Consider the following 56,586-nt stretch of genomic DNA (forward strand, 5'->3'; position numbering starts at 1 on the left):
AGCGGCAATGTGCCGCTTGAACTGGCGGCCTAGAAAATGCCTTGGGTTTAAGACACCCTATGAAGTTTTTTTAGAAGACGCCAATACCCAAGGACTGGGTGTTGCACTTTGAACTTGAAACCGCGTAAATCTAAAAAACACAACATACCTATTAAATTCAAATTTATTATTTACAACAATAAAGCCATACTTTATACTCGAAACAATTTGGAATAATATGCCAGCAAGAATTAATATGTAAAAAATTATGAAAAACCAATAAAAGAAATTATTGGTAGGTATTACTTTTATATAAATTGCATAACAATTTAAGATGGCAACGGATAAAAATAGTGCAAAGAAAAATCCACATACAACATTGTATATGCTATTTTGGACGCCGAAAAAAATTGTAGTTTTTTTGTGGGAACTTAGGTTTTTTAAAACAGACAAAAGATAAAAAAGTGGCCATATTAAGTTTGCAAATGTTGTTAGCGATAACAAGAAAAAAGTGAACTGCCCTTCATGCATATTAAAGACAGCATCAAACCCATGTGATATAAGATAAAAAACAACACTAAGCAAAATCCATGTCGTTACACCCGATGTGCGTTGCTTTGCATATGTTCGTTCTATACGATTTTTGATAAAATCAAGCCACATTTTCACAGAATCACTGTCACTACCCACAGAGTTATCCATGCGGACCTCGCAAAGAAATAAATCTATTTTTGCACTAAACGCATTTAATGTCACGCAGACTAAAATTAGCCACGCAAAAACCCCCGACCATTTTTCAATGATCGGGGGTTTTGATTATCTACATGGTGGAGCTGAAGAGAATTGAACTCTTGACCTCTTGAATGCCATTCAAGCGCTCTCCCAACTGAGCTACAGCCCCATGAGGAGAAATCAATTATACCCTTTTGCTGGTGGGTGCAAGTATTAATTGCACTTAATCAAAAGAAAATGCCGAAAGTGGTGCTCCCATGGCTCTGTCATGCCAGGCAAGCTTGCCCTGGGCGGCTCCGGCTGCACCGGCAATAACCATAAGGGGGATAAGGTGTTCCTCGCGCGGGTGGGCAAAGCGCGCGCCGGGGGCTTTTTCCCACTCTGCCAGCGCTGCGTTGCGCAGGGCGGGCTGCGGGTTGCATACGGTTGTTGTCAGCCAGTCATCGAAAATTTCCGCGCCTTCAATGGGTGTATTGTCGCCGTAGCGAAAGGCCCGCATGTTGTGATAACTCATGCCGCTGCCCACAAACAGCACGCCTTTGTCGCGCAGCGGGGCCAGCGCGCGGCCAAGTGCCAGATGTTCCTGCGGGTCAAGCCCGCGCCGCAGCGATATTTGCAGAGTGGGAATCTGCGCCTGTGGGTACATCAACAGGCCGGGAATAAAAACGCCGTGGTCAAAGTCGCGCGTGTTGTCCTCTGCCAGCGGCATGCCCACGGTCTGCATGCACTGCCGCACGCTGTCAAACAGTTCTGGCGCTGCGGGGGCTGGCCACCGCAAATCGTAGGTATGCGGCGGAAAATCATAATAATCATAATACAGGTCGGGCTGCCCGGTGGTGAGCAGGGTAAATTCTGGCTGTTCCCAGTGGGCAGAAAATACAAGCTGCGCCGTGGGCGGTTGCGGCAGGCTGGCGGGGATGGAGCGCATCCAGTTGCCAAGGGCAGTCCACGTGTCAGCTGGTGACCAGTCCATAAAAAAACAGGGGCCGCCGCCGTGGGGAATGTAATATGCGGGCATGGTCATGGTTAGCCTCGCTTGCAGATTGGTGATTTGGCCCGCAGATTTGTGCGGGCTCCCGTATCTTTTGAGCCTAGCGCCAAACATGGGCCGCGCCAAGTGCAGTCTCCGGGCCAATGGGGCAACTGCTTAAACTCGGGAAGAGGCAGGGGCGGCACAATGGGCCGCAACATGCCGCATGCAGGCCGCACGCAAGCCGCACGCAGGCCGTAATCTGGGCGCAAGGATGCAAGAGGTGGCTGCCGCCATGCGTCTTGTAATGTGTCTGCCGCAGCCCCGCACGCTTTCCGCTGATACGGCAGCGATGGCAAGAACAAGGGCGGGCATTCTGCAGAATACCCGCCCTCTGGTGTTGTTGGGGTTCAGGCAAAGAGCATTTTTCTAGTCATCCTCGCGCCATGCTCCGAGCCCCTTGAGCCACAGGGTCAGACACAAAATTCCCAGCAGCACGGCAAAGCCCAGATGCACAAGATCCACAAAGGTGGTTGTTCCCGGCGAAAACGTGATCGAAGGCAGATTTTTGGCAACGCGGCCCATGCCGCTGGCGACAACAACGCCCAGCACGCCAAGGCGCACCTTGCCCCAGAATGTCAGCCGCCCCCTCAGCCTGCCGCGCAGCATGAGCACAAGCCAGTAAAAGCCCAGGGCCAGCAGCAGGGCCGCCAGCACATAGTGGATGTTCAAGGTGGTGTAAAAATCGCCTGTCCAGGTAAGGCCGGGGATCTTGGCAATGCCGTATCTGCTGGCCACGGGCAGTTGCATCATGCCCGTAAAGCCCAGCAGCAGGGCCACCGCAACCCAAAGCTTTTTCAGCAGGCCGCCGGTGGGGCAGGCATCCACCTGCGGATCATGCAAGCTGCGCGGGGTTTTGGGCAGGGGCTGCCCCTGCCGGGCGGCGACAACCAGCGCTCCCGCCACGCCAGCCAGCGGCGCTGCCACCAGCATGCGGGTGAGGTTGCCCGCCTGTGCCATAGAATCGGCAACCGGGCCCATGGTGGGCTTGCCGGGGCCGGGTTTGGCCTGCTGCGCTATTTCGCTGAAGGGAACCGGCGAAAGATAGAATGTGTTTGTGCCGCCGTTTTCTGTCACACCGTACAGGTACGCGCCGCGCTCCTGCGCCAGTTTTTGGGCCTGGGCGAGAATTTCGTTGCGCGGGCCAATAGTCTGCACCTGTTGGGGGCAAACCTCCACACAGGCTGGCAGCTGGCCGTGGGCAAAGCTGTCTGCGCAGCGGTCGCACTTGTACATGACGCCGTTGCCAGCAAACCTCGGCATAAGGTCAAGGTACAGCCCCACGCCCGACTGCCGCTGGGGAATGTGCCAGGGGCAGACCGTGCGGCATTTGGCCCCGCCAAGACAGGTCTGGCTGTCTATGCTCACCGTGCCCGTGCCGGGCTGCCTGCTGGCCGCCCCCCAGGGGCAAAGGTTTGCACAGGGCGGGTTGGTGCAGTGCAGGCAACGCCGGGGAATGTGCAGCTCAAGCGGTGCGCCGTTTTTCTGCACGGTGACGCTTTCGATATACAGCCAGTTGTAGGGGGTCAGGCGGTCGTCCACATGACGTTTGTCAGACCAGTCTTCGTCCTTGGTTCCGGGCGGAAACATGGCTGGCATGGGCTTTTTTACTTCAGGAAAGCGGTGGCCGTTGCGCTCGTGGCAGCCCTCAACGCATTGGCCGCAGCCGATGCATTTTTCAATGTCGAGCAGGGTTGCGTATTCGGTGTGCGGGGCAGCCGCAGCAACGGCTTGGTTTGCCGCATCTGCCGCCAGGCTGGCAGCTGGCTGACCAGCAGCCAGATTTACCGCAGAAAGACCCGCAGCAGAGGCTGCGCCCACCAAAAAATTGCGCCGGGTCAGGCTCATGGTTGTATCCTTTTCAGCCGCCTGCACAGGGGGTAACACGTGACCCCGCGTGATTGTTGCTGATTATTGAAATCAATTCGCAATATGCCACAGAGCGGCGAAAAGTGCAATTTATCGCCTACTTTTTGAGTATGGATTGTGCGGGCGCGTTTTTGCGAATTTGGCACATATCCAGCAAAATCATGCAACAATTTGAATTAGCATGGCGGAATATGTGCAAGGCATGGCTGCGCATGATTTGATGAGAAAAAAATCGGCCCTGCGGGGAGCAGCGGGGAGCAGCGAAGGGCAGGCGCGGGTGGTTGCGGGCTGGGTGCGGGTGGTGGCGGAGTGTACAGAGGTGCGGGCCCATGGCTGTGAAAAGGGCCCGCTGTGTGCGTTAATTGCGGTCAGAACTGGTTGGGCGCAAGGGGCACATACACATCGTGCGTGCCAGACTGAAAGAAGCGGCTGTCGTAGCGCTCAAAGCAGGGCATGTCGAGCTGCACGGCAAAGCCACCGGGCGAGTTGGGCCATTCGTCGTACATGTAGTCGTAGGCTTCGCGCAGCATGCCAGCGGCGGGTATACGGCAACAGGCATAAAGCCCGTCGGGTATTGTTACCTCGCTCATGCCTGCGGGCAGGGCAGATGCTTCTGGGGCTTCCATGGCCGCCCAGTAGTCAAAGGCCAGTCCCTGGTGGTCGGTGAATACCGAAACGCCGTAGGAGGGGCCCTGATACAGGTGCGCTGCCTTGCCGCTCAGCTCTGGCATGCGGGGGGTGAACACGTCGTTCCACAGGCGGGGGCAGTCTTGGGGAGCCTGGTGCAAATTGGTGTTTATGCGCACGCCCACAAGGCGTACACTGTGCTGTTGCAGCACCACTACAGCAAAGGGCTTTGGCATGCATGCTCCTTGGCAGGCCAGACCGGATGGAACAGTTCTGTGTGTTTTTGTGATTACAAATAGCAAAACGGCATATAAAGCACAGCTGACTTGCATGAACCAGTTACGTGATACTGTCAATATGGTATTACGGTATGAAATCTGTTTCAATAAGGATATCCGCTGAAAGATGGTGTGCTAGCCAAGAACATATCATGTAAAGACAGCGTGTTGTAAAATAATCATCCATTGCATCCGTAACCGCCGCGTGGACAGACATTTGGCATGCAGCTATAAGTAAAACATGTTCTGAACTCTTTTGCACCCCGCCAGCGAGGGAACCGCCATGCACCACCCAACGCCATGTACCCGCCGCACATTCTGCTCGTTAGTTCTCGGAACCTGTGCCTGTCTGCTCATGCCCTGTCCGTCCCTGGCATCCATTGCGCAGGGCATTGGCAAGCCTGTGAGCGACGAGGCCCTCAAGGCCGAATTTGCAGGCCTGTGCGCGGGGGCAGAACAGATGCTGGCCGGGCAGCGCCCCGCGCAGGAGCTGAGCGCCATGTTTGCCGAGGCCAGAAAGGCCCATGCCCGCCTGTTGCCCCTGCCAGATATTGGCGGGGCAGAAAACCTCACCTACCCCAGCTTTCTGGTGGGGCCGCAATATGCGGCACTGTATACGGCCATGCGCCCCTGCGGTTTCAGCGCGCAGGATGTGGGCAAGCTTGTGTACGATCTTGCCGTGTACAGCTTTGAGGCCCAAAAAGATGTTTACCGGGCCAACGGGCAGCGCTTTTTTACGCCAGAATATTTTGTTCTCTTGCAGGACTGGGCGCGGCGCAGCCAGCAGCGGCGTTATCCCATGGACTGGGTGCAGACGGTATTCAGGGGCGACGGGCGTGATTTTGATATCGGTGTGGACTACACCGAATGCGGGCTCATGAAGTATTTTGCCTCTCTGGGCATGCCAGAGCTTGCTCCCTATCCCTGCCGGGTGGATTTTCCCACTGCGCGGGCAGAAGGCACGGGGCTTGTGCGCACCACCACCTTGGCAAGCGGCGGCAAAGTGTGTGATTTCCGCTATAAAAAAGGCAGACACGTGGCGCAGGGCTGGGATTTGTAGAGGCGGCAAAACAAAAACGCGGCAGGGGCATCAGCTCCTGCCGCGCGGCATTTCAGCAGATCAGCATTTTTTGATCGCCAGCACGTCTTTTTCAACCAGCTTGCGCATGGTTTCCGCACAGCGAAAAATATCCCGCCCCACGATATCGGCTTCTTCCAGCAGTGTGGTGTTGCCGTCGGCATAGGCCAGCAGATCCATCATCAGATTGACCTGCTCGGTACAGGATGTCTTGGTGCTCAGGGTGGGGTACAGGCCCCGCTTGCCCAGCTGCGGCTCGCACAGCACGCGCGGTTCGTAGACCACGTTTTCTTCCAGCGCCTCAAGAATGCGGGCCATGATGTTTACGCTGTCTTCAAGGCCTTTTTGCGTAACCAGTGAGCAGTCGTCCAGCGAGGTGTGGTATTCGGGGTAGACGTGGTACTTGCTGCGCATGACGCTGCACAGGGGCAGATCAATGCCCGGCGAGCAGTACTGGCGCTCGTCGCTTTCGCGGTCGAGAAATGTGTAGCGGATAAAATCGGGCGCAAAGTGCCGCAGCACGTGCAGGGCCGCCTTGTCTGCCAGGGTGTCACCCTTGCGGCTGGGCAGATACGAATAGGCCCGTTCGTCGCCCATGCAGGTAAGGTTGAAACCGGCCACCACATTGCGGCGCAAGGCTTCGTAATTGCGGCTCAGGTAGGTGATGGAGCCGATGGTTTCTGGCACAAAGACAAAGCGGTAGGTGTAGCGGCGGGGCTGCTGCGCCACCCACTGGGCCAGAGCCGTGGCCACCACCGGGCCCGAAAGCTCGTTGTTGGCCATAGAGGGATGGCAGATGTAGGTGGAAAGAAAAATTTCCTTCTCGCACTGGCCGGGAATCACAAGCTCGCCGTAGGTAAGGCTGCCGGGGGCAAGCGTGGAATCAATAACCGCGCGGTACATGCCGGGGGCAAGTTTTTGCCGCTGCTCGTGCGTGAGGCAAAATCCCCAGCGGCGGGCGTAGTATGATGTGATGTAGGGAATGGCATTGGGCATTTCGGGCAGGGAATGCAGATGGCCTTGCAGATCTTCAAGCGAAATGGTGCAGTCCACCGGCTCGGAATAGCCCATCACGTGCAGATTGGTATCGGCAAAATCCGCAACCACCTCGCCCGAAGGGCCGGTAAGGCGCGCGCCGGTGATGTTCCATTCGTCGGGAATTGTCCAGTCAAAAACCTTGGAGCCAGAGGGTACTTCAAAGGTTTTTAAACCGGGCAATTCCTGCTGTAACATGCGCAACGTCTGCCGCACCCCGTTGCCTGTTATGCTGCGGCATATGGGAAAAAGACTGCGTAAAAAGTCGTGGAAGCTCGTCATTATCCTTCCTTGTGGTGCATTGCGTGAGGCAGCATTTCCCATAGGGGGCGGCAACCCTGATTGCCGTTTTGTGGGGGATCTGTCGGCAGCAATGCCTATCGCGAGCTTGCTTATGGCTACTGGGCCGCGCCGTCAAGCAGCTTTTTTTGGCATAACAAAAAAAGCTGCCCGCAATCCCCCATGCAGGGCACATTGTGGCCGGTTGCGGCGAATCAAGACTGCCATTCATGATCGCTGACAACAGGCTTCAACAGGCAGGCTGGTCTGGCGGGAGCCAACTTGCCGTATAAACTATAACATATTGCTGGCGGGTAGAAAAGCCCCGATTCAAGCGGGCGAAATTTGCTTTGCCTGTGCCCCCTATGCTGCTATGCAAACAAGGCGGTTTAGCGCAAGCAACCATACGTAAAACAAGCCAGAATTGGAGTGTATATGTCTGCGGTTTCCCTTACAGAAGCACAAGCTCTGGGCGAAAAAATACTCATGGCCCACAACGTGGAGCAGCGCAATGCCTCCCTGACCATTGCCTCGCTGCTGCGGGCAGAGATGGAAGGCCTGCCCTCGCACGGATTTTCGCGCATCCCGTATTACGCGGCCCAGTCGGCTGCGGGCAAAGTGGACGGCCATGCCGTGCCGCTGGTAGAGCGCGTAAAACCGGGCGTTGTGACAGTGGACGCCCGCTGTGGGTTTGCCTTCAGGGCTTTTGCCGACGGTCTGCCCGTGGCGGTCCAGGCGGCAAAAGAATCGGGCGTGGCCTTGCTGGCCGTGCGCAATTCGCACCATGCGGGCGTGCTGGGTTTTCCTGTGGCAGACCTTGCGGAGCAGGGTCTTGTGGCCCTGGGTTTTGCCAACAGCCCCGCTTCGCTGGCCCCTTACGGAGGCACAAAGGTGACGTTTGGCACCAATCCGCTGGCCATGGCCTGCCCCCGCAAGAATGCGCCGCCGCTGGTGATTGATCTTTCCATGGGCTTGCTGGCGCGTGGCAAAATCTTGCAGGCGGCCAAAAAGGGCGAGCTTATCCCGGAGGGGGCAGCGGTGGATGCGCAGGGCAATCCCACACGCGACCCTGCCAAGGCTTTTGACGGCGCGTTGCTCCCTTTTGGCGGCCCCAAGGGCTACGCCCTGGCCTTGATGGTAGAAATAATGTCGGCAGCGCTTACCGGGGCCACCCTGGCCATTGAGGCTTCGTCGCTGTTCACGCCCGACGGCCCCGCCCCGCGTCTTGGGCAGAGCTTTTTGGTCATGAACCCAGCCGCCAGTGCTGGGGCAACCTTTGTGGACCGCGTGGAACAGCTGCTGGCCTATATCAACGACCAGCCGGGTACGCGCCTGCCGGGTGACCGGCGCATTGGCCTGAGCCAGCAGGCACGGCAGAGCAACAGCATTGATCTGCCGGACGATCTGCTGAAGGAGCTGCGGAGTCTCTAGGTTCCCTTTTACCATCCCGCTTTTGCAGTTGGATGACAAACAGTACTTAGTGGGCAGCTACTTGAAGGGAAAGTACAGCTCCCACAGGTGTGAAAGCGGCAGAATGATGCCCAGGGCGGGCAGCATGTTGATGACGGGGAATATCTTGATATCGCACATGCGCAGGCCCGTTGCCACAAAGATAACGCCGCCGCAGGCGGTAAAATCGTTGAGCATGGCCGGGGTCATGAAAGGGGCAATGGTGGTGGCCCCCATGTAGATGAGCGCCAGAATGACAAACTGCGGCAGGGCGATAAGGCTTACGGAAAAGCCCATGAAGGAGCCGAAAACCACGCCGGTAAACATGTCCAGCGCGGCCTTGGTCAGCAGAATGTCGGGCTTGCCGGTGAGCCCCTCGTGAAAGGCCCCCAAAAAGCCCATGCTGCCAAAGCAGAATGCGGCCACCAGGGTTATGACCATCAGGGAAAAGTTTTCATCGCCCATGCGTTTGCTTTTCAGCAGGCCAAATATGGCCCGCAGAACTTTTTGCAGCAGGGCCTCGGCATAGATGATTTCGCCCACCATGGTGCCGAGAATGAGAGAAATCGTCACGACCGGCAGGGCTGTGGCCTTGCCCACAAGGGTTGCGCCCAGGCACAGGGTTATGACGCCAAAGATGGAAGGCAGCGCCTTTTTGAGCCGTTCAGGAAAAATATCGGCAAAAATAACGCCGATGACACCGCCGATGAAAAGTCCGCCACTGTTCACAATGGGCCCGATCATATGCGCTCTCCGCGTTCTGGCATAGAAATCGTTCTGAAAGGCGGACAGGAAAGGGGGGTCTGTAGGCCGGTGTGAATCGATGTGGTGATGCCAAGGTTACAGCCCCGAATACCGCAGGCGCGCGGGCTCGGGGCCGCCAGCGTGCCAGATTTTTTCACTGACAAAATGTTTTGGTGTGCAGTTTGGGTATCACAAGGCATTTTTGTTGACAATAGGCCCTGGCAGAGGCCGAAATGCAGGAAGGCAGGAGAAAATATGATTGTCAGAACGTGGCACGGCTGTGTTCCAGAGGCTCTGGGCGAGGAATTTGCAGTGCATTTGCGCAGGACGGGCGAGGATCACGCCAGAAGTATTCCCGGAAACCTTGGGGTGGCGGTCAAACGCATGGCCTTTCGCGGATGGGAGCATTTTTTCTTTGCCACATGATGGGAATCTTTTGATGCCATAAAGGCATTTGCGGGAGAAGAATATCAGCTCGCGGTGCATTATCCCGACGACGAGCGCTTTGAGCTTGTGGCCGACCCCTATGTTTTTCATCACGCTGTAGAGCGCATTGATCCGTTGTAGCTATGCCATCGGCTCTGCGCCCCTGCCCAAATGCAGCTATGGCGTCCTCTTCACAAAAGTCGGCATGAGGCATAACAGACCCCGTATGGGGCCAGCACTGCGCAAGGCCAGCACTGCACAACGCCAGGCGCTTTACGGGCGGCACGGCAACAAACAGGGATGCGATCCATGGCACAGCATTACATGAAGTACGGCGACAGGGAATTTTGTGTGGGGCTTGATAGCGGGCTTATTGCGGCAGAGCTGCATTCCAATGCAGTAGCGCTGCCACAAAAAAGCGCTCTTGAACATATCAACGAGGCTTTGGACAACCCCATTGGCAGCCCCCGGCTGGAAGAAATGCTCAAGCCCGGCCAGACCGTGTGCGTGGTCGTTCCCGATTCCACCCGTTTGTGGCAGTCACCCAATATCTATGTTCCAGCCGTGGTGGGCCGGTTGAACAAATGCGGCATCCGCGATGCCGACATACGCATTCTTACCGCCACGGGCACGCACCGCCCCATGTCGCGCGAGGAGCACATAGCCATTGTTTCAGAGGATATTTACAAACGCATTGAGGTTATCGACCACAAATGCCGCGACACGGCAGACATGGTCAAGGCGGGCGTGACCAGCCACGGAACCGAGGTGTGGTTCAACCGCGTGGCCATGGAGAGTGACCACATTATTCTTACTGGCGGCGTGGTGTACCATTTTCTGGCTGGCTACGGCGGCGGGCCCAAGTATCTGCTGCCCGGCATTGCAAGCTACGAGACTATTCAGCGTCACCATAACCTTGCCCTCAACGAGGGTTTTGGCAGCGGAACCAACGCGGCGGTGCGCAGTGCCAACATGGAAAACAGCAATATTTTTCATGCTGATCTTGAAGAAGCGGCCCGGCTGGCCAGACCCAGCTTTTTGCTCAATGTGGTGGTGGACGACAGTTACAACATCATCAAGGCCGTTGCTGGCGACATGGTGCAGGCGCACCGCGAGGCCTGCGCCCTGGTTGACGCCATCGACGGAGTGAATGTGGCCGAGCGCACACCGCTGGTTATTGCCAGCGCGGGCGGCGCACCCAAGGACATCAATTTTTATCAGACCATCAAAACCCTGGCCAATGCCCTTGCGGTGGTGAGCGAGGGCGGAACCATCATCATTCTCTCTGCCTGCACAGAGGGTTTTGGCAGCCCCGACACCCAGCACCAGATATGTGATTTCGACACCATGGAAGCGCGCGAAAAAGACCTGCGCGAAAACTTTTCCATCGGCAGCTATGTGGGATTTCTGTTTGCAGAATCTGCCGAAAAGCACAATCTCATCATGGTAAGCGACATGGATGCCGCAGACTTTGCCAAAACAGGCATACACATTACCAGAACACTGGACGAAGCGCTTGCTCTGGCAAAAGAGCTGAACAAGGGGCAGGAAATGCGGGCAACATTATTGCCGCACGGGGCCAATACCCTGCCCAAATTCGCGGGCTGCTAGAGAACTGTTTACGGGTATGGGGCTCTGGGCATGGGTGGCGCACCGCCAGCCGCGTTCAGGGCCTCTGCTGTGCCGGGCCGCAGGGCGGGTGTGCCCAAATTCGGTGTGACGCGTCTTTGTTCGCCTGTGGTGGACAGTTGGAGAAATGTAGAAAATACGATATTTCCCGTAAACATACTCTGCGGGGGAACTATGCGTTTCATCTATAATGCATGCACCGACGCGCCATTTAATCTGGCGGCAGAAGAGTGGCTGTTGCACAATTCCGACACGGATATTTTCATGCTGTGGCGCAATGGCCCTGCCGTTATTGTTGGGCGCAACCAGAACAGCCACTCAGAAATCAACGCGGATTACGTGCAAAAAAACGGAATTCCCGTGGTGCGCAGACTCACGGGGGGCGGGGCGGTCTTTCACGATCTCGGCAATATCAACTTTACCTTTATCAGCCTCCACAATCAGTCGGGCCTGCTCGATTTCAGGCGCTTTGCCACGCCCATTATCGACGCGCTCAATGCTCTGGGCGTTGCATGCGAATTTAATGGCCGTAACGACATGGTTGTGGGAGAGAGCAAAATTTCGGGCAACGCGCAGCATGCGCACCGCGATCGCCTGCTGCACCACGGAACCCTGCTCTATGCCGCCGACCTGGATTCGGTTTGCGCAGCTCTTAAACCCAGTCCTGCCAAATATATAGATAAATCTGTCAAAAGTGTGCGCGGGCGTGTGCGCAACATTGTTGATTTCATGCCCAAGCCCATGCCCATTGAGGAGTTCATCGACTACCTCATGCAGTATGTGGCCCAAGGGCAGGATGCAGCAATAACCAGCCTGCACGACGACGAAATCGAAGCCATCGAAAAACTGGCAGAAGAGCGCTACCGCTCGTGGTACTGGAACTACGGGTATTCGCCCAACTACGCCTTTGAGCGCAGCACAAAAACTCCGGGCGGTGTGCTGGATGTGCGCATGGATGTGCGCAACGGCGTGATTGCCGATGTGCGTCTGTTTGGCGACTATTTTGGTGTGCGTGATGTGGTGGAACTTGAAGACACGCTTTGCGGCTGCCGCCACGAACGCGAGGCCCTGGAGCGAAGGCTGGCCCTGGTGCATATTGAGGCCTACATTCAGGGGGTGGGCGAACGCATGTTTCTGGATTGCCTGTTTTAATCCCGCACAAGACTTCTGCTCATACGCATTTGGCAGTTTGCCGGGCTGGCTCCGCTGCCGCACTTCGTTATGTGCTTTTCCTTTTTACAGCTATGTGTTGGGGCAGATTTGCCGGGTACATGAAGGCTGGCACATGCGCCCTGTATTATGGCGCGCAAATGCTTGCTTGTTGTGTGTCTTATAAAGGGATATATCAGTGTTCTCAGGTGTATGAAAATGTGATTTTTGGGCTATTGCCATGGTTGATAAAACAATCGCTGGCGTAACAATGCACATAACGAGGGGCTCATGAGTGCTTCCACCAGGGAATTAGTCGGCATGACCGTGGCCCGAACCGCCCGCATGTGGCGCAACAAGCTTGATGAACGCCTGTCCCCGCTGGGTCTGACCCAGGCTCGCTGGCTGGTACTCATGTATCTTTCACGCATGGGGGGTGAAGTTCTGCAAAAGGAACTTGCCCTTTGTGTGGGTGTAGAAGGCCCCACCCTTGTTCGCGTGCTGGACGGGCTGGAGCGCATGGGCTTTGTGCAGCGCCGGGGCGTAGAGGGTGACCGGCGGGCCCGGCGCGTTTGCCTGACATCCAAGGCCGATGGCGTGATAAACGATATTATGCGCATTGGCATCAAGCTGCGCGGCGAAGCCCTGGCGGGTATATCCGACGAAGAACTGGAAAGATTTTTTCATGTGCTTGAGGTCATTCTGGCCAATCTGGATGCCGCACCGTCAGAATAGCACGCGGGGCACGTCCATGCACTCGCGGGGCATGTGCGGCGCACGCTCGTAGCTGCGTGGTCAACGGCTGCGCAGCAGATGGGGCAGGGCTGTGGCGCAAAAAATGCCGCCCAGAATGGCCAGCGTGCTCACCAAAAGGCGCAGCCCCAGGGCTTCATGCATGAGCCACGCGCCGCCCATGGCGGTAATGAGCGGCACGCTCAGCTGCACCACGGCGGCAGAGGGCACGCTGAGCCAGCGCAAAACCGCATACCACAGCACATAGCCCAGGGCCGAGGCCAGAGCGCCGGCGGCCAGGGCGCAAACCACGCCTGCCCACGGCCACGCGGCGGGAGAGCCAGCCCCGTCAACGGCCATTCCCCACACAAGAAGCACGAGGGCCAGCGGCACGCAGCGGATAAAATTGCCAGCCGTTGCCGCCGTAACATCCCCGCCCTGCCTGCCGCAGATGGTATAGACCGCCCAGCACAGGCCGGAACAGAAAATCACGCTGGCGGCCCCTGCCGGTGGCGCATCGAGCCCCGGCAACAGCAGGTACACAAGGCCAGCCATGGCAAGCCCGATGCCCGCGCTCTGCGCCTTGCCGGGCCTTTGCCCCAGCCGCAGCCCGGCCACAAGCATGCCCGCCTGCACGGCCACAGCTATAACCAGCGCCCCCGCCCCGGCAGACAGCCGCACATAGGCCCACGAAAAGCAGGCCATATAGCCAAACAGCGCGAGAGCCGCACTCCAGCTGCCAGCCCGCAGCGGGTTGCCACCGCGCCGCGCCACCATCAGCCAGAGCATGCCCGCGCCGGAAATGGCCCGCAGGGCCGTGTACACAGCCGGGTTCAGGGGAGAGGATGCCTCCCCGGCAAGGGCAAAGCGGCAGAGCAGGGAATTGGCGGCAAAGAGTGTCATGACCAGGGCCGTGAGCAGTGCCACCAGCCAGGGAGAAGCAGTTCTGTTATTGGTCTGGCCGCCGGTCACAGCATCTGCCCGCATCAGTCAATCCGCCGTGCGCCCTGCAACTTGCGAAACACCGTGCTGCGGTTGATCTGAAAAAGTTCGGCCACCCGCTGCACAGAGCCGTGTACCTCAATGGCCTTGAGCAGAAAATCCCGCTCCATTTCGGCCATAATGTCGCGCAGGGGGCGGCGGGCGGCGAGAATATCCTCGGAATAGCACGAGGATTCGCGAATTGATCCCGATATCTGCGGCGGCAGGTCGCGCGGCGAGATAAGCGGCCCGTTGAGCGTGATCACAAGGCTGTGTACGAGGTTTTGCAGCTCGCGCACGTTGCCCGGCCAGGAATAGGCGGACATGATGTCGAGGGTCACGTCCATAAAGGCCATGGCCTTGTGGTACTTGGCTGTGTACTGGGCAAGGTAGTGCTCTGCCAGGGCGCGCACGTCTTCCTGCCTGTCGCGCAGGGGCGGTATGCGCACCGTGGCCACGTTGAGGCGGTAGTACAGGTCGCGGCGGAAGGTTCCGGCTTCCACACTTTCTGCCAGATCGCGGTTGGTGGCGGCGATAATGCGCACATCCACCTTGCGGGGGCTTGATGCGCCCACCCGCATGATTTCGCCGTCCTGCAACACGCGCAAAAGGCGGGTCTGCATGGAAAGCGGCAGTTCGCCCACTTCGTCCAGAAAGATGGTGCTGCCGTCGGCAATTTCAAAATACCCGGCCTTGCCCTTGTTGGATGCCCCGGTAAAGGCCCCCGGCATGTAGCCGAACAGCTCGGATTCTGTGAGCGACTCTGAAATGCCGCCACAGTCCACCTTGAGCAGTATTTTGTCGTTGCGGGCAGACTGTGAATGGGTGTACCGGGCAAACACATCCTTGCCCGCGCCGGTTTCGCCCAGAATAAGCACCGTGGCATCGGTGTGGGCAAAGCGCCCCAGCAGAGAGATCACATCGCCCATGGCCCGGCTGGCGTACACCGGCTCGCGCGATTTTGCCGCGCCTTGCGCAATGTACGCCAGCTGGTCGTTGATCTGGTCAATGAGCTTGCACTGTCCCGCCACCTGATCCTGCAACTGCGCAAGCAGGGTTACGTCGCGTGCAAAGGTCACCACCAGGCACAGGTCGCCCTTGCCGTCAAAAACGGGAAAGCCCGTGAGCACCAGTTTTTTGCCGTTTTTGAGCTGCTGCACATGGGTGGTGGGTTTGCCGGTGCGCACGATCTCCGGGTTCAGAATGCAGTCAAACGTGCCTTCCTGAACCAGATCGCGCACGTTTTTGCCGCGTATCTGTTCCTGCGTTAGCCCGGTAAGCTGTTCGTACATGCGGTTGACCCGCAGGCTTGTGCCAGCGGCATCACTGATAAAAACGCCTTCGGGCAGGGCGTCGAGTATGCGTTCCACATGCTTGGAAAGAAGTTCGGATGATCTGCATGCCATAGGTCAGTTGGGGGGGGATTGATGGTTATCAGTGCGGTACGCGAACCCGCTGGCCCAGAATGCTCTGCGCCACAGCCTGAAGCCTGTTCATGTGCTCGGCATCCAGCTTTACCTCGCCCATGGGAACGGGCCTGTCGAGGAACTGGTATTTCTGCGTACCAAGGCGGTGGTAGGGCAGCATTTCGTATTCCACACGATCGTAGGGCTTGAGGAACTGGGCAATGGCTGTCACGGCCTGTTCGCTGTCGTTAAAGCCGGGGATGATCGGCGTGCGCGCCAGTATGGGCAGATCGGGAAATTCCTCTGCAAGAATACGGAAGTTTTCGAGAATGTGCCTGTTGGACAGGCCCGTTTGCGCTTCGTGCTCGGCGCTGTCCATGTGCTTGATGTCAAAGAGCACATAGTTCAGGTATTCTGCCGCAGCGCGCACGGTTTCTGCCGAAACCATGCCGCAGGTTTCCACCGCGGTCTTGATACGCCGTGCGCGGGCTTCGCGCAGCAGGGCCACGGCAAATTCACCCTGCAACAGGGGCTCGCCGCCCGAAAGGGTAAGGCCACCGCCAGAGCGGGCATAGAAGGCCATGTCCTGCTCAACCACATTGAGCACATCGTCTACTGTACGCTGTTTGCCATAAACCAGCAAACCCTGGGCAGGGCATGCGTCTGCGCAGGGCATGTGGCAGGCGGTGCAATGGCTGCGGTCGATGCGCAGCTTGTCGTCTTCGCCCAGGGTGATGGAACCGTAAGGGCAGGCCACGATGCAGTGCCCGCACTTGGAAACGCCCAGGCAGCGGCCTGCGTTAAAGGCCAGCTCCGGCTCGCGCTGCTGCGATTCCGGGTTGCTGCACCAGCGGCAGGAAAGGCTACAGCCCTTGAGAAAAACGATGGTTCTTATGCCCGGGCCGTCATGAACCGAATACTTCTGAACGTTAAAAACCATGCCTTGCCGTTGGCAGTCATCCTGACACATAAGACCATCCTTTTATAAAAAACGGGCGCGGCCAACCTTGCGGCCAGTCGCGCCCGTGCATGTGTTACATCACGTCGTGTTCGGTACGGGCAATCAGGTCGTTCTGCAGGTCGGGCGACAGGTCCACAAAGTAGGCGCTGTACCCGGCAATGCGCACGATAAGGTTGCGGTATTTCTGCGGGTCTTTCTGCGCGGCCACCAGGGTCTGCTTGTTCACCACGTTGAACTGCACATGCCACAGCTTGAGGTCGCAGAAGGTGCGGATACGGCCTGCGAGCTTGTGGGCATTGGCGTGGGCGCGCACATTGCCCACCGTGTGCCGGTGCGCCTGCTCAAGCGCATGGTCAGCGCACTGTGCATGACCATTGGCCTTTTCATCGCATGGCGGGCCCTGAGCTGACTTACAAAACTTACCTAAGTTTTTTATAACTTACATAAAAAGATTTCTTTCGTGCGGTGGCATAGACAAAGATCAAATACTCCACGGAGGGTCAATGTCATGCAAACCGTAGAAACCAATCATACTGGAGCCAGTGCGGAAGGGCTTTGGGACAAGCTGCTCAATTTCAAGATCGGCCCCGTGCCGCTTCCCGCCTATCTGTTTTTTGCCGCAGTGATTTTTCTGGCCTCGTATTACGGCAAGCTGCCCAAGGACATGATCGGCGGTTTCGCCGTAATGCTGATTCTGGGCATTTTGCTGGGCGACATGGGTTTGCGCCTGCCTGTGCTCAAAGACATTGGCGGGCCCGCCATTCTTTCCATCTTTGTGCCCTCTGTGATGGTGTTTTACGGCCTGCTTGACGGCCCGGCCAAGGACGCCGTTTTCCATTTTACCGGCGGCAAGGGCGGCGGCGCAAACTTTCTGTATTTTTACATCGCCAGCCTGGTGACGGGCAGCATTTTGGGCATGCTGCGGCAGGTGCTCATACAGGGATTTCTGCGCATGTTTGTGCCGCTGATTCTCGGTACGCTGGCAAGCTGTATCGTGGGCACGGGCGTGGGCACACTGCTGGGCCACGGCGTGTTTGAAAGCTTTTTCTACATTGTTGTGCCCATCATCTCTGGCGGCGTGGGCGAGGGCATCTTGCCCCTTTCTGCCGGTTATGCCGAAATTCAGGGCGTTGATCCGGGCAAGTTCATTGCCATGGTGGCCCCGGCGGCCATGCTGGGCAACGTGACGGCCATCGTCTGCGCGGGCATTCTGCGCCGCTATGCCATCAAGCATCCCGAAAGCACCGGCAACGGCAAGCTGGTACGCATGGGCGGCGACGATCTGCTGCCCACGGAAGAAAAAGAAGTCATCGACGTGACCATTCTGGGCATGGGCCTGCTCACCGCCTGCTGCTTCTACCTGTTCGGCATGCTGGTCAACATGGTCATTCCCATCCCCGCGCCCATCATCATGATTTTGTCCGCCGCCATTGTTAAGGCTCTGGGCATCATGCCCGCCATTGTCGAAAAGAGCGCCAAGCAGTTCTACCTCTTTGTTTCCAAAAACCTCACCTGGGCCCTGCTGGTGGGCATTGGCGTGTGCTACACCCCCTGGAAGGACGTGGTGGCCGTTATCCAGCCAAGCTACGTCATCACGGTTATTGCCACGGTGCTTTCCATGGTGGCCTGCGGGTTTTTTACCGCCCGCTTCCTCAACATGTACCCCGTGGAATCTGCCCTTGTCACGGCCTGCCACAGCGGCCTTGGCGGCACGGGCGACGTGGCCATTCTCTCTGCTTCGGCGCGTATGGAACTGATGCCCTTTGCGCAGATTTCCACACGTATCGGCGGCGCTTCTGTTGTCGTCATGGCGGTTATTCTCATGCGCGTGTTTTACGCGGGCTAGACGCAGGCAGATATTTGGCTTCCCCGGAGGGCGCGTGCCTTCCGGGGACTGCCTGTTTTGCACAGCAGCAGCCGGGCGCATGCCCAGGAAAATCGCATGCAGGAATACCGCCAGATTTTGATCGATACGGAATGGGCCGAGGCCGAAAAACTGCTGGCGTCTGCCGGGTTGAGCATGCCCGCGGGCTGCGATTACGGCCTGGCCTATTATGAGGACGGCCCCATGCTTGCCTGCGGATTTTTGGCGGGCAGCGTATTGTGCGGTTTTTGCGTGGCCCCGGCGGCGCAGGGCGGCGGCGTGTCTACGGGTATTCTGAGCCGTCTTGTGCTGCACGGCAAAGAGCAGGGCATCAGCCACTTTTTTATTTTTACCAAGGCCACAGAGGCAGAAAAGTTCGCGGCAGCGGGTTTTACGCTTGTGGCCAAAACAGGGCAGGCGGCCCTGCTGGAACTGGGGCGGCCCGACTATGCCGACTGGCTGGCGGCCACGCGTAAAGGCATTGGAGAATGTGCTGCGCCGCATAAGGGTTCAGCCCTTGGTGCCATTGTCATGAACGCCAACCCCTTCACCCGTGGGCACGAATATCTGGTTAGCACGGCTGCGGCAGACTGCGACCGCCTGCTGGTTTTTGTGGTGCAGGAAGACGTTTCCGTAGTGCCCTTTGCCGTGCGCCTGCAACTGGTACGCGGGGGGCTGGCCCATCTGCCCCATGTGCAGGTTTTGCCCGCAGGGCCGTACATGGTGTCGCGCGCCAGTTTTCCCGCCTATTTTACGGCAGACGAAGCACGCGGCAGCGTACACGCGGGCCTCGACTGCGCCATTTTTGCCACGCGCATTGCGCCCGATCTGGGCATTTCCATCCGTTTTGTGGGTACTGAACCATTCGACCCCGTAACCCGCCAATACAACAGGGCAATGACGCAGGAATTTGCGCGTTGTGGGCTGAGCCTGCGGGAAATTCCCCGTCTGGAATCTGCCGGTGCGGCGGTGAGCGCCTCGCGGGTGCGCGCCCTCTTGCGGGGCGAGGTGGGGGCGGCCCAGTGGTGCGAGCTTGAGCTGCTCTTGCCCCAGGTCACCCTTGATTTCTTGCGTTCCCGGCAGGGGGCCGAGCTGCTGCACCGGCTCAAGGAGCATGTGGGGCGGCACTGAGAGGGCGGCGGGCAGAGGGCACTGCGCCCGGCCCAGGGCATTTCTGATCTGATTTCATGAGGCGGCGCTGCCGCCGGAGGAGATACACTATGAGCGCACACGTTAGCACCGTGGCGGGTACACTGGAATCAAACGACATTCTCATCACCATCAGCGGTAGCGCTGGGGGCAGCGCTGGGGGCAGCGCTAACAGCGTGAGCCTGTCGAGCATTGTCATAAACCAGTTTGGCCCGGCCATCAGGGCGGTCATTGACCAGTGCCTTGAAAAATCCGGTCTTTCAGGCGTGGAGGTGACCGTGCAGGACAAGGGCGCGCTGGAATGCACCATCAAGGCCCGCATGGAAACGGCCATCGCCCGTTACAAGGAGAAATGCCATGCGTAACCGCACGTTTCTTTTCATGCCCGGCAACAATCCCGGCATGCTTGCCAGCGCCCAGTGCCTGGGCGCGGACGTGGTTATTTTTGACCTGGAAGACGCCGTGGCCCGGCAGGAAAAAGACGCGGCCCGCAACCTTGTGAGCCACGCGCTCAAGGAGCTGCGGCCCCAGGGCGTGGGCATCACCGTGCGCATCAACGGGCTTGATACCCCCTTCTGGCAGGCAGATATGGAAGCCGTGGTGGAGGCCCGCGCCAACTATGTGATGGTTCCCAAGATGGAGCGGGCAGAGGAAGTGCAGCAGGTGGCGCAGGCCATTGAGGCCGCCCGCAGCAAGTTTGGGGTGGAAGAAAAGGTTGAGGCGCTGGTAATTGTTGAAACCCCGCTGGGCCTTGAAAACGTGTTTGCCATTGCCTCTGCCAGCCCCTTGCTGCGGGGCATTTTGCTGGGGGCAGAAGATTTTACGGCGGCCATGGGCGCGCAGCGCACAGCCGAAGGGGCAGAGATAGCCTACGCCCGTTCGCGCCTGCTCACGGCCTGCAAGGCTGCGGGCGTGCTGGCCATAGATACGCCCTTTCCCTTTGTTTCTGACCTTGAAGGGCTGGAAAAAGACGCCGCCTTTGCCGTGCAGCTGGGCTTTGACGGCAAGGCCGTTATTTCGCCCCACCACGTACACCGGGTAAACCGCGCCTTTGTGCCCGCGCCGGAAAAAATCAACTGGGCAAAGCGCGTGATGGCCGCCGCCCGGCTGGCCGAGGCCGAGGGCAAGGGCGCTGTTTCACTGGACGGCATGATGATTGACCTGCCCATTATCAAAAGGGCGGAACGCATACTGCTTTTGGCCGATGTCTAAAGGGGGCGCAGCCATGAAAAACAAGTTTATCGCAACCATTGCCGATGCCCTGCGCCAGTGCGGCCTTGCCGACGGCATGACGCTGTCGTTCCACCACCATCTGCGCAACGGCGACCATGTGGTCAACATGACCATGGACGCCGTGGCCGCGATGGGCATCAAGAATATCACCGTGGCCTGCTCGTCGCTGTTTCCCGTTCACGAGCACCTTGTGCAGTACATCAAAAGCGGCGTGATCACCGGCATTGATACGGACTACATGAGCGGCCCGCTGGCCCGCGCCGTTTCCGAAGGCCTGCTGCCAACGCCTGTCATGTTCCGTTCGCACGGCGGCAGGCCCCGCGCCATCGGCGAGGGTTCGCTCAAGATCGACATTGCCGTTATCGCCGCCCCGGCGGTGGACGCGCTGGGCAATATCAACGGTTCCGAGGGGCCTTCGGCCTGCGGGTCGCTGGGCTATGCCATGCCCGACGCCAAACACGCCCGGCACGTCGTTGCCGTTACCGACCATCTGGTGCGGGGCGGCCTTGGGCGCGTGAGCATTCCCCATGATCAGGTGGATCATGTGGTTGTGGTGGACAAGATCGGCGACCCTGCGGGCATTGTGTCCGGCTCCATCAGCCTGACCCGCGACCCCGTGGCACTGGCCATTGCCCGCAGTGCGCAGGCGGTTATCCGCGCATCGGGCCTGCTCAAGGACGGTTTCAATTATCAGACCGGCGCTGGCGGCGCATCACTGGCGGCATCCATCTTTTTGCAGGAAGACATGCGCGCCATGAAGCTGCACGGCGGCTTTTTGCTGGGCGGCATCACCAGATACATGGTTGAAATGCTGGATGAGGGCCTCTTTGACAACGTGTACGACGTGCAGTGCTTTGATTTGAGCAGCGTGCAGTCCATAGCGCGTAACCCGCGCCATGTGGAAATATCGGCAGATACCTACGCCAACCCGGCCAGCAAAAGCGCCTGCGTGGACTATCTGGACGCCGCCCTGCTGGGCGCCACAGAGGTGGACCTGAACTTCAACGTCAACGTCACCACCGATTCCAACGGCAATATCATCGGCGGTTCGGGCGGCCACAACGATGCCGCCGCCGGGGCCAAGCTGACCATCATTGTGGCCCCGCTGGTACGCGCCCGGCTGCCCATTGTGGTGGACAAATGCACCACCCTGACCACCAGGGGCGAAACAGTGGATGTGCTGGTGACCGAGCGCGGCATAGCCGTCAATCCGGCCCGCAAGGATCTGGCCGACCGCCTGCGAGATGCCCGCCTGCCCGTGTGCGACATCGCCGAGCTGCACGAAACCGCCATGAAGATGACCGGCAAACCCCTGCCCTTTGAGCACGGCGACAAGGTGGTTGGCACGGTGGAATACCGCGACGGAACCATCGTTGACAGGATATACGCCACAAAATAGCCCTTGCACGCCTTTCTGGCGGAGCCTCTGCCCCGCCAGAAGGCGCAGGAGAATGACATGGATTTTTGCCAGCTGCTTGCCGAACGCGAACGCCGGTGGAACACACGTTTGTCACTGGCTGGCCTGTACAATTGCCCGGTGCTCTCCCTGACGCTGAACATCCCCGGGCCGGACAAAAATCTGCCCGGCGCAGATGCCGCCTTGTGCCAGCTTCGGGCGGCACTGTGCGCGGCAGTGGATGGAGCAGGGGGCAAGGTGGTGGACGAAGTCCGCCTTTCCGGCCCAGACGGCCCCGCCTGGCTGGCCGCCGTGCGTATGGATGCCTTGGCCCTCAAGCAACTGGCCGTTGCGGTGGAAGAAAGCCACGCTCTTGGCAGGCTGGCCGATGCGGATGTGATGGACGCGCAGGGGCAACCCTTAAACCGGGAGCATCTGGCTGCCCTTGCCTCGGCCGATGCCGCAGCCCGGAATGGCGGCGCAGTGCAGGGGCGTGCGCCACGCCAATGTTTTTTGTGCTCCCGGCCCGCCAGCCTGTGCCGCCGCGAGGGCAGACACAGCCTTGAGGACCTGCTGGCCGCTGTGCGCCAGATGCTGGGCCTTGCCAGCGAAAATGCGGGGCAGGAACATACATGTCTGCCGTAGTGCCCCTGCGGGACGAAATGGCCGATGCGGCATGCTGGCAGCAGAATGGACTGCCCGGCCTGTCGGTGTGCCTGCCTGCCCGTCAGGTGGCAGAGCTGGCTGTCCGGGCGGCCATACTTGAAGTGGCCGTCAGCCCCAAGCCGGGGCTGGTGTGCCTTGGCAGCAACGGCGCGCACAGCGATATGGACTACCCCCTGTTTGTGCGCAGCGCCCGCGCCCTGCGCGCCTATTTTGCGCAGGCCCACGCCCTTGGCGAGGCCACGGGCCACCTTGCGCCGGGGCAGGTTTTTGCCCGGCTACGGCCTTTGGGCGTGGCGGCAGAGCAGTGCATGCTGCGGGCAACTGCTGGCGTAAACACCCATAAGGGTTTGATTTTTTCCATGGGGCTGTTTTGTGCGGCTGTGGGCCGCCTGGGCGCGGGAATGGCCGAACAGGCCGTTTGCGCAGATGCCGTGCGGCAGACGGCGGCATCATTCGCAGACGGGCTGGTGCAGAAGGATTTTGCCCCCCTGGCCGCCCAAGGGGCAGCATTGCGGGAATCACTGCGGGAAGCACGCGGCGGCAGCCATGTCCATATGTACGCTCCCCGTGCTGCACGGCCGCAGCTTGAGGCACATTTGAACCGGCGGCTCACCGCTGGCGAAGTGCTGTTCCTGCTCTACGGCATAACGGGCATACGGGGCGAGGCAGAGCGGGGCTTTCCGCATGTGGGGCTGGCCCTGCGCGCGCTTGAGGCGCACGGGGCGGCATTTGACCTCAACACGGCCATGGCGCACAGCCTGCTGGAGCTGTTGCAGGGCATGGACGATACCAACCTGCTCTGGCGCGGTGGGCCGCAGGGCTTGCGGCATGCGGCAGAGGCCGCGCGCGCCGCTCTGGCTGCCGGGGGCCTGCGTAGCCCCGCCGGGCAGGAACAGCTGCGCCGCATGAGCGCCGACTTTGCCCGCAGAAAGTTGAGCCCCGGCGGCTGCGCCGATATTCTGGCCGTGAGCGTTTTTTTGTGGCTGCTGCGCTGCCACGTCGAGGGCTGACCGCGCGCCCGCTGCGTGGGCTCTATGCAATCCAGTTGTACAGGGTTACGGGGCGGCCCGGGCCGCCGTAATCCTTCACGCTGCCAAGCCTGCCCGTAGCCGTGAGGTAGTCGAAGTATTTCTTTAACGAAATGCGCGAGATACCCGCCAGCGGCTCAATATCCTTGAGGCTGAACGGCCCCTCATACTGCTGCAATACCTGCATGACCGTTTTCAGCGTGCGGGCGTCAATGCCCTTGGGCGTGCCGGAATCTGGCGCGGGGCGTTCCTTTTTGATGAAGATGCGCCGGTCGAGCATTTCCTGGGTGATGGGAACCTCTGGCGAGATGAGCAGCTGGCGCTTTTCGCGGAACTGGAGCAACGATTCCCGAAATCGCTCAAAGGTGAAGGGTTTGACAATATAGTCTGCCACGCCCATGCGCAGGGCGTTGAGAATGTCGTCGCTGTTCTGGGCGGCGGTGATCATGATCACGTCGGTGTGGAAAAACTGCGCCTTGATGATGCGCAGCAGCTCCATGCCGTCCATGCCGGGCATGAACACATCCAGCAGCACCAGATCCACATGATGGGCGCGCAGCAGCGCAAGTCCCTGCTCGCCGGAATGGGCCGTGTGCTCAAGCTTGAACCCGTCTATGCCTTCCAGATATCCGGCAGCCAGATCTGCCACCATGGGATCGTCTTCTATAATGATGACGCGGATCATGGTTTTTCTCCTTCCACCAGCGTGGTTACGGGAAAGCGAACGGTAAAGATGGAGCCGTGTCCAAGCCTGGAATCAATTTCCACCGAACCGTCCACTTCGTCCAGCGTGAGCAGCAGCATGTACAGCCCTATGCCCCTGTTGGAGCCCTTGGTGGAAAAACCCTTGGTAAAGATTTTTTCCTGATGCTCGTCGGCTATGCCCCGCCCGGTGTCGGCCACGCTGATAACAAGCTGGCCCATGCCAGAGGTGGTAACGTCGTTTTCAATGCGCAGGGCAATGCGTTTTTCGCCCGCGTAGGTAACGGCATCAAAGGCATTGTCAATCAGGTTGCCCACAATGGTCACCAGGGCGTGCGCCCCCTTGGCAGAAAGGGGCGGCAGCACGCCGTTGCCCTCAATATGCAGGGTTACGCCCAGCTCGTGGGCGCGGCTGTACTTGCTCTCCAGAAAGCCCGCCACAATGGGGTCTTTGACCAGGGCCGCGATGGAAGAGGTTTCGCGCTTTTTGCTGCCGATGATGCGCTCAAGGTACTGCTCCAGCTCATCGTAGCGCTTGTTGCGCAAAAGGCCTGAAATAACATGCAGTTTGTTGAGGTATTCGTGCGAGCGCGAGCGCAGGGCCTCGGCATAGTTGCTGAGGCCTGTGAGCCGCTCTGCCTGGGCACGCACCTCTGTCATGTCGCGAAAGGTGGCCACGGCGCCGATAATCTTGCCCTGCACGCTGATGGGCGCGCGGTTGGTCATGATGATGCTGCCGTTGATGTTCTGTTCCATATCGTATTCGGGCTTGCCTTCTTCAAGAATGGCATCCAGCCGGGTGGCGGGAATGGTGTTTTGCACCGGCTGGCCTTCCAGCGGCCCGGTTACGCCCGCAGAACGCAGTATTTTTTCGGCCATCTGGTTGACCAGCACCAGGGTTCCGTCCTTGTTCACGGCAATGATGCCCTCGCGCACGGTGCGCAATATGGCGTTGCGTTCTTCAAGCATGCGGGCGATCTGGTGTGGTTCGAGCCCAAACAGGATCTTTTTGATGGTGCGCGAAAGCAGCACGGCAAGCAAAATGCCGATGCACAGCGAAAGTACGGAAAGCCACAGGAGCGGCCCGTTCAGCCGGGCCACGTTGGCTTCTATATCCTTGGACATGATGCCCACGGCCACAGCGCCCAGCTGCTTGCCCTGCTCGTCGTAGATGGGCCTGAAGGCCCGCAGCGAAAAGCCGAACGAACCGCGCGCCGACGAAATATAGGTGCGCCCCTTGAGAGAATCGCCCTCGTCGCCGCCCATGATATGCCCGCCGATTTTCCACGCTTCGGGGTGGTAGACGCGTGTGCCCTGCATGTCGATGAGCACAATGAACTTTACGCTCGAAACATGGGTCAGCATTTCCACAAAATCCACCATCTGCTTGCGGATTTCTGGCTTGTCCGAGCGCATGCCTTCGATGACTGTGGAGGATTCTGCCGAAAGTCTGGCCACGTTGGTGACGGTTTTTTCCGCTTCTTCGTACCCGTATTTGCTGATGAAATACGATTCTGCCAGATGACTGAGCAAAAGCGGCGGGCAGAGCGCCAGGCTGACCATGATGGCGAGTTTTACAAACAGGCTGGAATTTTTGATTGCGTGCAGCATGGCTGATCGGTGGGGCGGTCGTGCTGGCGGGCAGACCGGATTGCGGCGGGCTGCCCCTGCCGGGGTGCTCGCCATGAATAGGCGGTGCGGCTGCGCTGCCGCTGGGGCTGCACACCGCCCATGGAGTGTAGCAGGAGGTTTGGCGGCCCGCAAATGGCGTGCGGGGTCAATTTTTGTTCCCGCAGGTGTTTTGGGGCATGTTGCAAAAAAGGTCGCGAAGCGTGAAAATTTTTGTAACCATTTACGCAAGCAGTATTTTTTGTCAGCAAGACCCACGGGAAACACAAAATCGCAGTGGAATAATATCACATATGAGGTTAGGAATGGCGACCCCCCCCCTGTATGCGAATAGTTTGGACACGTTGTGTTGGTTATTGGGTACTGAACCAGGAAACGAAGATGGAGCCGGGGATGAAAAAAATTGCAGTGTTGGTAATGGCGGCCGGTATGTTGTGCGCGCTGTCCGAAGGCGCGAACGCCATTGATTTTTCGGCCAAGGGCCGCTGGGCTTACAACTTTAGCTACGGTCAGCACGGCAATTTTACTGCTGGTGGGGGCAGAACAGGCTACAGCGCCACTGAAGACGAATTTGAAGCCGCCCAGCAGGTTCGCCTGCAACTGGATGCCAAGGCTTCTGAAAACCTCTCAGGCACAGTGCATTTTGAAATCGGCGGCTACAACCGTGGCATGATGCAATACTGGGGTGCCAGCGGCAACGGCGGTGCCCTGGGTGCGGACGGCAACGTGGTAAAGGTCAAGAACGCCTTTCTTGACTGGGTAGTACCCCAGACCGCCCTCAAGGTGCGCATGGGCATTCAGCCTATCCAGCTGCCCGACTACATCAACAACAGCCAGGTGCTGGCCGACGATGCCGCAGGCATCACCGCCTCGTATACCTTCAACGAAAACGTGGGCATTACGGCCTTCTGGACGCGTCTTTTCAACGACAATTCCACGGCCACGACCAACCGCAGCCCCGGCTACATGGACAACTTTGACGCCGTGGGCCTTACCCTGCCCCTGACCTTCAACGGCGTTAACCTTACGCCCTGGGGCATGTATGCCGGTATCGGGCCCGCGCTCAACTACAATAACGTCACCGGTAATCCCGCCCAAAGGCAGATCACTACCTACTCCAGCCAGGCATCTGCTGGCGGCCCCCGCGCCGGCATGCTGCCCCTGTACGGCGGCTTTCACAAGCAAAGGCTGACGGAATACGGCAATGCCATGTGGGTGGGGCTGCCCGGTCAGGTCACAACCTTCGACCCCTTCCGCATTTCGTGGGATGTGGTGTACGGCGCTGTGCAGTACGATGATTCTGCCATGAACCGCGCTGGCTGGCTGGCCTCGCTGCTGCTCGAATACAAGCTCGACTGGAGCACCCCCGGCCTGTACGGCTGGTACACCTCTGGCGATGACGACAATCTCGGCAACGGCTCGGAGCGCATGCCCAACATCCACCCCAACAACCCCAACGACTTCTCCGAATTTGCCTTCCACGGCGACCCCATCGTGGGCCGCGACAGCATTGTGGGCAAATCCATGACAGGGACCTGGGGCATTGGTGTGCGCCTCAAGGACATGAGCTTTGTTGACAAACTCAGCCACACCTTCCGCATCAACTTCATGGGCGGCACCAACGATCCCGGCGTGCTCAAAAAGATCAACCGCGCCACCGGCGTCTGGATGGCTCCCAACGACACCACGGTTCCTGGCCGCGAGGGGCTGTACCTTACCCGCAATGACAGCCTGGTCGAATTTGGCCTGAGCACCAAGTACAAGATGTACGACAACTTTACCGTGTATGTTGAAACCAACTACGATGCCCTGTTCCTCGACAAGAGCGCATCGGTGTGGGGCAACAGCCGCATGAACGGCAAAAGCGACCGCAGCGCCGATGCCTGGAATGCCGCCGTCACCTTTGTGTACCAGTTCTAGGCTCATACGCGGCAACGCGTTGCCGTGCCCGGTATAATGCAGAGCGCCCATGAAATTCATGGGCGCTCTTTGCGTGTTTTGTGGGGTGTGGTTTTTTGCGGGGCAAAGGGCAATCAGCCCCCGGCGGGGTGCTCTGGCCTGCCCATCAGCACCACCGGCACAATGCTGAGTGCCGCCACCGCCGCCATAAGCAGATACACCGCATCCATGCTCCACAGCGAGGCCATGCCGCCAAACAGCACCGGGGTAAGAATATTGGTTATGCCCCGGCCAAAGGAATTGACGGTAAACACAGCCTCGTAATTTTGTGTGCCCTGCACGGGTTCGGTAATGATGGTCTGAATGACCGGCACTGTTCCCTTGGTGACAATGCCGATGGCCAGGGCGAGCAGCACCGTGAGCACAAGGTTGCCAGAGCTGAGCAGGGCGCAGAGCAGCAGGGTAAGGCTGATGCCGGCAATGATGAATATTTTGCGCGTGCCAAACATGTCGATAAGACGGCCACAGGCCATCTTGCCCGCAAAGGATCCAAGGGTGAAGCCCAGAGCGAACGAACCGATGGTTTTGGCGTCTATGCCCCTTGCCACCAGCAGCAGGGGCAGAAAGGTAAAGATTCTGTCGTTGCTGAAGGCATTGAGCATGCTGGCCAGCATGGCCAGAAAAACGTTTTTGTCTTTCAGTATGGCAAAGGCGGCAAAGGGATTGCGCCGTGTGCGTTTGGGGGTGGCAGGCATGTCTGGCCCTGCCTGGCTGCCGTTGTCAGAGGCCGCAAAGCTCTTTTTTGCACAGTACAGCCACAGGCCCGCGCACAGGGCAACCACTCCGTATGCCAGACAAATGGCCTGCCAGCCGGGCATGGAGCCAACGGAATACGCCGCCGCAAAAGCGGCAAACGACACCAGCGGAATGCGCCCCACATCGCCGATGGCCGTAAAATCGCTCATGACCCGGCCAAGCCGTGCCCGCTCTGTATTGGCGGTAATGTAGGAGAAAGAGAGGTTGTGAAAAACCGCAAAGCCCGCCATGGCCAGCAGCAGGCAGGCCCCGGCTACAGTCATGCTGCCACCCGCACTACTGCCACCCGCCCAGCCGTCCATCCAGCCGTAGGCGCTCATAAGCCCCGCGCCAAGCATGCCAAGCCCCGCCAGCCCCGTGAGCAGGGCCACAGAGCCAGCAAAACCAAACCGGCGCGAAAACCAGCCCGTGCCAAGACCAGCAGCCGTGCTCAGGGTCGTGCCGAGCGAAACAATCAGCCCCACTTCTGTTTCGCCGCTGCCGCAGGCCAAGGCCATGAACGACAAGATCACCGGCACGGTGTCAAACAGGCCATCCACAAGAATGTGGTACAGATTCAGCATGATAAAGCGTGCGCGGGGCATCATGCGCAAGCTGTACTTTTACGGGCGGGCCGCGTCAAGCCAGCAGCCCGGCAGGCGCGTGCGGGCTGCCATGCCGGGCGCGGGCAGATTTTTAGACAGCCTGGCTCTGTTTTTTCATGTCCTGTATAAGAGCGTGCAGCACGTGTGTCTGCTGTATGAGGTCTGTCACGGACTTGGCTGCGTGCTCCATGGCCTGTGCCGTTTCAGCAGAGATAGTTGCGATCTGTTCCACAGATCTGTTGATTTCTTCGCTGGTGGCCGATTGTTGCTCGCTGGCCGTGGCAATGGACTGCACCTGATCGTTCACTTGATCGACGAATTCAAGGATGCGTTGCAGCGATTCGCCGGAGTGTATGGAAAGGGACGCGGCCTTTTCAATGGCAGCAACCACGTTTTCCACACTGGAGATGTTTTTTCGGGTCCCGTCCTGAATTTCGCAAACAGCGCGCCCCACATCCTGTGTGGCGGTCATGGTTTTTTCTGCCAGTTTGCGCACCTCGTCGGCCACAACGGCAAAGCCGCGCCCCGCATCGCCCGCCCGTGCGGCCTCAATGGCGGCATTAAGCGCCAGCAGGTTGGTCTGGTCGGCAATATCGGCAATGATGCCCATGACCTGGCCGATGCCATCGGCCTGTTTGCCAAGCACGGCCATGTCTTCGCGTATGGCAATCGACTGCGCCCGCACGCCTTCAATACCTTTTACGGCGCTTTCTACGACAGACGCGCCTTCCTGCGCCTGCCCACGGGTGTGGCTGGAGGCATCGGCTGCCCGCTGCGAGTTTCTGGCTACCTCAAGCACGGTGGCGTTCATTTCTTCCATGGCGGTGGCGGTTTCGCGCACCCGGCCAGACTGCTCATCCGCGCCCCGGCTCGATTGCTCGACCTGGCTGGAAAGCTCTTCGGAAGCCGTGGCCACCACATTAACAACGGCCTCAAGGCTCTGCACCGCCTGAATTATCTTGTTACGGTTGTCTTCAGCCTTTTCTCGCGCCTCTTGCGCGGCCTGCATGGCATGGGTGGCCCTGGTAACCTCTTGTGCCGCAAGCTGGTTTTTTTCTTCGGCCAGAGAAATCTTGTGCTTCAACTCGGACAGCATGGTGCTGAGGCTGTCTGCCAGTGCGCCAAAGTCGTCTCTGCGTTGCAGCGATATCTGAGAATCAAGCTCGCCTCTGGTAATGCTTTTTGCAAAGCCCATGCACTCCCTGAGCGGTCTGATGACGCCAAGGGCAATACCCAACGATATGAGCGTGATAAGCGCAAGGCCAACAATAAATATGGTGGTAAAGAATATGCGCCCTGTTTCAACAACGCTGCGGCCCTCTTCGGTTACTTTTCGGGAATAGGCTTCAAGCAGGGTCGCCAGTTTATCCACAACATCGCGGTGCTTTTGGTAGGCAGGGGTAAGCTGGCTCACGGCGGCTGCTTCGGCATCCGCCCTGTGGTTGGCCTGCACGGCGGGTTTGATTTTTGTCTCGATGATCTCAAATACAGCCCTGCCAGTGGGGTAGAGCTCCTGATCGACCATCAGCTTTATTTGCGGATCAATACCGCTGGCACGCCAGAAGTTGTACTGCTGCTCGAAATCCTTTTTGTGCCGGGCAACAGAGTCGTACAGTTTTTCAAGGCCAGCCGCGTCACTGGTGCTGATGATTTGTAGAGCATCCAGATATGTTTCAATCACATAGAGCGGCGGCGGCAAAATATCTGCAAGCAGATCTTTGCTGCTGGCAATAGATTGATATGTAGATGATCCAATTGATGATTTTGTTATAGTGTATGTTGAAATGGAATAAAGACCCGTCATGCCAACGAATACTAAAATAATAAGGATGGCAAATTTTTTGGCGACAGAGATATTTTTGAGCATCCTGATTCTCCCTGCATTGGCATAAAAGTGTACCATTGTTCTGCTCAGTTCTAAACAGACACGCAGAGGAAAACAATAGGGCGGCTGCTTTGTGTGTGCTTGTCAGTTGCGCCCGCGCTTACTATGCTCGGTAGTGAATATTTTGAAATAACAGGCAACATGCCCGCCGATTGTCTGGCGGTTTTGCTGCCCCTGCCATGCCTGAAGCACCTCGACCGCTGCTGGCTGCCTTTATGGATACCGCCCATGACAGACAAAGAAATTCCTTACCGTGCAGAAGCGGCCAGCAGCAGGGCAGAACCCGTTGCCCGTGACAAAGTGCATCAGCCGCCGCATGCCTTGCCCGATTTGGCCGTTCCCGTACTGACCAGACCAGCGCTCAATGCACTGTGCGATGCAGGCGCTATGAGCTCTGCCGCGTGGCAAGGGGCCATTGACTATTGCGGCTTCACGCCCACCGGCAAGGATTGGCTGGCCTACTGGCGGCAGTTGTGCCTGCTTGGCGGTGCGCTGTTTTTTGTGGCGGGTGTAATCTGCTTTATCGCCTGGAACTGGGGAGCCATGACACCGCTTGCCCGCATGGCATTGACCGGGGCGGTGGTGGCGGTGAGCGGTCTTGGGGCTGTGCTGCTTGGGCCAGATACGCGGCTGGGGCGGGTTTTGCTGCTGGTGTGCGGCATTGGCATGGGCCCAATGCTTGCCGTGTTTGGGCAAACCTATCAAACCGGGGCCGAGCTGTGGGAGCTCTTTCGGGTATGGACTGTCTTGCTGGTGCTGCTGGCGCTGGCGGGCAGGCAAACCGGGCTGTGGTTTGCCGCATGGATTGTGGCCAATATTTTTGTGGCCTTGTGGCTTGGGCGCGGCCTTGCCTCGCCTACGAATGCCTTGGGGCAGTTTTTTACCGTGACGGAATGGCTTGTTGTCACAGCTTGCGCCCTTGTGTGCTGGGAATGGGCGGCCCACAGGGCAGCGGCCAGATCGGAACGGAATGCAGAGCTAAAAGCAGGGCGAACAGCCGCGCAAGATGACGCGCAGGATGACGCGCAAGATGCCACGCAGGATGACGCGCAGGCGTGGATTTGCTCGCGCTGGATGCCGCGCCTGCTCTACCTTGATCTGGTCAGCCGCACCGCGCTTTTTTTGATCAGCATGATCTGCGGCATGGGTTATGGCAAAGAGTATTATCATTTATGGATGCCGCACAACGCTGTGGTGGGGATTGCCGTGGGTGTGGCGGGTTTTTCTTGGTGGTGGTACCGCACGCGGCAGCCCGATCTTTTCATGCTGACTGCCTTGCTGGCGGCTGCCTCTGCTGTGCTGCTGGCCGCGCTGGCCGAAGCAGAGCTGTTTTTCAGCGCCGGAACCGCAGCCGCGCTTGTGCTGTGGGGCCTGCTTGTGACGGGCCTGACGGCGGGGCTGGCAAAGGTGCTGGTGCATCTGCAACGCGGCATGCATGCGGCCCCAGAGCGGGCCAAACAAAACGCCGCGTATGCCCCTTCCGCGCTTGGCCGCCAGGTTGCCCCTGTGAGCTGGCAGGCGCTGTGGGAGCATTTGCAGATATGCGGTCTTGTGCCGCAGTCGCAGGCACTGCCCCAAGTACTGGTCAGAACCGGGGAGCCTCACTCGCCGTGGTATGTGCGGGCCATGCTGGCATTTGGCGGTTGGCTGGCAGCGGTGTTCTTTGTCTGCTTTTTCGGCTTTATGCTTTTTGTGGTGCTGGAAATCAGATCGGATGAGGAACTGGCGGTCTTTATCGCCTCTGTGCCTGTGGTGCTTGTGGGGCGGGCCGCATTGGCGAGAAAGCACATGTTTGCCCGGCATTTTGGCTTTGCCATGGCGGTTGCCGGTACGGTTGGAATTTCCTTGGCCCTGTGCGCCAGCCTGTACAGCGAAGCGCTGGCCTGCTTTGCACTGGCGGCGCTGCTGCTGGCCCTGATTTATTTTATGCGAACCGCCGCCTACACCTTTGTGGCTGCAACCGTCTTTGGCAACAGCGTGGCTGCGGGCATACTGTTATTGACTGCGGAACACGCGGGCAGGGGCTTGGCCGCGCCCGCAACAGGGGCGTTGGCGGGGGCCTCCGCCCTGCTGATCGGGCTGTGGTGGGCACTGGTTTGCCTGGCTCTCGTTTTCTATTGCCTGCAAGAGGAGAAGTGGCGCGGTGTTGTGCCGGTTTTTGGGGGCTTTTGGGGGGCAGAGATAGGGCAGGGAACAAGGGCAGAACCCCTGTTTTACGGTCTGTACGCTGCCCTGCTGCTGTTTGAGATCGTGAGCCTCGGCACTCGCCATGGCCTTGCCGCGAGCGTTGGTGTGCCTGTTGTGGGCAGCGGGTATGCTGGTCTTGCGGCTGCCGTGGGCGTGGCCGTGCTGGCCTTCTGCCTCGTGCGGCGGGGCGGGAGAATTGCGGATGGTGGGGCGCAACCTGGGACGCATCGGTCGCAGGAACGTTCGGGTCAGGCGGGTAGCGTTGCGGTCCTGTGGGTTTTGCTGGCGGGGCTGCCTCTGGTGCTTGCGCTGGGCTGGTATCTGCCGGGGGCGGTAATAACCCTGCTGGGGCTGCTGCTGGCAAGGCAGATGGGCAACGCGGTCATGCAGGGCTTTGCGCTGGCATACCTTGGGGCCTACATGGTTTTTTACTACTACAGTCTGGCCGTGTCGCTGGAGCAGAAATCCCTGTATCTGGCTGCTACCGGCCTTGGATTGCTAACGGTTGCCTTTATGCTGCGGCTTTGGCAGGCAAAACTGCGGGCAGGGGTGGGGGCAGATCATGCGTAGGCTGTACATTCTGGCGGTGCTGGTGCTGTTTTTGGGTGGATACGCCTTTTCCGCGTACCGTATGGAAACCGTGCTGGCAGAGGGCACAACGATTCTGCTGGCCCTTGCCCCGGTTGACCCGCGCGCGCCGCTCATGGGCGACTACATGGCCCTGCACTATGCGGTGAACAATGACATCCGCAAGGCTCTTAACGCACAGTGGGCCGAGCAGAGGGCTGCACAGGAAAATGTGCAGAAAAATGGCCAGAATAATGGGCAGAGCAACGCGCAAGAAAATGCCCAGCCGAATACCCAGATGTCTGCCCAAAAAAATGAACAGAAAGCCGCCCCCGGCGACAAAACCCCAAAACCCCGCGAAGAGAAGCGCAACGCCGAAGGCTTTGCCGTGCTGCGCATAACGAATGACCCCGTGCCGCAGGCAGCAACCTTTGTGCGCCTGCACGATGGCAGCCCCTTGCAGGCCGATGAATTTTTGCTGGCCTACAGGCTGCGCGGCCATGTTGTTACATCCGCCGCCCCGGCCTTCTACTTTCAGGAAGGAACCGCCAGCCAGTACGCTGGCGCGAAGTTTGGCGTGTTCAAACTGGCCGCAGACGGCAAGACCCTGCTTGTGGGGCTGAGGTGATGGCGGGGCAAGTTCTAAATAAACAGATTATGAAATGAAAAAGGCCGACAAAAAATCAGCCTTTTCATTTTATTTGGTCATAAATTTAGCACACTCAAGCGTACTAACACTGCGGCTTTGGACACTTCAAATTCTTCTGCGAGCTTGCGTTCATCAAAGTTACATCGTCTCGCAGCGCAAGAAAATTCATCTTCTGGCATCAAAAATTCTGCTGCGAACCAATTCGCTTCGAACTCCTCTTGCGTTGGATTGCCGTTGCGATGGACAGTTCTGTCTTCATCCAGCGCATGCTCTAATATAATATGACCAAGCTCATGCGCAATCGTAAAGTTATCTCTAACTTTTGGCGTATTGAGAGGGAGCGTTATTGTCCAACGGCCATCTTCATATTTGGCATGTTCGCCATGCTCTTCGTACTGGATCGTGATGTGTTGATCTGCAAAAATTTTATCGAAAGTTTCTTGAAGAGGTTGACCTGGGAGGGCAAAATCCCGTCTTAATTTTTTTGCACGAGAAATTATATCCTCTTTGCTTGACATCCCAGTACCTCCTTCTCTAAAAAATTAAAGAAAGAAAATTATGCATAGCAACTAACTATGTCAAGCAAAATTACACGGCAATATGAAAATTGTCTAGTCCCACAGGAGCCAGAATGAAGACGGTAACGTTTTTTCATGATAAATATGATGCTTGCGCAAGTAAGTTTAGGTGTTGGATGGGGAATAAAAATAGATGTTTTATTGTGCAAGAAATAAACTCACTATTTTTCGATTATATATTCCCCATTTCATCTGGCACTAAGAAAGTATTAAAAATTTGTTTTTTTACCATAGTCGTCTGGATGCTTGGGGTACTCCTGCTTGATGCTCCTGCCCCTCTTTTTTGGGCAAAGTTTTTTGCGAAAACAGATCAACTTGAAAATATTTTTGCACCTGTTGCTGCATTTTTTTCTGGATTGTCAGCTTCAGCTACGGCTTATCTTATTTATCTACAAATGAAGACAATAGAAAAAGCCGACATTGAATCTAAAAAGATGGCATTCGAACGACAGCTTTTTCTCATGTTTGAATTGCGTAATAAAATTATAAGTTCTCTCCGTTATGAAAATGCAGACTTATCAAGCAAAGTTGAAGATATGAAAATTTTTTCGTTTTTTTTCGGGGTGCTTCACGGTACATTTTATAAGTTCTTTGGAAAAATGAAAATTGTAACTTCGTACAGTCAGGGGAAAAATGAAGATGTGAATAAGATTGTTGAAATTGTAAGTAAGCGGGATGAGCTTAGTGCGTTGCATGAAATTGAATGGGACGGAGACAGATCTCAATCTTTTGTGCGAGCTTTTAAGGCAATAGCAGAAATTATATCTGATGAAAATTCTCATCTTTTAAGCCCATATTATCACAATATATATGTTTCATTAAAGTTAATTTTTGAAAATGATTCAATTGATATAGAAGAAAAATATTGTTATATGAGGTTATTTAGGGCGCAGTTTTCTCAGCAAGAATTAATGTTGATATATATACACGCACTTGTGCATAGTGATAGGCATGATAACAAATACAAATTTAAAGAATTAATTGAGAATACATGTTTTTTCCACTCGTTATTAGATGAATTTAAGTTTATAAAATTAAATAATAGAAATTTGGTTTATAAGGAATGCGCCTTTAAGCATCCTGAAACTGCCGCTGATTGACTATTAGGGAGGGTGATGTGTCCCGATGTTTTCAGTTCACCCGCTTAAATTGTTGCTTGGGCGAGGAATCTTTTTGAGGTATTAATTAAAGATTGTGTGGTAATGTCCAGCTCGAAATAGCTATGCGCGATCATCAGGTTCTGTCTTCGTGAGGATGAGCGGCAAAGTTGATCAGCTATATAAGCAAATGCGTTTATCGCTGGATATGCTGAGGTGCAGAATATGTTCTCCAACTGTGCGCGCGATAACAGTTTGCGGTGGGGCGCAGTCTAAATGCAAGAGCTCTGGGCGGGGTAGGGAGCTGTGGTGTGGCGTCCACAGGCCAAGGATGCGTATTATTTCTTCTTCGGCAAAAAATTGTTTCCGGATAGCGCGGATTTGCCAGATTTACTTTCCAGTTCTTCACGGGCTTTCTTGGCAACGCCGCCGCCATTCTTGGCTGCCTCAGCATTTGCATCAAAGCCTGTCGCGTCCATTTTCTCGGCAATTTGCTTGGTAGAAATTTCAGCCAACATAGTCAAAACAAGCTCGGCGTCACTCATATGGTCACGAAGGTTTTGCGATTTAAGCCCTTTCATATCTTTGTGCTGGCGCACTGACAATCCAGTCCATTCCTTGTGGGTAATACCCGTAAGGCGAGCAAACTCGGCCCCCTCCTTTATTCCGTGATCATCCCAAAAATCTGTCAGCGAGTTGCGGACGCGAACACTCAGCATTCTCTGGTTAATCCAATCATCAGAGCGCCCTTGCTTTTTCCATGCAGAGCGGGCGCGGGCAATTCCTGCTTCCGGGTCTTCTGTTTCCTTGATTCGCTCATAACCAACGCGGGCCAGCCAAAGCTTGATTGGTTCGGCTTTGGGGCTTGGGACGGACTGAATCAGGCGTAAAAGGGTTTCGACATCGGCCACGTCTGTGAGGTATTTCTTGCCATCTTGGGCTGTTAACTTCAGCCGGTGACAATTTGTCACCACCTCACTTCCATCTTTTTTGAGTCGTTCTTTCAGCTTGTTCCAATATTTTCTAGCCGTCTGGAAATCCTGCTGTTCCGTCAACACGCCGATAATATCAACCACTGAAAAATACCACGTTTCTGTTTCTTCATCGAACTGGCGGCGGATATGCTTATTATCGAAAGCGGTAATTTCTTCTTTCATCTGTGCATCCATCCTCTAATGTCCCACCGTGCCAGATTCACGACCTTTAACTAACTAAAAACTTTTTAAGTGGCACGTAGGTCGCAACGCAAAAATTAGACAAAGAAAAAGGCACTCAGGTTTTAGCCTAAGTGCCTCATTTCATTCTGGTTGCGGGGGCAGGATTTGAACCTACGGCCTTCGGGTTATGAGCCCGACGAGCTACCGAGCTGCTCCACCCCGCGACACACACAGCGTTTCTCGCTGCGAGAAGATATATGTAAGCGCAACGTCCAAGACTGTCAAGAAAATTTGTAAAATTCTTTTGGGCGGGCGCTTTCATATATGCTTGTCCTTGCCTGTAATCCGCTATGGGCGCTGGTTTGCGCTATTTTTGCCTTGTAAAAATAAGTTTGTTTTGCGCAAAAGGCTCTGCCGTATGCCCCCGCCCTGTTTGCGGGCGGTCTGGCTGCGCAAAGCACATCCATTCAATATGTTAATTATATAGTACGCGTAATTTTGCTGGCCGTAAATATGTAGCATGCTGAATATTTAATCGTTATCCGCAATGCATCGCGCTAAATAGCTGCCATAATGCGCAGTTCGTTACGGCAACGCGCTTAATTTATAGTGTTATGTGTCTGCCTGCGCGCAGGCGGCAGGCGCGCAGCCGATTGCAAACACACCCGCACGGGGCTAAACTTCGGCTGTCAGCGCCCCCCGCGTTTTGCGGGGCGGGCCGCTCCACCAAATCTTTTTGGATGTTTCGCCATGTTCACCCTTGTATTGGCCGTTGTTATTGCCGTTGCCGTTTCGTTTACCTGTTCGCTGCTTGAAACGGTGCTCTATTCTCTCTCATGGTCAACCCTTGAGCGGCTGCGCAAATCTGGCAGCAAGGCGGGCGAGCTGCTGTTTGCCCTGCGCACCCAGGTGGACAAGCCCATAGCCGCCATCCTTACCCTCAATACCATTGCCAACACCGCCGGGGCCACGGTGGCGGGCGCGGCCTTTTTGTCTGTATACGGTTCGGAATTCATGTCTGTTTTCGCCGTGGGCTTTACGGTGCTTATTTTGACCATGGGCGAAATTTTGCCCAAAAATCTTGGCGTGGCAAAGGCAGAGCCCATTGCCGTATTGCTGGCTCGGCCCCTTGCCATCATGGTCAAGCTGATGACCCCCCTGTTGTGGGTTACAAGCATGATTACCCGGCTGGTGGCCCCGCCGCCCGCAGGGCCGGTCATTTCAGAAGACGACATACGCGCGGTCACCAGCCTTTCGCGTCAGGCGGGGCGCATCAAGCCGTATGAGGAAGCCTTTATCCGCAACGTGCTCACGCTCGACCAAAAGCGCGTGCGCGAAATCATGACCCCGCGCACCGTGGTGTTTGAGCTTTCGGACGACCTCACCGTGGAGCAGGCCTACACCGACCCGCGCACCTGGCACTTTAGCCGTATACCCGTTTACGGCGACAACAACGAGGATATCGTGGGCGTGGTAGAGCGGCGCACCCTTGGCCGCTGCATGAATGAGGGCCGCAAGGGGGTTGCCCTCGGCAAGATAATGCGACCAGCGCATTTTATACTTGAAAACCAGACCCTTGATGTTTTGCTGCACGATCTGCTCAAGGCGCATGTACATCTTTTTGTGGTGCTGGACGAATACGGCGGGCTTGCCGGCGTGGTTTCGCTTGAAGACGTGCTTGAAGAAATTTTGGGCAGCGAAATTGTGGACGAAAGCGACAATGTGGATGATCTGCGTGCTCTGGCCCGTCAGCGGCGGCAGGCGCTGAGCGTGGGCAGGCAGGCGTAGCCGCCGAGCGTGGTGGCATGGTGCGATGCGCTGGGCCGGGCGAAATGCAGCAAGGGCAGAAAGCGGCCAGCGTTTAGTGGGATGCGGCCTGCACCGAAATCTGGCCCACGCGCCAGTTTGGCCCAGCGTGAGAATTTGTCCATGCGTGAGAATTTGGCGCTGCGCGAGAATTTGGCCCTGCGCGAAAATCTGATTGGCCCGAAAGATTTACTGAGGGCCTTGCGGCGCTATTCTTATTGTAATACTATGATAGACCGCAGCCGCATTTGTGCGTGGTATTCACGCGGCAGCCTGTGGCAACCGTGCGCTACGGTGCTGTTTCGATCTGCGCGGCCCGGTGGGCCCAGCGGCAGCAGCCCGTGCTGCAATCTCTCCGGCCTGCCGTTCTTCCAATCCAAATCCTTGAGCGGGGTGTGACTACAGTCACAGAAGCTGCCCCGCCTGCTGGTTTATACTTCTAATAAAAATAATTCCTATCTTGTCAGCAGGGGTAAAATAGCGTAGGGTTTCGAGCAAATCAGGGCCGGGCAGCCCAGGGCAAAAGCCCAGGCCCGGCAGATTCGGCCTTTCTGCACTTGCGGCAGGGCAGGCCAAAGGCCATGGCCCCTTTCGGGCAGCACAAACATGGCTCAATGTTTCAGGAGAAACGCATGGCCCGTAAAAAAAACACAGGCATCTACATAGCCGCGCTGCTGCTCTTTTTGGGCGGGGTGGGCTATCTTGCATATTCCGGCTTTTCTGAAAACAGCGTGTATTTTCTGAATGTGTCGGAAGCCAAGGCCGCAACGCCCGATAAACTCGTGGCGGCGCGGCTTTTTGGTACTGTTGCCGAAGAGGGAATTGAAAAGCACCGGGGCGCGCCCGGTGTGAGCTTTCGCCTTGAAGACAAGGACAACGCCAGCCAGACCATTGAAGTGAATTATTCCGGCGCAGTGCCGGATACCTTCAAGGCCGGGGCCGAAGTTATTGTTGAAGGCGGCATGGGCCAGGAGGGCCGGTTTCAGGCCAAAACGCTCATGACCAAGTGCCCCTCAAAATACCAGAAAGAAAACCGGGGCTAGCACTGCTGGCAGGCTGCACGCCGGGGTAACCGGGCTGTGGCCTTTTGCCTGTCTTTGGTTGCGGGCGTGGTTGCCGTGTTTGCACTTGCCCGTTTTTTTCGCGCCCGTTGCCTCTGCTGTTGGTTTACGGCGCGGCTGCCGGGTTTTGATGACGCAATACCTGGGCCGCAGGGCCTTTTGATGCACAAATGATAGCACTCCCCGCCGCAGGGCGGGCCGCCCCTGGTGGGATAAAGGAGTTGTATGTACGTTTTTGCCTTTGCTCTTCAACTGATAGCCCTGCTGGCCGCCCTTGGCGGCGGCGGTCTGGCCCTTCTGCAACTGTGGCAAAACCGGGAAGACTCCCTGCCCGTGGTGGAAAAAGCCCACCTTGTCATCAGTGGCGCACTCTTGCTGGCCTCGGCCCTGCTGCTGCACGCCCTGTTCTGGAACGACTTTAGCGTGGCCTATGTGGCCAGTTACACCGACCGCGTTTTGCCGGTATTTTACCGCCTCACGGCCTTTTGGGCCGGGCAGCCCGGTTCCATGCTCTTTTGGGGGCTGGCCGTTGGCCTGAGCGGCAGCGCCTTTGCCCTCACGCGGGCGTACAAAAACCTCAGCCGCCCCACACGCCTGTGGTACTGGAGCTTTTTTTACATCATCATGGGCTTTTTTGCCCTTATTCTCACCAGCTGGAGCAACCCCTTTGTGCTGCAAACGCCTGTTCCGGCAGACGGCAACGGCTTGAACCCCCTGCTGCAAAACCCCGGCATGATCTTTCATCCGCCCTTGCTGTTCCTTGGCTATGGCGGCTTTGCCGTGCCCGCCTGTCTGGCGCTGGCGCAGTGTCTTTCGGGCCAGAGCAGTGCCGAGGGGGCGTGGTTTCGCCTTTCGCGGCCCTTCATCATTCTGGCCTGGCTGTTTCTTACGGCGGGCATAGTGCTTGGCGCGTGGTGGGCCTACATGGAACTGGGCTGGGGCGGCTACTGGGCATGGGACCCGGTGGAAAACGCCTCTCTGGTTCCGTGGCTGATCGCCACCGCCTCGCTGCATACCCTTATTGTTGAAGACCGCCGGGGCAAGCTTGGTCGCGTCAATGTTTCCATGATGGTGCTCACCACGGTTTCGGCCTTTTTTGCCACCTATCTGGTGCGCAGCGGCATTATTGATTCTGTACACGCCTTTGGCGACGGCAGCGTGGGCACGCCCCTTACCATCTTTGTGCTGGGCGGCCTTGCCATTGCGCTGTGGATTCCCTTTGCCGCGCCCAAGACCGGCAAGCCCCTGGCGGGCCTTGAAAGCCGCGAGGGATTTTTGACCCTTGTTGCCTGGGTTTTGCTGGCGCTGGCCGTGATCATACTGGTTGCCACCATGTGGCCTGTTATCAGCAAGTTGTGGTCTGCCGCGCCGCGCGGCCTTGATGCCCGCTTCTACAACCGCGTGTGCCTGCCCCTGGGCGCGCTGCTGGTGCTCATGATGGCCGCCTGTCCGTGGCTTGGCTGGGGTGGCGGCCTGCGCAATAAAAAAGGCTTATTTGTTGTGATTGGCGGTGTTGTTGTCAGCGCCGTGGTTATCTGGGCGCTTGGCTATCGCCAGCCCACTGCCCTGGCGGGCGCTTCTGCCGCTGTGGGTATTGTGCTTGGAGCCGTCATGCTGCTGGCCGACAAGGCCAACCGCGCGCAGCCCGTTACCGTGGGCGCTCTGGGCGCACACCTTGGCATGGCTCTGGTGGCCATTGGCATTGCTTTTTCCGGCCCCTACACCACCGACCGCGAAATGATTCTCGCCAAGGGCGAAAGCGCCACCGTGGGCGGCTACACTGCCACCCTGCTTGATCTGGGCGAGGGCCGCCGCGCCGACCACGAATACATCGCCGCACAGCTGCAAATCTTCAAGGATGGCAAGTCGCTGGGCGTTGTAGCGCCCGAACGCCGCCTGTACGACAAGTTTGGCAGCATGCAGTTTTCGGAAGTGGACGTGATTCCCGGTCTGGGCAACGAAATATACGCCTCGCTGCTGGGGCTGGACGAAAATTCCAAGGTAGTGGTCAAGGTCAGCGTTGAACCGCTGGTCAACTGGCTGTGGATAGGCGGCACCATCATGTGTCTTGTGCCGCTTGTGGGCCTGCGCCGCCGCAAGAATCCCGTTGCAGAGCCAGACAGCGAGAACAGTGCGGCCTAGCCGCAGGAGGCCCCTTTTGCTGGAACTTGTGCGCGTTGCCAAGGTCTATGGCGTAAAGGTTGTGTTTAAAGACATAAGCTGCGCCTTTGCTGCGGGCAGTGTTTCGCTGCTGGTGGGCGGCAACGGTGCGGGCAAAAGCACGCTCATGCGCATCATGGCCGGGCTTTCGCGCCCCAGTGCGGGTGCGGCAAAGGTGGCCGGTCAGGCCCGCGTGGGCTACCTGGGCCACGCCACCTTTTTGTACCCCGGCCTCACGGCGGTGGAGAACATGGCCTTTTGGCGCGAGGCCTACGGCCTCAAGCTGACCCGCGACGACATCATGGCCGGGCTGGCCCGCGTGGGGCTCGAAGCCCACGCCCATGAGCGGGCGGGTGTGTTTTCGCGCGGCATGGCGCAGCGCCTCAATCTGGCGCGGGTGCTCATGCAGGCCCCCGACGTGCTCTTGCTGGACGAACCCGGCACGGGCCTTGATGTGGCCTCGCTGGCCCTGCTGCGGCGCGAGATAACAGCCGCGCGGCAACGCGGGGCCTGCGTGGTGCTTATCAGCCATGATCTCGCGGGCGACGCGCCCCTGGCCGACAGGCTGCTGGCGCTCGAACACCGCAAGCTGGCCTATGATGGCGCACCAGCCGATTTTGGCGGATTTGGCCCGGCAGGGGAGCAGGCTGCCGCCCGCCCCGACAGTCAGGGAGGCCCGGCATGCTGCGCCTGATGATTGCCATGGCCCGCAAGGATCTTTCCCTCACGCTGGCGCGGGGCAGCGGCCTTGTGCAGGCCCTGCTGCTTGGCCTGCTGCTGCTCTTTGTGTTCAGCCTGTCGCAGGGCATCGGCGAGCGTATGGCTCCGCAGGGCGCAGCCGCCGTGTTCTGGATAAGCTCTGCCTTTTGTCAGGTGCTGATTTTTAACCAGCTCTACGCGCTGGAAGAAGTAAACAATTCCCGCCTCGGGCTTTTGCTGTGCCCAGCCCCCGTGCAGGCCGTGTGGCTTGGCAAGGGCTGCGCCGGGCTGGCGCTGCTGGTGCTGGCGCAGATAGTGTTTTTGCCCGCCGCCGTTGTCTTTTTGGGGCAGGATCTTGGCGGCCCGCTGCCGGAGGCTTTGCTGGCGCTGGTGCTGACAGATATTGGCATGTGCGCCCTGGGCTCCTTGCTGGGGGCGCTGGCGCAGGGGCAGGCCGCCCGCGAATCGTTGCTGAGCATTGTGCTGTTTCCGCTGCTGACACCGCTGTTGCTGGCGGGTATCAGCGTGGGAGCACAGGCACTTGGCGCGCCCAACCCTGATGGGCCGGGAGCGTGGCTTGGCATAGCCGCCGCCTTTGACGCCGTTTTTCTCGGCGCGGGGCTTTTACTGTTTGGATACATCTACGCGGGGGACGAGTAATGCCCAAGTGTTCGGCGCTGCCGCAGATTCTGGCCCTGCTGGGGGGCATTGCCTTTGCCGCCTGTCAGTGGCTGGTTTTTGCCTACGCTCCTGTGGAAGCAACCCTGGGGATGGCGCAAAAAATATTCTACATCCATCTGCCCATGTCGTGGTGGGCGCTGGTGAGCTTTTTTGTGGTTTTTGTGTCTTCTGTAGCCTATCTGTGGAGGCGCAATCTGGCCGCCGACCGGCTGGCCGCTGCCGCCGCCGAGGTGGGCGTGCTGCTGGGCGGCCTTGCCCTGGTTACGGGCATGCTGTGGGCCCGCCGCTCGTGGGGCGTGTGGTGGACGTGGGATCCGCGCCTTACCACCACCCTGATCATGTGGTTCGTGTACGCGGGCTATCTGGTTTTGCGCGGGCTTGATCTGCCGCCGCAGCGCCGCAATACGGTGTGCGCAGTGGTAGGCGTGGTGGCCTTTCTGGATGTGCCGCTGGTCTTTATGTCGGCGCGCATCTGGCGCTCCATCCACCCCGCTGTTTTTGGCAGCAAGGGCGGCGGGCTGGAGCCGGAAATGCGCCTTACGGTAATGGCCTGCGTGGGCTGTTTTGGCCTGCTGTGGGCAGCCCTGGTGTGGCTGCGCAAGCGTCAGCTTGACCTGCGCGACCGCCTGGACGCTCTGACGCAAAACAGCCTTGATGCCTGATTTTGCAAGAGATTGACAGAAACCCGTTCACTCCCTACGGAGGAAATATGGATACACTGACCTGGGTTATCATGGCCAATGCCGCCGTGTGGATCGGCATAGGCGCGTACATGGCCTTTATGGCGGCGCGCCAGCGTTCTCTGGCCGCCCGGCTTGCCCAGATGGAGATGCTCAACCATGACTGATACGAACAAGTGTGGCCTCTCAGCCCGCATACTGATCATTCTGCTGGCTGCGGGCTTTTGCATCATGCTTTTTGCCTCGCTCAAGGCGCGGTTCCAGAATCCTCACCTCACGGTTGCGGCCCGCCCGCAGCAGGGCATGCCTGCGGGTGAAGCTGGCGAAGACGCCCAGACAGTGGGCAAGCTTATGCGTCAGGTGGCGGAGAATCCGCAAGACCTTGGGGCGCTTATCCATCTTATTGAACATCTGGTCAGCGCGCAGAACTGGGATGCGGCAGAAACCTTTGCCCAGCGTGCCGTTACCATGGATGTGGGCAATTCCAAGCCGCTGTATCTGCTGGGTATTATCCAGCACAGTCAGGGCCGCCACAAGGAAGCCGCCGAGGCGCTTGAAAAGGTGCTCAAGATCAAGGACGAGGCCTCTGTGCGCTACAGCCTTGGCGTGCTGTACATCTATTTTCTTGAAGACCCCAAGCGTGGTGCAGAACATCTGCGTGCTGGCCTGAACGATGCCACGGCCAGTGCAGAGCTCAAGGCTGCCATAACGCAGGAGCTGGAGAAGAACCCCGTGCCGGAAGAAGCCGCACCCGCGCCCGTCAAAACAGACGCCAAGCCCGACACCAAGACAGACAGCAAGACAGACAAAAAAGCCGACAAAAAGGCAGACAAGAAAGCCGCCAAGTAAGCTTTTTGCCAGCGTATTCTCAACGAAAAAAGGCCTCTGTGGAGCAGTTCCCAGAGGCCTTTTGCAATTTTGAATGGCCCGGACAGCCACTCAAGATGCCGGAATACAGGATTTAGCGGATGAAAGCGCGGGGGAGGAAGCCCAGGTGAAAGGGCCTCCCCCGCAAATCCATCGTTTAACTATTGTAGAAATTGATCAGGCAGCCATCGAGGATGATTTTGCGTTCGTCGCTGGTCAGTTCCTTGAGGGCAAGGCTGATCTGCTGGGCCTGACCGCCTTCGGTGGCCACGTAGCCGGTGAAGGTGGGGTCGGCGTTCTGCACGGCGCTGCGCACGTTGGGAACCACCAGCCAGTCACCCACCTTGAGGCTGTCGGCCAGCGAGGCATCAACGATAAAGGGCAGCATGCCCCAGTTGATCAGGTTGGAGCGGTAGCGCTTGGTGGCGTATTCCACCGCCATGTTGGCCCAGCCGCCCAGCACCTTCTGGCACGAGGCCGCCTGCTCGCGGGCAGAGCCATCGCCGGGCTTGACCGCAAAGATGGTGGAGCCCAAGCCCACCTGCTTGAGGTCGCTTGCGTTCTGCATCACATCAAGCCCGCAGGCGGCAAAAAGGCCGCGCGCCCTGGCCAGCAGATCGGCATCAGCGGGGTTGGCGAGGCGGGCGGTTTCCAGGGCGTTTACAGCCTTGGCGCGGGCCACGTAGCCGGGGTCTTTGCGCGAAAGTGTGTATTCCGCCAGTTTCAGCGGGTTAGAGCGCAGGGACGAGGTTTCACCAGAGGGAATCAGCTCGTCTGTGGTGGTGACGGGGTCGGTGATGACGCTCACCACCTCAAGCAGCAGATGATCAGGCAGGGGGCTCATGCTCGGCCAGTCGGCAATGTTGGGGCCGCGCACAAGTTCTGCTGTGGGCTCGGCCTTGCCAAAGCCGTTGTACACGCGGCTGTGGTAGATGAGCGGCTCAAAGGTGTACGAAAGGTCGGCATTGGCCAGCGCGGGCGCAGACCAGTCGAGCTCGGTGGCCGGGGTGAGGCGGCCGCCGTTGGCTGCCGTGGCGGCGATGGAGCGGGCGTCCATGAGGGCCACGGTGGAAACCTGACCGTTGGAGGGCTTGGAACCCTCGCGGTTGGGGAAGTTGCGGGTGGTGTGGCGGATGGAGAGCGCGCCGTGGGCCGGGGTATCGCCAGCGCCAAAGCAGGGGCCGCAGAAGGCGGTTTTCATCACCGCGCCTGCCAGCATGAGCTTGGCAGTGGCGCCGTTTTTGACGAGGGCGAGGCCCTGCGGTTCGCTGGCGGGGTACACGGCCAGATTGAAGGCCTGATTGCCCGTGGATTTGCCATCGAGAATGGCGGCAGCCAGGGCGATATTTTCAAAGTTGCCGCCCGCGCAGCCGGCAATGATGCCCTGATCAACCCACACACCGCCGTCACGCACCTTGGCGCGCATGTTCAGGCCCTTGGCCGCGTCGCCAAACTGGCGCAGGGCTTCGGCTTCCACCTCGGCCAGCAGTTCGGCCCCGTGCTTGGCCACTTCGGCCACGGGGTACACGTTGCTGGGGTGGAAGGGCAGAGCGATCACGGGCACAACGCGGCCCAGATCAACGCGGATCAGCCCGTCATAGCAGGCCGGGCCTTCAAGGCGCAGCTCGGCGTAGTCTTCGGCGCGGCCATGCATGGTCATGTAGTCGCGCACCTTGTCGTCGGTGGTCCAGATGGACGAAAGACAGGTGGTTTCGGTGGTCATCACGTCGATGCCGCAGCGGTATTCCACAGAAAGACCCGCCACGCCGGGGCCCATGAATTCCATGACCTTGTTTTTCACAAAGCCGTTCTTGAACACCGCGCCGATGATGGCGAGGGCCACGTCCTGCGGGCCAACGCCGGGGCGGGGCGTGCCTTCGAGCCACACCACAACCTTTTGCGGATTGGTGACATCGTAGGTCTTGCCCAGCAGCTGCTTGACCAGTTCGGGGCCGCCTTCGCCAATGGCCATGACGCCCAGCGCACCGTAACGGGTGTGGCTGTCTGAACCCAGAATCATGCCGCCACACTTGGTCATCATTTCGCGCACATACTGGTGGATAACGGCCAGATGCGGGGGCACAAAGATGCCGCCGTACTTGCGCGCGGCCGAGAGGCCAAAGAGGTGGTCGTCTTCGTTGATGGTGCCGCCCACCGCGCACAGGCTGTTGTGGCAGTTGGTCAGCGCGTAGGGAACGGGAAATTCCTTGAGGCCGCTGGCGCGGGCCGTCTGCACAATACCCACGTAGGTAATGTCGTGCGAGGCCATGGCATCAAAGCGGATGCGCAGCACATCCTCATCCTTGCCGGTATTGTGCGCGGCAAGGATGCGTGCTGAGAGGCTGTTTTTGCGGGCGGCTTCAATATCCACGCCCTTGGCGCGGGCTTCTTCGGCCATGGTGATGCCGTTGGCATCGATTACCACGGAACTGTTGACAATTTCGATCATGGCAGACCTTCAGGGGTTTGCGGGTCGCTGGCGCGACGCGGGTTAACTAGAGTATTGCAAAGTTGAAATACTCTGGCATCTGCGTGAACAGATGCCCGCATTGCAGGCGTAAGCGCTACTTGCTTGCGCTGTTAAGAGCCGGAACGTGCGCGTCTTGAACTTTGCGAACGCATGTTCTCAACGCTACTCTGCTCCGGCTTGCGCCGTGGCCAGTTTGAGGCCAAAGGCAATGAACACAAGGCCCGTACAGCGGTGCATCCACTTCTGGAAGCGGCTGTTTTCAAAAATGTGCCGTATGCGGCCCAGCATGTAGGCCAGCGGCACATACCAGAACAGGCACAGACCCGACATGATGCTGCCCAGCGTTAAAAACTGCGGGGCAAGCGGTGCGTGCGGGTCCATGAACTGGGGGAGAAATGTCAAAAAAATCAGCACGGCCTTGGGGTTGAGCGCGTTGGTCAAAAAACCCTGACCGAAGAAATGCAGCCACTGGCGCATATCAAGGCGCTGTGCAGAGCAAGCGGCATCGGGCTGGGCAGTTTTGACCACCGCCGAGCTCACAGGCTGACCGGCACGCTGCGCGGCGCGCAGGGCCTGAATGCCCAGCCACGCCAGATAGGCCGCGCCAATGTATTTGAGAAAGCTGAACCACAGCACCGACTGGGCAATGATGGCCGAAATGCCCAGCATGGCCGCCGTGGTGTGAACGCAGATGCCCAGGGCCACACCCACTGCGGCGGCCTGACCCTGCGGGCGGCCATTCATGAGCGAGATTTTGGCAATAAGCGCAAAATCCGGCCCCGGCAGCATCACCAGAATGGCAGCCATGGGCACAAACAGCAGCAGATTGTCCAGCGAGATCATGGTGCGTCCTTCATTCAAGGCAGTACAGATGGAAGAAAGGGAGTGCCAGCGGTTGCGCCCGCCGATGGTTTGCCCAACGGCAGAGCCGTAAAACACTCCCTTTCCCCCATGCTTCAAAAAAATATCGGCGGCAGCCCTGACCGTACCCATGCCGCTACGCCCAAAGCGGGTCACAGCGGGCCACAGTGTGGCAAGCCGGGCAGCACTGCGCCGTGTTATGCTACAGGTTTGCGCCGATGATTTCGCCAAACTCCACGCAGCCCACAGTGCGCGCGCCGGGAACCTGGGCGGCCAGGTCTTCGGTAACGGCCTTGGCGGCAATGGCCTTGCTCACGGCAGAGCGGATGCGTTCAGCGGCCTTGGGCACGCCAATGTGCTCAAGCATGAGCGCGCCGCACAGTATGACGCTGCCGGGGTTGGCCTTGTCCTTGCCCGCAATGGTGGGGGCAGTGCCGTGGGTTGCTTCGTAAAAAGCCAGCGTGTCCGACATGTTGACACCGGGGGCCAGGCCAAGGCCGCCCACCTGCGCTGCCAGCGCGTCGGAGATGTAGTCGCCGTTGAGGTTGGGCGTGGCGAGAATCTGGTACTGTTCGGGGCGCAGCAGCGCTTCCTGAAACATGGCGTCGGCAATGCGGTCTTTAACCACAAGACGCCCGGCCACGGGTTCCTTTTCGGTGCAGGTGAGGTCGCCAAATTCCTGCGCGGCCACATCGTAGCCCCACTGGCGGAAGGCGCCCTCGGTAAACTTCATGATATTGCCCTTGTGTACAAGGGTGAGGCTCTGCTGCTTCTGGTCAAGGGCAAAGCGCAGGGCGCGGCGCACCAGGCGCTTGGAGCCTGCCTCTGTCATGGGTTTGATACCTACGGCGGCAGAGTCGCCCACCTTGTTCACGCCCAGTTCTTCACGCAAAAAGGTGATGAGCTTGCGGGCTTCGGGGGTTTCGGCGGCAAATTCCACACCGGCGTAAACGTCTTCGGTATTCTCGCGAAAGATAACCATGTTGACGCGTTCGGGGTGTTTGACGGGCGTTTCAAGGCCTTCAAAATACCGCACCGGGCGGATGCAGGCGTACAGGTCAAGCCCCTGGCGCAGAGCCACGTTGAGGCTGCGTATGCCCGTGCCCACGGGGGTTCCCAGGGGGCCCTTCATGGCAAGCTCTGCGGTGCGCAGGGTTTGCATGGTTTCTTCAGGCAGGGGCGAGCCGGTTTCTTTCACGGCCTTGTCGCCCGCCAGCAGTTCTGTCCATTCCAGCTTGATGCCAGTGTTTTCGGCAGCCAGGGCAGCTTCAATGACAGGGCGCGCGGCCTTCCAGATTTCGGGGCCGATGCCGTCGCCTTCGATCCAGTAGATTCTCTTGTTCATGAATTTTCCTTACCTTAGTCGTTGTCGCTGTCGTCTGCTGCGGCCACTTCCTGCTGAAGTGCGCGCGCGCGTTTGAGAAGCAGTTCAAGCTGGATGTCCACACCAATGACGCCCTTGATGTTATCCTTCTCATCTGTAACCGCGCATGAAACGGTAATGATGAGCTTGCTCGTAAAGTGCGACTGGTACACATCCATGATGTGCAGATCGCCGGTTTTCATGGGCATCTTGAACCATTCGCGCTCCGAAAAATCGTAGCCGATGGGCAGTGCCTCGTAGGTTTCGCGGTAAACGGGGTCGGTGATGGCCGAGCAGCGCAGTTTGCCCTGATCGTCGGTAAGGTAGCAGTACTGGATAAAGGGATACTCGCGTACAAATTCATCAAGCCGCGCGCAGGCATGCTTGCTGAAGTCGAGCAGATCGCTGCTGCGGGCAAGGCGGATGATGATGTTGGCCGAAAGCTCGCCAGCCAGCTGCTTCATGTGGTCGTATTCGGAGGCGAAGAGTTCGGGCATGAAGCGTTGCACCAGGGCTTCCATTTCTTCGTGCGAAAAGCTGGTGGTACGGCCCGTTTCTTCGTACACGGCCATGATGGCGTCGTATATCTGGCCCACGGCGGGGTGCTTTTTGGACACCTGCTGGTCGTTGGGCAGATGCAGGTTGGCGTTGATCCAGTAGGCAACACCGGCGCGGCCCGTCTTGTCTGTAATGATGATGGGCACGGGGCGGCCAAGCAGATGGTTGGTGTCGAAGATGTTGTATATTTCTTCGTTCTTGGCCAGGCCGTCGGCGTGAACGCCCGCGCTTGTGGCGTTGAAATCGCGGCCCACAAAGGGATAATTGTGGGGAATGCGGTAGTGCAGTTCTTTTTCAAAGAACTCGGCAACTTCGCTCAAAATGGTGGTGTCTGCTGCGGCGTCGTCGCCCGTAAGCGAAATATATTCCACCAGCAGGGCCTCAAGCGGGGTGTTGCCCGTGCGTTCGCCAAAGCCGAAAAGCGTGCTGTTGACCGCGCCGCAGCCATAGAGCCACGCAGTTACGCCGTTGACCAGCACCTTGTGGAAGTCGTTGTGGCCGTGCCATTCAAGCCACTGGCCGGGCACACCGGCTTCGTCGGTAAAGCAGCGCACAATACGCTGCACCGAGCGGGGCAGGGCCGCGCCGGGGTAGGGTACGCCGTAGCCCATGGTGTCGCACAGGCGAATTTTTACCGGCATGCCGCTCTGGCGCGAAAGATCCATGAGCCGCTGGGCCAGGGGCAGGCAGAAGCCATAAATGTCGGCTCTTGTCACGTCCTCAAAATGGCAGCGGGGAATAATGCCCCATTCCAGCGCCTGCTCGGCCATGCCCACATACATATCCATGGCCTGCTGGCGGGTTTTGCCCAGCTTGAGAAAAATATGGTAGTCCGAAACGCTGGTGAGCATGCCGGTTTCGTCAAATTCCATGTCGCGGGCAAGCTTGAGGTCATCCTTGGTGGCGCGAATCCAGGCGGTCACACGCGGAAAGCGGTAGCCTCTGGCACGGCACACATCAATGCACTTGCGGTCTTTGGCCGAGTACAGAAAAAATTCCGAGGCAGTGATGAGTCCGGTTTTTCCGCCGAGCCTGTGCAGAAAATCGAACATCTTGGCCACTTGCTTGACCGTATAGGGGGGGCGGGCCTGCTGGCCATCGCGAAAGGTCGTGTCGGTGATGCGCATCTGTTCTGCCGGTCGGGGTGACAGCAGAACCTCGTCAAACGAGGTGCGGCACACACTGGTATAGGGGAAAAGCTCACGGTAGAGCTGCGGTTTTTCCGGCTCCTGCATGACCAGGGTACGGCTGCCTCCAGTTTGGTGGATAATGTTGCTCATTGGGTGTCCGCCCTGTCGCGCGGTGGCCGCGCGGTAAAAATTGTTGCCGTAAGCCGCTAATATAGCGGTTTACAGCCTCTGCGTCCAGTATGCGCCGCGCCCCGGCCCCGGCAACACTTGCCAGAAGGCCAAAAATAAAGGAATGTCTTTGGCTGCAAGCGCGGCGGTCTATAGGGGAGCGGGCGCGCGTTTTTTTCTGAAGGAGCGGGCATGTCTGATTGTGTGCGCTACCCGGCACCGGGTTGCGTGGTTGAATATATGGAAGGCAACGCCGTACAGATTGCCCTGGTCACTGAAGAGGCCGGCGGTCGTTTGCGGCTGCTTTTGCCCAACCGCAGGGAAACGCGCCTGAATTCCTCGCGCCTGCTGCCCTGGCTTGGGCCTTTGCACGCGGCAGACATGGGGCGCGAAGACGCCGTGCGCCTGCTTGAAGCGCACAAAAAATCGCGTGAAGATCTGGCCGCCCAGATACCCGTCATGGACGTGTGGGAACTGGCGCAGGGCGAAGTTGAAATGGCCCCTGCCAGCTGGTTTGCCGAGCTGTTTGAAAGTGATCCCAACACCGACCATGTTTCTGCCTATGGCCGTGCCCTGCTGGCCTGCAAAAGTCATTTTCGCTTTCAGCCCCCGGATTTTCAGGTTTTTTCTGCCGAAATGGTTGAAAAACGTTTGGTAGAGGAAAAAACCCGCCTTGAGCGCGAATCGCTGGCCGCTGGCGGTGCGGCCTTTTTGCGTCTGCTGTGGGAGGTTGTCTGCCGCAAGCGCGAGCTGCCCCAGCCCCCGATCGAGGGTGCGGCTCTTGGCGATTGGCCGCCGCAGGAAGTGGCCGAGCGCCTTGAAGAAGTTCTTTTTTCACGCATGGTTGACCCAGAGAGTCAGGTGTACGAAAACATATGGCGTACCCTGAGCAAGGGTCTGCCCGATGTGCCGCACCTGGCCCTGCAACTGCTGGTGGCCTGGGGCAAGGTTCCCGCCCACTACAATTTTTGGCTCGACCGCGCGGGCTACGCCTCTGGCGATACGTGGTGGGCCGACTGTGGCGACGAGGTCGCCGCCCTGGCCGCTGCGGGTTGCGACCCAGCAAACGCCTTTGTCCGGCAGTGGCCCGAGGCAGCCCTTGAAACCTGCGACCAGCCCTGTATCAGCATAGACAGCGCCACCACCCGTGACGTGGACGATGCCTTTCATATTGCGGCAGAGGGCGACGGCTGGGCATTAACGCTCATGCTGGCCTGCCCCTCGCTGTTCTGGAATTTTGGCGGGCCCTTGGACAAGCTTGTGCTGCACCGTGGCACCAGCATCTACCTGCCAGAGGGCGATTGCCACATGCTGCCCGAGGTGCTGGGCACAGATGCCTATTCCCTGCTGGCCGGTCAGGCGCGCCCGGCCCTGCGCGTGCTTGTGCATGTGGCGGCAGACGGCACGCTTGGCGGTTGCGAAATTTCTGTGGTGCAAAGCACCCTTGCCGCCAATCTTACCTATGTGGACAGCCAGGCCGTGCTCGATGCCCAGGCCGCTGGCGAGGCCCTGCCGCAGAACGCGGCTGCGCCCTTTGCCGAGCAGCTGCGCATGGGCCTTGCCATGGCCCGTCAGCGCCAGACTGCCCGCATTGCCGACGGTGCGGTGATCATGGACCGGCCCGACCCCGTAATTCGTCTTGAAGGCGAAGGGGCAGAGGTTCGCGTTGAAGTTGGGCTGGATTATCAGGCTTCGGACGCGCAGATGCTGGTGGCCGAAATGATGATTCTTGCCAGCGCCGCTGTGGCCCAGTGGGCCGCTGACCACGGAGTGGCCATGCTGCACCGCGTGCAGGATGTGGCCCTGCCCAAGGAATACGCCGGTATCTGGACAAGCCCGCAGGACATGACGCGCATCATGCGCGCGCTCACGCCTTCGGGGCTTGAGGTGCAGGCCCGCCCGCACGCCGCCCTTGGGCTTGCGCGCTACACGCCTGTTACTTCGCCGCTCAGGCGTTATCCCGATCTGGTCAACGAGGAGCAGCTGGTACACTACTTTCGCACCGGGCAGCCGCGCTGGACAGAAACCGAGCTGGTTGATCTGCTCAACGTGCTTTCTCCCGCGCTGGATGCGGCGGGGCAGGTGCAGCGCTTTCGTCCGCGTTACTGGAAGCTGCTGTTCTTTCGCCAGAAGGGCGACAAAGTATGGTGGAGCGGCGTGATTACAGAAGAAAACGACGCCTTTGTCACCGTAAGCCTGCCCGAACAGGGCATGTTTGTGCGCGGCAAAAGGCGGATGTTTGACGAGCGGGCGCACCCCGGCCTTGCCGTGGACGTGCGCATTGGCAAGGTGCAGCCCCTGTATAACGAAATCATGATTCTGGAAGCGGTTCCGGCAGACTAGGCCCGCCGTATTTCCGCTGTGCCGCTTCCCCGCTGGCCGTATCCCCGCAGGCCGCTTTGAGGCCTGCCCGCAAGCGGCGTGGCGCACCGTGCCGGAAAGAAGTTTTTTCATTGGGTTGTTTTTGGGTGGCGGGCAAGATATGTGCCCGGATTTTCAAGAGCTTGCAGCGGAGAAGTTTATGCTGGAAGTATTGTGGATAGCTCTGGCCTATGTGCTTGGCTCTGTGCCGTGGGGGCTGGTGATTGCCAAAACCTTTTGCCGCATAGACCCGCGTGAAAGCGGCAGCCGCAACACCGGGGCCACCAATGTGGCCCGCCTGTGCGGCTTTGGCTGGGGTGTGGCCACCCTGGCCTGCGATGTGTGCAAGGGGGCTGTGCCCGTGTGGCTGGCCTTTCGCATCAATCCCTCGCCCGTATTTGTGAGCGTGGTGGGCCTGGCCTGCGTGCTGGGGCACGTTTTTTCGTGCTTCATGAAGTTCAAGGGCGGCAAGGCCGTGGCCACAAGCATCGGCGTGTTCCTTCCCCTGGCTTTCTGGCAGCTGCTGGCGGCCTCGGCCCTGTGCTGTCTTGTTATCTGGCGTAGCGGTTTTGTTTCGCTGGGTTCGCTCACGCTGGTGGTGGCGCTGGCCGTGGCCGTGGCCGTTACCGGCCAGTGGGTCTGGCTGCCATTGGCCCTGTGTGTGTGCGCCGTGGTGGTGTGGAAGCACAAGGAAAACATCGCCCGGCTGCGTGCAGGAACAGAAAAAAGCTGGCTCAAGGGCAAGCACGCTGAAAAACAGGAAGATAAAGGCTAGCTCAGGCTGCCTGCAAATTTACGACAGCGGTCACCCTGCTGTTGTACATGCCAGTATGGGCCTTTTGCCGCAAAATGTTTTTGTGGCGGAGGCTGCGCAGACAGCCTGCGGCAAGGCTGTTTGCCCGATGCACTTATCAAGGAGTTTCTCTCATGGCGCATGCGGATTTTCCGGCCTATCGCGGCCGCATGGAGTATGTTTGTCTTGATTGCGGCGCACGTCACCCCGGCGACAGCCTGCTGTACACCTGTCCGCAGTGCGGCGGTGTGTTTTTGCTGGAAAACCTGGATTTTGACAAACTGAAAGAACGCAGCGGCGCTGAGTGGCGCGAACTTTTCGATGCCCGCTCTGCCAGCCGTAGCACTGCGCTTCGGGGAATATTCCGGTTTTACGAGCTGCTTGCCCCCCTGCTTGAAGAAGACGATATCGTCTATCTGGGCGAGGGCATCACGCCCATCATCGAGGCCGCACCGGCCCTGCGCGACCGTGTGGGCATTCCCTTTGCCTACAAAAACGACGGGCAGAACCCCAGCGCCTCTTTCAAGGATCGCGGCATGGCCTGCGCCTTCAGTTATCTCAAGTGGCTGTGCCGCCGCAACAAGTGGGACGAAGTGCTGACCGTGTGCGCCTCTACCGGCGACACCTCGGCGGCTGCGGCCCTGTACGCCTCGTATGTGGGCGCGCCGCTCAAAAGCGTGGTGCTGCTGCCGCACGGCAAGGTTACGCCCCAGCAGCTTTCGCAGCCCCTGGGCAGCGGAGCCACCGTGCTGGAACTGCCCGGCGTGTTTGACGACTGCATGAAGGTGGTTGAACTGCTGGCCGAAAATTACCGCGTGGCCCTGCTCAATTCCAAGAACAGCTGGCGCATCCTCGGTCAGGAATCCTATGCCTACGAAACCGCACAGTGGTACGGCTGGGACATGAAAGATCTTTGCCTCTTTGTGCCCATCGGCAATGCTGGCAATATCACGGCCATCATGTGCGGCTTTTTGAAAATGCTGGAACTCGGCATTATCACTTCGCTGCCGCGCGTGTTTGGTGTGCAGTCCGAGCATGCCGACCCCGTGTGGCGCTACTATGATGCGCCCAAGAATGCCCGCCACTGGCAGCCCGTAACGGTAACGCCCAGCGTTGCCCAGGCCGCCATGATCGGCAACCCCGTGTCCTTCCCGCGTGTGCGCAAACTGGCCGAAATGTTTGTGGAAAAAGGCGGCGAAAAGGCCTTTCAGGTGGTGCGCGTGACCGAACAGCAGATCATGGATGCCATGATCATGGCCAACCGTCACGGCCACATTGCCTGCACCCAGGGCGGTGAATGCCTTGCGGGCCTTGTGAACGCCAAGACCCTTGGACTTATCAGCGGTAACGAGCACGCCGTGCTTGACGCAACTGCCCACGCCCTCAAGTTTGCCGGTTTTCAGGATATGTACTTCAACGATTCCTTCCCGCCCGAATACGGTGTTGCGCCAGATAAAA

The 56,586-nt window shown here is 58.4% G+C and carries 48 protein-coding genes, 2 tRNA genes and 1 pseudogene (1 of these 51 only partly in view); 29 read left to right on the forward strand and 22 right to left on the reverse strand.

What is annotated here, in order from left to right:
- Nucleotides 1–57 precede the first annotated feature (57 nt).
- From ACE3NW_RS04455 to ACE3NW_RS04475, 5 genes are all read right to left on the reverse strand, one after another.
- Entirely contained in the window at nucleotides 58–681 is a 624-nt protein-coding gene (locus tag ACE3NW_RS04455) for a hypothetical protein (protein WP_374280810.1), read from the reverse strand.
- Nucleotides 682–804: 123 nt separating this feature from the next.
- A tRNA-Ala gene (locus ACE3NW_RS04460) sits at nucleotides 805–880 on the reverse strand.
- A 54-nt stretch (nucleotides 881–934) separates the two neighbouring features.
- On the reverse strand, nucleotides 935–1,735 hold the full coding sequence (locus ACE3NW_RS04465) for a class III extradiol ring-cleavage dioxygenase (RefSeq protein WP_374280812.1): 801 nt from the start codon (nucleotides 1,733–1,735) through the stop codon (nucleotides 935–937).
- A 375-nt stretch (nucleotides 1,736–2,110) separates the two neighbouring features.
- Nucleotides 2,111–3,589 (reverse strand): 4Fe-4S dicluster domain-containing protein, encoded by a 1,479-nt coding sequence (locus ACE3NW_RS04470; protein WP_374280814.1) that lies wholly within the window; start codon nucleotides 3,587–3,589, stop codon nucleotides 2,111–2,113.
- 389 nt (nucleotides 3,590–3,978) lie between these two features.
- Complete coding sequence (locus ACE3NW_RS04475; RefSeq protein WP_374280816.1) at nucleotides 3,979–4,473, reverse strand: GyrI-like domain-containing protein; 495 nt, start codon at nucleotides 4,471–4,473, stop codon at nucleotides 3,979–3,981.
- A gap of 325 nt (nucleotides 4,474–4,798) precedes the next feature.
- Between ACE3NW_RS04475 and ACE3NW_RS04480 the strand changes: the two genes are divergently transcribed.
- On the forward strand, nucleotides 4,799–5,575 hold the full coding sequence (locus tag ACE3NW_RS04480; protein WP_374280818.1) for an L-2-amino-thiazoline-4-carboxylic acid hydrolase: 777 nt from the start codon (nucleotides 4,799–4,801) through the stop codon (nucleotides 5,573–5,575).
- A gap of 60 nt (nucleotides 5,576–5,635) precedes the next feature.
- Here the strand turns inward: ACE3NW_RS04480 and ACE3NW_RS04485 are convergent, their stop codons facing one another.
- Nucleotides 5,636–6,910: a DUF4910 domain-containing protein gene (locus ACE3NW_RS04485; protein WP_374280820.1), complete on the reverse strand. Its 1,275-nt coding sequence runs from the start codon at nucleotides 6,908–6,910 to the stop codon at nucleotides 5,636–5,638.
- A gap of 432 nt (nucleotides 6,911–7,342) precedes the next feature.
- Between ACE3NW_RS04485 and ACE3NW_RS04490 the strand changes: the two genes are divergently transcribed.
- Entirely contained in the window at nucleotides 7,343–8,338 is a 996-nt protein-coding gene (locus ACE3NW_RS04490; RefSeq protein WP_374280822.1) for an Ldh family oxidoreductase, read from the forward strand.
- Between the two features lie 57 nt (nucleotides 8,339–8,395).
- Here the strand turns inward: ACE3NW_RS04490 and ACE3NW_RS04495 are convergent, their stop codons facing one another.
- Entirely contained in the window at nucleotides 8,396–9,100 is a 705-nt protein-coding gene (locus tag ACE3NW_RS04495; RefSeq protein ID WP_374280824.1) for a DUF554 domain-containing protein, read from the reverse strand.
- Between the two features lie 255 nt (nucleotides 9,101–9,355).
- On the opposite strand from ACE3NW_RS04495, the gene ACE3NW_RS04500 reads away from it, so the two are divergent.
- The 4 genes from ACE3NW_RS04500 to ACE3NW_RS04515 all read left to right on the forward strand — a co-directional run bounded on the left by ACE3NW_RS04500 (nucleotide 9,356) and on the right by ACE3NW_RS04515 (nucleotide 13,039).
- Nucleotides 9,356–9,526: a hypothetical protein gene (locus ACE3NW_RS04500; protein ID WP_374280826.1), complete on the forward strand. Its 171-nt coding sequence runs from the start codon at nucleotides 9,356–9,358 to the stop codon at nucleotides 9,524–9,526.
- A gap of 309 nt (nucleotides 9,527–9,835) precedes the next feature.
- Nucleotides 9,836–11,137 carry a nickel-dependent lactate racemase gene (larA, locus tag ACE3NW_RS04505; RefSeq protein ID WP_374280828.1) on the forward strand — a complete coding sequence of 434 codons (1,302 nt, stop codon included), beginning with the start codon at nucleotides 9,836–9,838 and terminating at the stop codon, nucleotides 11,135–11,137.
- 192 nt (nucleotides 11,138–11,329) lie between these two features.
- Nucleotides 11,330–12,307, forward strand: a complete 978-nt coding sequence (locus ACE3NW_RS04510) for a lipoate--protein ligase (protein ID WP_374280830.1) — start codon at nucleotides 11,330–11,332, stop codon at nucleotides 12,305–12,307.
- Between the two features lie 288 nt (nucleotides 12,308–12,595).
- Entirely contained in the window at nucleotides 12,596–13,039 is a 444-nt protein-coding gene (locus tag ACE3NW_RS04515; protein WP_374280832.1) for a MarR family transcriptional regulator, read from the forward strand.
- Between the two features lie 60 nt (nucleotides 13,040–13,099).
- On the opposite strand, the gene ACE3NW_RS04520 is transcribed toward ACE3NW_RS04515, so the two are convergent.
- From ACE3NW_RS04520 to ACE3NW_RS04535, 4 genes and pseudogenes are all read right to left on the reverse strand, one after another.
- Nucleotides 13,100–14,023: a DMT family transporter gene (locus ACE3NW_RS04520; protein WP_374280834.1), complete on the reverse strand. Its 924-nt coding sequence runs from the start codon at nucleotides 14,021–14,023 to the stop codon at nucleotides 13,100–13,102.
- Nucleotides 14,023–15,423, reverse strand: coding sequence for a sigma-54 interaction domain-containing protein (locus tag ACE3NW_RS04525; protein ID WP_374280836.1), 1,401 nt, complete (start codon nucleotides 15,421–15,423; stop codon nucleotides 14,023–14,025). The genes ACE3NW_RS04520 and ACE3NW_RS04525 overlap by 1 nt, the downstream gene beginning before the upstream one ends.
- A 28-nt stretch (nucleotides 15,424–15,451) precedes the next feature.
- A complete protein-coding gene (locus ACE3NW_RS04530) occupies nucleotides 15,452–16,393 on the reverse strand; it encodes a glycyl-radical enzyme activating protein (RefSeq protein ID WP_374280838.1) in 942 nt (313 codons plus the stop codon).
- Between the two features lie 64 nt (nucleotides 16,394–16,457).
- Nucleotides 16,458–16,673, reverse strand: a pseudogene (locus ACE3NW_RS04535) (glycine radical domain-containing protein); the annotation flags it as partial.
- On the opposite strand from ACE3NW_RS04535, the gene ACE3NW_RS04540 reads away from it, so the two are divergent.
- From ACE3NW_RS04540 to ACE3NW_RS04575, 8 genes are all read left to right on the forward strand, one after another.
- On the forward strand, nucleotides 16,626–16,793 hold the full coding sequence (locus ACE3NW_RS04540; RefSeq protein WP_374281102.1) for a hypothetical protein: 168 nt from the start codon (nucleotides 16,626–16,628) through the stop codon (nucleotides 16,791–16,793). The pseudogene ACE3NW_RS04535 and the gene ACE3NW_RS04540 sit on opposite strands and share 48 nt — an antisense overlap.
- Nucleotides 16,794–16,892: 99 nt before the next feature.
- Entirely contained in the window at nucleotides 16,893–18,230 is a 1,338-nt protein-coding gene (locus ACE3NW_RS04545; RefSeq protein WP_374280841.1) for a 2-hydroxycarboxylate transporter family protein, read from the forward strand.
- Between the two features lie 96 nt (nucleotides 18,231–18,326).
- Complete coding sequence (locus tag ACE3NW_RS04550; protein WP_374280843.1) at nucleotides 18,327–19,379, forward strand: hypothetical protein; 1,053 nt, start codon at nucleotides 18,327–18,329, stop codon at nucleotides 19,377–19,379.
- 89 nt (nucleotides 19,380–19,468) lie between these two features.
- The gene (gene citD, locus ACE3NW_RS04555) at nucleotides 19,469–19,762 is read left to right on the forward strand and encodes a citrate lyase acyl carrier protein (protein WP_374280844.1); all 294 of its coding nucleotides are present in this window, start codon (nucleotides 19,469–19,471) and stop codon (nucleotides 19,760–19,762) included.
- Nucleotides 19,755–20,609 carry a CoA ester lyase gene (locus tag ACE3NW_RS04560; protein ID WP_374280845.1) on the forward strand — a complete coding sequence of 285 codons (855 nt, stop codon included), beginning with the start codon at nucleotides 19,755–19,757 and terminating at the stop codon, nucleotides 20,607–20,609. Before citD ends, ACE3NW_RS04560 begins: the two co-directional genes overlap by 8 nt.
- Nucleotides 20,610–20,622: 13 nt before the next feature.
- On the forward strand, nucleotides 20,623–22,029 hold the full coding sequence (citF, locus tag ACE3NW_RS04565; protein ID WP_374280847.1) for a citrate lyase subunit alpha: 1,407 nt from the start codon (nucleotides 20,623–20,625) through the stop codon (nucleotides 22,027–22,029).
- Nucleotides 22,030–22,086: 57 nt separating this feature from the next.
- Complete coding sequence (gene citX / locus ACE3NW_RS04570) at nucleotides 22,087–22,671, forward strand: citrate lyase holo-[acyl-carrier protein] synthase (protein ID WP_374280848.1); 585 nt, start codon at nucleotides 22,087–22,089, stop codon at nucleotides 22,669–22,671.
- The gene (locus ACE3NW_RS04575; protein ID WP_374280849.1) at nucleotides 22,659–23,702 is read left to right on the forward strand and encodes a triphosphoribosyl-dephospho-CoA synthase; all 1,044 of its coding nucleotides are present in this window, start codon (nucleotides 22,659–22,661) and stop codon (nucleotides 23,700–23,702) included. The genes citX and ACE3NW_RS04575 overlap by 13 nt, the downstream gene beginning before the upstream one ends.
- Nucleotides 23,703–23,724: 22 nt before the next feature.
- Here the strand turns inward: ACE3NW_RS04575 and ACE3NW_RS04580 are convergent, their stop codons facing one another.
- Together ACE3NW_RS04580 and dcuS are read right to left on the reverse strand one after the other, a co-directional pair.
- Complete coding sequence (locus ACE3NW_RS04580) at nucleotides 23,725–24,405, reverse strand: response regulator (protein WP_374280850.1); 681 nt, start codon at nucleotides 24,403–24,405, stop codon at nucleotides 23,725–23,727.
- Nucleotides 24,402–26,033, reverse strand: coding sequence for a DcuS/MalK family sensor histidine kinase (gene dcuS / locus ACE3NW_RS04585; protein WP_374280852.1), 1,632 nt, complete (start codon nucleotides 26,031–26,033; stop codon nucleotides 24,402–24,404). The genes ACE3NW_RS04580 and dcuS overlap by 4 nt, the downstream gene beginning before the upstream one ends.
- 411 nt (nucleotides 26,034–26,444) lie before the next feature.
- Between dcuS and ACE3NW_RS04590 the strand changes: the two genes are divergently transcribed.
- Nucleotides 26,445–27,971, forward strand: a complete 1,527-nt coding sequence (locus ACE3NW_RS04590) for an outer membrane homotrimeric porin (RefSeq protein WP_374280854.1) — start codon at nucleotides 26,445–26,447, stop codon at nucleotides 27,969–27,971.
- Between the two features lie 113 nt (nucleotides 27,972–28,084).
- On the opposite strand, the gene ACE3NW_RS04595 is transcribed toward ACE3NW_RS04590, so the two are convergent.
- Both ACE3NW_RS04595 and ACE3NW_RS04600 read right to left on the reverse strand, forming a co-directional pair.
- Nucleotides 28,085–29,353, reverse strand: coding sequence for an MFS transporter (locus ACE3NW_RS04595; protein WP_374280856.1), 1,269 nt, complete (start codon nucleotides 29,351–29,353; stop codon nucleotides 28,085–28,087).
- 88 nt (nucleotides 29,354–29,441) lie between these two features.
- Nucleotides 29,442–31,031, reverse strand: a complete 1,590-nt coding sequence (locus ACE3NW_RS04600; protein ID WP_374280858.1) for a methyl-accepting chemotaxis protein — start codon at nucleotides 31,029–31,031, stop codon at nucleotides 29,442–29,444.
- A 345-nt stretch (nucleotides 31,032–31,376) separates the two neighbouring features.
- Here ACE3NW_RS04600 and ACE3NW_RS04605 point away from each other — a divergent pair, with 345 nt between their 5' ends.
- Nucleotides 31,377–33,992 carry a DUF4401 domain-containing protein gene (locus ACE3NW_RS04605; protein WP_374280860.1) on the forward strand — a complete coding sequence of 872 codons (2,616 nt, stop codon included), beginning with the start codon at nucleotides 31,377–31,379 and terminating at the stop codon, nucleotides 33,990–33,992.
- On the forward strand, nucleotides 33,985–34,617 hold the full coding sequence (locus ACE3NW_RS04610) for a GDYXXLXY domain-containing protein (protein WP_374280862.1): 633 nt from the start codon (nucleotides 33,985–33,987) through the stop codon (nucleotides 34,615–34,617). The genes ACE3NW_RS04605 and ACE3NW_RS04610 overlap by 8 nt, the downstream gene beginning before the upstream one ends.
- Nucleotides 34,618–34,694: 77 nt before the next feature.
- Here ACE3NW_RS04610 and ACE3NW_RS04615 read toward each other — a convergent pair whose 3' ends face one another.
- Nucleotides 34,695–35,156, reverse strand: coding sequence for an ImmA/IrrE family metallo-endopeptidase (locus ACE3NW_RS04615; protein ID WP_374280863.1), 462 nt, complete (start codon nucleotides 35,154–35,156; stop codon nucleotides 34,695–34,697).
- A gap of 113 nt (nucleotides 35,157–35,269) precedes the next feature.
- On the opposite strand from ACE3NW_RS04615, the gene ACE3NW_RS04620 reads away from it, so the two are divergent.
- Nucleotides 35,270–36,316 carry a putative phage abortive infection protein gene (locus ACE3NW_RS04620; protein WP_374280864.1) on the forward strand — a complete coding sequence of 349 codons (1,047 nt, stop codon included), beginning with the start codon at nucleotides 35,270–35,272 and terminating at the stop codon, nucleotides 36,314–36,316.
- Nucleotides 36,317–36,651: 335 nt separating this feature from the next.
- On the opposite strand, the gene ACE3NW_RS04625 is transcribed toward ACE3NW_RS04620, so the two are convergent.
- The gene (locus ACE3NW_RS04625) at nucleotides 36,652–37,470 is read right to left on the reverse strand and encodes a BRO family protein (protein ID WP_374280866.1); all 819 of its coding nucleotides are present in this window, start codon (nucleotides 37,468–37,470) and stop codon (nucleotides 36,652–36,654) included.
- A gap of 147 nt (nucleotides 37,471–37,617) precedes the next feature.
- A tRNA-Met gene (locus ACE3NW_RS04630) sits at nucleotides 37,618–37,694 on the reverse strand.
- 526 nt (nucleotides 37,695–38,220) lie between these two features.
- Here ACE3NW_RS04630 and ACE3NW_RS04635 point away from each other — a divergent pair.
- The 8 genes from ACE3NW_RS04635 to ACE3NW_RS04670 all read left to right on the forward strand — a co-directional run bounded on the left by ACE3NW_RS04635 (nucleotide 38,221) and on the right by ACE3NW_RS04670 (nucleotide 45,406).
- Entirely contained in the window at nucleotides 38,221–39,258 is a 1,038-nt protein-coding gene (locus ACE3NW_RS04635) for a hemolysin family protein (protein WP_374280868.1), read from the forward strand.
- A gap of 650 nt (nucleotides 39,259–39,908) precedes the next feature.
- Nucleotides 39,909–40,319: a cytochrome c maturation protein CcmE gene (locus ACE3NW_RS04640; protein WP_374280870.1), complete on the forward strand. Its 411-nt coding sequence runs from the start codon at nucleotides 39,909–39,911 to the stop codon at nucleotides 40,317–40,319.
- Nucleotides 40,320–40,562: 243 nt separating this feature from the next.
- The gene (locus ACE3NW_RS04645; RefSeq protein ID WP_374280872.1) at nucleotides 40,563–42,479 is read left to right on the forward strand and encodes a heme lyase CcmF/NrfE family subunit; all 1,917 of its coding nucleotides are present in this window, start codon (nucleotides 40,563–40,565) and stop codon (nucleotides 42,477–42,479) included.
- 16 nt (nucleotides 42,480–42,495) lie between these two features.
- Nucleotides 42,496–43,191, forward strand: coding sequence for an ATP-binding cassette domain-containing protein (locus tag ACE3NW_RS04650; protein WP_374280874.1), 696 nt, complete (start codon nucleotides 42,496–42,498; stop codon nucleotides 43,189–43,191).
- Complete coding sequence (locus tag ACE3NW_RS04655) at nucleotides 43,179–43,856, forward strand: heme exporter protein CcmB (protein ID WP_374280876.1); 678 nt, start codon at nucleotides 43,179–43,181, stop codon at nucleotides 43,854–43,856. The genes ACE3NW_RS04650 and ACE3NW_RS04655 overlap by 13 nt, the downstream gene beginning before the upstream one ends.
- Nucleotides 43,856–44,539 carry a cytochrome c biogenesis protein gene (locus ACE3NW_RS04660; RefSeq protein WP_374280878.1) on the forward strand — a complete coding sequence of 228 codons (684 nt, stop codon included), beginning with the start codon at nucleotides 43,856–43,858 and terminating at the stop codon, nucleotides 44,537–44,539. Before ACE3NW_RS04655 ends, ACE3NW_RS04660 begins: the two co-directional genes overlap by 1 nt.
- A gap of 47 nt (nucleotides 44,540–44,586) precedes the next feature.
- Nucleotides 44,587–44,724 carry a CcmD family protein gene (locus ACE3NW_RS04665; RefSeq protein ID WP_291331746.1) on the forward strand — a complete coding sequence of 46 codons (138 nt, stop codon included), beginning with the start codon at nucleotides 44,587–44,589 and terminating at the stop codon, nucleotides 44,722–44,724.
- A complete protein-coding gene (locus tag ACE3NW_RS04670) occupies nucleotides 44,717–45,406 on the forward strand; it encodes a tetratricopeptide repeat protein (protein ID WP_374280880.1) in 690 nt (229 codons plus the stop codon). The genes ACE3NW_RS04665 and ACE3NW_RS04670 overlap by 8 nt, the downstream gene beginning before the upstream one ends.
- A gap of 175 nt (nucleotides 45,407–45,581) precedes the next feature.
- Here ACE3NW_RS04670 and ACE3NW_RS04675 read toward each other — a convergent pair whose 3' ends face one another.
- From ACE3NW_RS04675 to ACE3NW_RS04690, 4 genes are all read right to left on the reverse strand, one after another.
- Nucleotides 45,582–47,873, reverse strand: coding sequence for a hydratase (locus ACE3NW_RS04675; protein ID WP_374280882.1), 2,292 nt, complete (start codon nucleotides 47,871–47,873; stop codon nucleotides 45,582–45,584).
- A gap of 183 nt (nucleotides 47,874–48,056) precedes the next feature.
- Entirely contained in the window at nucleotides 48,057–48,887 is an 831-nt protein-coding gene (locus ACE3NW_RS04680) for a LysE family translocator (protein ID WP_374280884.1), read from the reverse strand.
- A 70-nt stretch (nucleotides 48,888–48,957) separates the two neighbouring features.
- On the reverse strand, nucleotides 48,958–50,100 hold the full coding sequence (gene icd / locus ACE3NW_RS04685; RefSeq protein ID WP_374280886.1) for an NADP-dependent isocitrate dehydrogenase: 1,143 nt from the start codon (nucleotides 50,098–50,100) through the stop codon (nucleotides 48,958–48,960).
- A gap of 14 nt (nucleotides 50,101–50,114) precedes the next feature.
- A complete protein-coding gene (locus ACE3NW_RS04690) occupies nucleotides 50,115–51,956 on the reverse strand; it encodes a histone-lysine N-methyltransferase (RefSeq protein WP_374280888.1) in 1,842 nt (613 codons plus the stop codon).
- Nucleotides 51,957–52,166: 210 nt separating this feature from the next.
- Between ACE3NW_RS04690 and ACE3NW_RS04695 the strand changes: the two genes are divergently transcribed.
- From ACE3NW_RS04695 to thrC, 3 genes are all read left to right on the forward strand, one after another.
- Nucleotides 52,167–54,317 (forward strand): ribonuclease catalytic domain-containing protein, encoded by a 2,151-nt coding sequence (locus ACE3NW_RS04695; RefSeq protein WP_374280890.1) that lies wholly within the window; start codon nucleotides 52,167–52,169, stop codon nucleotides 54,315–54,317.
- A gap of 178 nt (nucleotides 54,318–54,495) precedes the next feature.
- Nucleotides 54,496–55,110, forward strand: a complete 615-nt coding sequence (gene plsY / locus ACE3NW_RS04700) for a glycerol-3-phosphate 1-O-acyltransferase PlsY (RefSeq protein ID WP_374280892.1) — start codon at nucleotides 54,496–54,498, stop codon at nucleotides 55,108–55,110.
- Between the two features lie 152 nt (nucleotides 55,111–55,262).
- Nucleotides 55,263–56,586, forward strand: partial view of a threonine synthase gene (gene thrC / locus ACE3NW_RS04705; protein WP_374280894.1) — the 5' portion only. Its footprint extends 122 nt past the window's final position; only the first 1,324 of its 1,446 coding nucleotides appear in the window; its start codon is at nucleotides 55,263–55,265; its stop codon lies beyond the right edge, outside the window.

Source organism: Desulfovibrio sp. (assembly GCF_041907885.1).
GTDB lineage: Bacteria > Desulfobacterota > Desulfovibrionia > Desulfovibrionales > Desulfovibrionaceae > Desulfovibrio.

Excerpts from the sequence above, each read along its gene's own strand:
- ACE3NW_RS04495 (WP_374280824.1), bottom strand. The coding sequence starts at position 9,100 with ATGATCGGGCCCATTGTGAACAGTGGCGGACTTTTCATCGGCGGTGTC.
- ACE3NW_RS04560 (WP_374280845.1), top strand. The coding sequence starts at position 19,755 with ATGCGTAACCGCACGTTTCTTTTCATGCCCGGCAACAATCCCGGCATG.
- ACE3NW_RS04510 (WP_374280830.1), top strand. The coding sequence starts at position 11,330 with ATGCGTTTCATCTATAATGCATGCACCGACGCGCCATTTAATCTGGCG.
- ACE3NW_RS04675 (WP_374280882.1), bottom strand. The coding sequence starts at position 47,873 with ATGATCGAAATTGTCAACAGTTCCGTGGTAATCGATGCCAACGGCATC.
- ACE3NW_RS04550 (WP_374280843.1), top strand. The coding sequence starts at position 18,327 with ATGCAGGAATACCGCCAGATTTTGATCGATACGGAATGGGCCGAGGCC.
- ACE3NW_RS04485 (WP_374280820.1), bottom strand. The coding sequence starts at position 6,910 with ATGACGAGCTTCCACGACTTTTTACGCAGTCTTTTTCCCATATGCCGC.
- ACE3NW_RS04465 (WP_374280812.1), bottom strand. The coding sequence starts at position 1,735 with ATGACCATGCCCGCATATTACATTCCCCACGGCGGCGGCCCCTGTTTT.
- citF (WP_374280847.1), top strand. The coding sequence starts at position 20,623 with ATGAAAAACAAGTTTATCGCAACCATTGCCGATGCCCTGCGCCAGTGC.
- ACE3NW_RS04575 (WP_374280849.1), top strand. The coding sequence starts at position 22,659 with ATGTCTGCCGTAGTGCCCCTGCGGGACGAAATGGCCGATGCGGCATGC.
- ACE3NW_RS04665 (WP_291331746.1), top strand. The coding sequence starts at position 44,587 with ATGGATACACTGACCTGGGTTATCATGGCCAATGCCGCCGTGTGGATC.
- ACE3NW_RS04620 (WP_374280864.1), top strand. The coding sequence starts at position 35,270 with ATGAAGACGGTAACGTTTTTTCATGATAAATATGATGCTTGCGCAAGT.
- ACE3NW_RS04695 (WP_374280890.1), top strand. The coding sequence starts at position 52,167 with ATGTCTGATTGTGTGCGCTACCCGGCACCGGGTTGCGTGGTTGAATAT.
- ACE3NW_RS04540 (WP_374281102.1), top strand. The coding sequence starts at position 16,626 with ATGCCACAGCTTGAGGTCGCAGAAGGTGCGGATACGGCCTGCGAGCTT.
- citX (WP_374280848.1), top strand. The coding sequence starts at position 22,087 with ATGGATTTTTGCCAGCTGCTTGCCGAACGCGAACGCCGGTGGAACACA.
- ACE3NW_RS04625 (WP_374280866.1), bottom strand. The coding sequence starts at position 37,470 with ATGAAAGAAGAAATTACCGCTTTCGATAATAAGCATATCCGCCGCCAG.
- ACE3NW_RS04470 (WP_374280814.1), bottom strand. The coding sequence starts at position 3,589 with ATGAGCCTGACCCGGCGCAATTTTTTGGTGGGCGCAGCCTCTGCTGCG.
- ACE3NW_RS04680 (WP_374280884.1), bottom strand. The coding sequence starts at position 48,887 with ATGGGTACGGTCAGGGCTGCCGCCGATATTTTTTTGAAGCATGGGGGA.
- plsY (WP_374280892.1), top strand. The coding sequence starts at position 54,496 with ATGCTGGAAGTATTGTGGATAGCTCTGGCCTATGTGCTTGGCTCTGTG.
- ACE3NW_RS04490 (WP_374280822.1), top strand. The coding sequence starts at position 7,343 with ATGTCTGCGGTTTCCCTTACAGAAGCACAAGCTCTGGGCGAAAAAATA.
- ACE3NW_RS04615 (WP_374280863.1), bottom strand. The coding sequence starts at position 35,156 with ATGTCAAGCAAAGAGGATATAATTTCTCGTGCAAAAAAATTAAGACGG.
- citD (WP_374280844.1), top strand. The coding sequence starts at position 19,469 with ATGAGCGCACACGTTAGCACCGTGGCGGGTACACTGGAATCAAACGAC.
- ACE3NW_RS04590 (WP_374280854.1), top strand. The coding sequence starts at position 26,445 with ATGAAAAAAATTGCAGTGTTGGTAATGGCGGCCGGTATGTTGTGCGCG.
- ACE3NW_RS04605 (WP_374280860.1), top strand. The coding sequence starts at position 31,377 with ATGCCCGCCGATTGTCTGGCGGTTTTGCTGCCCCTGCCATGCCTGAAG.
- ACE3NW_RS04545 (WP_374280841.1), top strand. The coding sequence starts at position 16,893 with ATGCAAACCGTAGAAACCAATCATACTGGAGCCAGTGCGGAAGGGCTT.
- ACE3NW_RS04655 (WP_374280876.1), top strand. The coding sequence starts at position 43,179 with ATGCTGCGCCTGATGATTGCCATGGCCCGCAAGGATCTTTCCCTCACG.
- ACE3NW_RS04515 (WP_374280832.1), top strand. The coding sequence starts at position 12,596 with ATGAGTGCTTCCACCAGGGAATTAGTCGGCATGACCGTGGCCCGAACC.
- ACE3NW_RS04525 (WP_374280836.1), bottom strand. The coding sequence starts at position 15,423 with ATGGCATGCAGATCATCCGAACTTCTTTCCAAGCATGTGGAACGCATA.
- ACE3NW_RS04610 (WP_374280862.1), top strand. The coding sequence starts at position 33,985 with ATGCGTAGGCTGTACATTCTGGCGGTGCTGGTGCTGTTTTTGGGTGGA.
- dcuS (WP_374280852.1), bottom strand. The coding sequence starts at position 26,033 with ATGCTGCACGCAATCAAAAATTCCAGCCTGTTTGTAAAACTCGCCATC.
- larA (WP_374280828.1), top strand. The coding sequence starts at position 9,836 with ATGGCACAGCATTACATGAAGTACGGCGACAGGGAATTTTGTGTGGGG.
- ACE3NW_RS04645 (WP_374280872.1), top strand. The coding sequence starts at position 40,563 with ATGTACGTTTTTGCCTTTGCTCTTCAACTGATAGCCCTGCTGGCCGCC.
- ACE3NW_RS04595 (WP_374280856.1), bottom strand. The coding sequence starts at position 29,353 with ATGATGCCCCGCGCACGCTTTATCATGCTGAATCTGTACCACATTCTT.
- ACE3NW_RS04475 (WP_374280816.1), bottom strand. The coding sequence starts at position 4,473 with ATGCCAAAGCCCTTTGCTGTAGTGGTGCTGCAACAGCACAGTGTACGC.
- ACE3NW_RS04480 (WP_374280818.1), top strand. The coding sequence starts at position 4,799 with ATGCACCACCCAACGCCATGTACCCGCCGCACATTCTGCTCGTTAGTT.
- ACE3NW_RS04690 (WP_374280888.1), bottom strand. The coding sequence starts at position 51,956 with ATGAGCAACATTATCCACCAAACTGGAGGCAGCCGTACCCTGGTCATG.
- ACE3NW_RS04500 (WP_374280826.1), top strand. The coding sequence starts at position 9,356 with ATGATTGTCAGAACGTGGCACGGCTGTGTTCCAGAGGCTCTGGGCGAG.
- ACE3NW_RS04635 (WP_374280868.1), top strand. The coding sequence starts at position 38,221 with ATGTTCACCCTTGTATTGGCCGTTGTTATTGCCGTTGCCGTTTCGTTT.
- ACE3NW_RS04660 (WP_374280878.1), top strand. The coding sequence starts at position 43,856 with ATGCCCAAGTGTTCGGCGCTGCCGCAGATTCTGGCCCTGCTGGGGGGC.
- ACE3NW_RS04520 (WP_374280834.1), bottom strand. The coding sequence starts at position 14,023 with ATGCGGGCAGATGCTGTGACCGGCGGCCAGACCAATAACAGAACTGCT.
- ACE3NW_RS04670 (WP_374280880.1), top strand. The coding sequence starts at position 44,717 with ATGACTGATACGAACAAGTGTGGCCTCTCAGCCCGCATACTGATCATT.
- ACE3NW_RS04530 (WP_374280838.1), bottom strand. The coding sequence starts at position 16,393 with ATGTGTCAGGATGACTGCCAACGGCAAGGCATGGTTTTTAACGTTCAG.
- icd (WP_374280886.1), bottom strand. The coding sequence starts at position 50,100 with ATGAACAAGAGAATCTACTGGATCGAAGGCGACGGCATCGGCCCCGAA.
- ACE3NW_RS04455 (WP_374280810.1), bottom strand. The coding sequence starts at position 681 with ATGGATAACTCTGTGGGTAGTGACAGTGATTCTGTGAAAATGTGGCTT.
- ACE3NW_RS04580 (WP_374280850.1), bottom strand. The coding sequence starts at position 24,405 with ATGATCCGCGTCATCATTATAGAAGACGATCCCATGGTGGCAGATCTG.
- ACE3NW_RS04640 (WP_374280870.1), top strand. The coding sequence starts at position 39,909 with ATGGCCCGTAAAAAAAACACAGGCATCTACATAGCCGCGCTGCTGCTC.